Genomic DNA, 56,265 nt, shown 5'->3' with positions numbered 1-56,265 from the left:
GTTTGCGCAGGTCGAAGCGCGTTACGTAGTTCCCGATGTGGTCGTACGCAAGCTGCGCAGCGGCTGGACGGTCAGCCTCAATCCTGAGGCCATGCCGCGTTTGCGTATCCATCGGGTCTACGCCGATATCCTCCAGCAGAACAGGGGCGTAAGTAGTTCACTGTCGTCCCAGCTTCAGGAGGCAAAGTGGTTGATCAAGAATGTGCAGCAGCGCTTCGACACGATCCTGCGTGTTTCGCAGGCCATTGTGGACCGGCAGCGACAGTTTTTCGACCATGGCGAAGTTGCCATGCGCCCCCTTACCCTGCGGGAGATCGCGGAGGAGCTTGAGCTCCACGAATCCACCGTTTCCCGGGTCACCACCCAGAAGTACATGGCCAGTCCCCGGGGTGTCTTCGAACTGAAATACTTTTTCGGCAGCCATGTGTCCACCGATACCGGTGGGGCATGTTCGGCTACGGCGATACGGGCGCTGATTCGCCAGCTGGTCGCCGCGGAAGACGGGAAAAAACCCCTGTCGGACGCGCGGATTGCCGAATTGTTGGGCCAGCAGGGGATTGTCGTGGCACGTCGTACGATTGCAAAGTATCGCGAGTCTCTCAACATCCCGCCGGTCAGTCAGCGCAAGTCGATCTAACTGGAGAGGAGTGCTTTATGAATCTCAACATCACCGGCCATCATCTGGAAGTGACCCCTGCTCTTCGCGAGTATGTGATTTCCAAGCTCGATCGGGTGATTCGCCATTTTGACCATGTCACGGCGACCCATGTAATCCTCTCGGTACAGAAGCTCCGCCAGCGTGCGGAAGTCACGGTTCACGTCCGTGGTCGTGACATTCATGTCGAAAGCGAAGATGACGATCTGTATGCAGCCATTGATGCGATGGCCGACAAGCTGGACCGCCAGGTCGTCAAGCACAAGGAGAAGGCGGCAGATCACGGACATGATTCCATGAAGCGTCAGCAGGGCGCAGAGAGTACGACCTGAAACTTCCGACAGCGGGTCGGGGCCAGCATATAATGGCCGTGACCCGCGGATGAAGAAAACCTTTCATCCAGATTGCAACCTGATAGCGGCGAGTCATCCTTGAGAGACTCGCCGTTGTGCTGTTAGAGCCCGCATGGATCTGATTTCCTCCATTCTCAGCCTGCCCCGCGTCTGCATGGATGTGCCGACCGGCAACCGGGACGAACTGTTTTCCCTGGTCAGCGGTCTGTTCGAGCGCGACAGCGGGATTGCCGCCCGCAAGATCAGCGACGGGCTCAAGCAGCGGGAGGCGCTGGGTTCGACAGCACTGGGCATGGGAATCGCAATCCCCCATCAGCGCATCAAGGGGCTCAAGGCGCCGCTCGGCGCTTTTGTGCGGCCGGCTGCGCCGATGCCGTTTGATGCGCCTGATGGTGAGCCCGTCCGCCTGTTCTTTGTCATGCTGGTGCCCGAACAAGCCAATGAAACCCACCTGCGCTTGTTGGCGGAGCTGGCGCAGCGTTTCAGCGACAAATCTTTCCGTGACCTGCTGCTGCTTGCTCCGGACGCAGCGGCCGTGATGCAGGCGTTCGAGAACTGGAGTACCCATGCGGCGAGCGAGCGTAGCTCAGCTGTTTGAAACGAATCGCGCAGCCTTGCAGCTGCGCCATGTGGCAGGGCGTCTCGATTCCTTCCTGAGCGTGGTGGATGACCGGGTCTGGCCTGCCGACCTGGTGGGTCACCTCAACCTGATCCACCCGAGTCGCCTGCAGATCATGGGCGAGGCCGAGTTCGCCTGGGCACGCCGGCAGACTAAAACCCGCCTCGAAAATTACCTGCAGGACATGCTCTCATCCCGCCCGCCTGGCGTGATCGTGGCGGACGACTGCGAAGTGCCGGACATCGTCCGGCGAGCCTGCGAGCTTGCCGGGGTGCCGGTTATGGCCTCGCCGCTCGAGTCCGCGCGCGTGATCGAAGTGCTGCGGGCCTACCTTTCCCGCACACTGGCCGAGCGCATATCGCTGCATGGCGTGTTCATGGATGTGCTGGGTGTCGGCGTACTCATCACCGGTGACTCGGGCGCGGGTAAATCAGAGCTTGCGCTGGAGCTCATTTCGCGCGGTCACGGTCTGGTGGCGGACGATGTGGTCGAAATCTCGCGGGTCGCTGCAGGCGTGCTCGAAGGGCGCTGTCCGGAGTTGCTGAAGGATTTTCTCGAGGTGCGCGGGCTTGGCATTCTCAACATCCGCACGATCTTTGGCGAAACGGCCTGCCGGCGCAAGATGAAGCTCAAGCTCATCGCCCATTTGCAGCGGCGCGGCAGCGGGCAGGATGAGCCGCTGCGACTCTCGCTCGATGACGATGATTCACAGGACATCCTCGGCGTCCGCATTCGTCGCGTTGTACTGCCCGTTGCGGCCGGCCGTAACCTCTCGGTGCTGTTGGAGGCCGCTGTTCGCAACACCATTCTGCAGTTGCGGGGCATCGACTCCACTCAGGAGTTCATCCAGCGGCAACGTGAAATCCTGGACCGGGAAGCGCCCTACGACAACTGAATGCGGTCTCGGTGTAGAGACCGCGGACTCGTGTGCGCTGCAATCAACTCAAGAGCTGGCGGATGACCCGGCTGCGCTGCATGCCGGGTCTGTCGCGCCAGAAGCGCGCGTCAGCGCTGGCCGATGTCGAAGAAGATCACTTCGGCGCCGACTTCGGTCGGCGAATAGCCGAAACCGATGCGGCCCCGCGTCGGGAGTTCTGTCTCAGCCCGCCGGAGGGCGATTTCGTTGCCGGTTTCGTCTGTCATGAACGTGCCGTTGGTGCTCGTGTCGATCAGGACATAGCGACCCTGACGCCACTCGATACGGGCGTGGTGGCGCGACGCCCTGCGGTCGGCGATGACGAGATCATTGCCTTCCTCGCGGCCCGCGAGAATGACGGGGCGGCTGTCGGAGACGGACAGCATGTTCTTGTTATGCCGCAGCATCATGCTGCTGCGCGCGGCAGCAGGCTGGTTGGCGGGAGGCGGTAGCTCGGGCGATTGGCCAGCGTCGCTTCCGACACTTGCCGCGTCTTCTCCCTCGGACAACTGCTTGCCCGTTTGCGGCAGGGTGTTGCCACGGAATACGAAGGCTCCCGGGGCCGCCTCCAGGTCGCAGCCTTCCAGATGGGCGCGAATGCTGGCGGGCAGCGCGTCAGCGGCCTCCCGGCTGATCAGGATCTGCCCTGCGGCAGCGGCGCTGACCAGCTGACGTGCCTGGCTCATGGCGGTTTCGACGGGCTGCTGACTGCTGTCCAGGCGGCCGAAATGAATCGAGGCACGCACCGACAGCATGACGCCGGAAACGGGAGGCAGTTGCTTGACGCGGTCCCGCAGGTCGAAAGCCGCGTGGGCGGCGTTCTCGCTGCGTGCAAAAAGCGCTGCGAGCGCTCGCCCCTGGGCTTCCAGCATGAGGCCATCACAGGCGCCGATGGCGCGCTCCGCACGGTTGCGGCTGCGCTCCACCGCGCGCTGCGTTTCCATGGCGCCAAGCTTGCCGAGCAGCGGGGCGTCACCCGTGATCTCGGCAATCAGGATGCAGGCGTCAGACTTCAGTTGATCCGTCATGAATCGTGTGTCCCCAAGAGTTTTGATTGCGCGGGTCGCCGCCCGGCTTGTTCCACAACACAGGCACGCCATCCACGGCGTTACCTGCCGGTGTGCCCAGACTCGGTGAATCGAAGGCGATGTCTCCCTGAGCAAGCAGCGTGCCACGCGCGAGCCGCCTGAAATCGAAGAGCTCGTTATCGGCAAGGTGACTCGGGACGACGTTCTGCAGCGAGGTAGCGATCGATTCGACACGGCCCGGGAAGCGGGTTTCCCAGTCGGCCAGCATCTGCTTGATGATCTTGCGCTGGGCGTTCTCCTGGGAGCCGCAGAGGTTGCACGGAATGATCGGGAAATCCATGGCGCGTGCGTATTTTGCAACGTCCTTTTCGGCGCAGTAGGCCAGCGGACGGATCACCATGTGCTTGCCATCGTCGGAGAGAAGCTTGGGCGGCATGGCCTTGATCTTGCCGCCGAAGAACATGTTCAGGAACAGGGTCTCGATGAGGTCTTCCCGGTGGTGACCCAGCGCGATTTTCGTGGCGCCAAGATCTGCCGCCGTGCGGTAAATGATGCCGCGCCGCAGCCGCGAGCACAGCGAGCAGGTGGTTTTGCCCTCGGGAATCTTTTCCTTGACGATGGAGTAGGTGTCTTCGGTGACGATCCGGTACTCCACGCCGATCGACTCGAAATACCGTGGCAGTACGTCAGCGGGAAAGCCGGGCTGCCGCTGATCAAGGTTCATGGCGATCAGGCGGAAGTTGACCGGTGCCCGTTCGCGCATTGCCTGCAGGAGCGTGAGCAGCGCGTAGGAATCCTTGCCGCCGGAGCAGCAGACCATGACGACATCCCCGTCTTCGATCATGTTGAAGTCGGCGATGGCCTGACCGATGGAGCGCGTCAGGCGTTTCCTGAGGCGCAGGACAGTGTTGGAGAGGTCTTCGACGGCGATCGTGCTGAGGGTGTTCACGGCTGCTTGATGCTGACAGTATTGCGGTAGCCGATTATATCCAGCCCGGTACCCGGAATCGTTAAAAGACGTCTTCTGGTCCGTCGATCATGCGCCATGAGCCGCCGGGAGGCGACGCCGGCGGGCTGATTGCGCCGGCGTCTCGTCGGTTTGGCCGATCAGGCCTCGTTGCGGCGCCCGACCTGGATGCCGAGCTGTTTGAGCTTGCGGTACAGGTGCGTGCGCTCGAGTCCGGTCTTTTCGGCCAGGCGCGTGATGTTGCCGTCTTCGAGCTGCAGGTGGTGCTCGAAGTAGATCCGCTCGAAGGTTTCCCGGGCTTCGCGCAGCGGCAGATCGAGCGGTAGCGCGAGTGCGGCGTTCGAAGCGCGGGAGACGAAGCGGACGACCTCGTCAGCGTTGATCTCGTTGTCGAGCGAGCCCAGCGCCAGCGAGCGGACGGCCGACTTGAGCTCCGGGAAGCCGCCGCCCCAGGGCGTGTTGCGCAGCGCATTGAGCGCGCTGGTCGAGAGTGTGCGGGGCGGGACTTCGCCGGTTTCCGTCATGTGCTGGAGCAGTTGGGTGACCATTTCCGGCAGTTCATCCTTGAGCTCCAGCAGCGAAGGCGGCACCAGCGAGATTTCGAACAGGCGGCGAACCAGCAGCGGATCCCATCCTTCGCCGATCAGTGCTTCGGCGCTGACGGAGCAGGCGACCAGCAGATGGAGGTCGTATTTTTCCAGCCGGTCGACGACGAAGGACAGGTTCTTCTGCTGTGCGCGGGAAATCTGACTCAGGTCTTCAACGAACAGCTGACCGCCGCGAGCGGACTCCAGCATCTGGACTTCGATCGGCTGGGTGAGGTTGCCCAGATCAAGCCAGGGCGAGCCTGCCGCCTGCAGCGAGCGGCCACAGAGTTCGGCCAGCGAGCCCGCGCCGACACGCAGCAGGATCTGCCGGCTCTTCTGGTTGAGCTGGTCGAGGCGTCGGCGCAGGTCGCGCAAGGGGGCGGAGCGCTGGAAGGCGCCCAGCGTGAGGTGCGACTGCGTCTTGCTCGGCTGGCGTTGCAGCCCGCGCTTGACCGCAGCGAGCAGCTTCTGCAGCGCGATGGGTTTCTCGAGGAAGTCGAGCGCGCCGAAGCGTATGGCTTCAATCGCGGTATCGATGGTGCCGTGGCCCGACATCATGATGACCGGCATCGAAAGCAGGCCCGATGCGGCCCACTCCTTGAGCAGGGTCACCCCGTCAGTGTCGGGCATCCAGATGTCGAGCAGGACGAGGTCCGGCCGAGTCGCCTGGCGGACCTTGCGGGCCGAGGCGGCATTTTCTGCCAGCAGCACGTCGTAACCTTCGTCGCAGAGGATTTCCCGCAGGAGTTCGCGGATCCCGATTTCGTCGTCAACAACAAGAATCTTGGCCATATGCGGAAAGACTACCAGAGCACCATCAATTAATCAGCGGCTCAACCGCTCCTTGTGGAGCGGTTTCAGTGAGCCGCAACCGTACCCGAATTTCGGCACCGCCGTCCTGATGATTGGCAATAAAGATTTCGCCGCGGTGTTCCTCGATGATCTTGCGCACGATGGCAAGACCCAGTCCCGAGCCTCGCGGCTTGGTCGTCACATAAGGCTCCATCGCTCTGGCCAGAATCGCAGGCGGGAAGCCCGGTCCGCTGTCTCGCACGACAAGTTCCACGCGCTTGCCATCGGTGCGCGTACTCAGCTCAACACGGGGCTCTGAAACCTCGGAAACGGCGTCTTGCGCGTTCTGTAGCAGATTGTGAATCACCTGCCTGAGCTGACTGGCATCCCCCATCACGAGCGGGAGTCCGGCCTCCAGCCGGTGATGGATCGGCACCGGTGCTGCTTCATACAGGACAAGGATTTCGCGCAGCAGGGCATTGAGGTCGAGGGACGCCAGCTGCGGCGAGGGCAGACGCGCGTAATCCCGGAAGCCATTGACGAGCTTCTTCATCGCCTCGACCTGGTTGACGATCGTTTCGGTCGCGCGCGTCAGCATGGCGCGATCCGTGTCGCCCAGCTTGTCATTCAGCTTGTGCTGCAGGCGCTCGGCCGAGAGCTGGATCGGCGTGAGCGGATTCTTGATTTCATGGGCGAGGCGTCTGGCGACTTCGGCCCAGGCCGCGTTGCGCTGAGCGGAGATCAGTTCGGAGATGTCGTCGAACACCACCACGAAGCCACCGTCCGTGGCCTCTGGCAGGCGCGAGCCGTGCAGCAGCAGGGTCTGCATGTTGCCCTCGCCATGGTCGATCTCGAGTTGGGAGTGCCAGTCGGACTCATGCTCCGAAAAGCCGCCCAGGACCGCGTCGCGGAACTGCAGGTGTCCTTCCCACTGGTCCAGGGGCTGCGAAGCGAAGTCGACCAGATCGTCACGCAGGATGGTGGTGGCGCCGCGGTTGGCCGCACGCAGTTCGCCGGTATTTGAGAAGGCCAGCACGCCGGCGGACAGGTTGTTGAGCACGCTCTCCAGATAGGCCCGTGCGGCGTCTACGGCCGCCCGGCTGCGGTCGGCCTGGGCACGTGCGTCCTGGAGCTGGCGCGTCATGCGGTTGAAGGACTGTGTCAGCACGCCCAGCTCGTCACGGGCCGGCAGCGCCTGTCTGGGGGAGAGATCACCGGCAGCCACCGCCTGGGTCCCTTCCGCGAGGATCAGCAGCGGCGCGGAGAGCGAGCGGGCGAAGAAGAAGGCCACCGCCATGGCGGCAGACATGCCCAGCAGCAGGGCCAGTGTCAGCGTGACCAGATAAATGCTCTTGAGCCCCTGGCGGGAGAGCAGCAGCTCCTGGTAGGTGCGGTGCAGGTCCTGGATTTCTTCGGCGCTCTGCGCCAGCGTGGCGGGGACGGCCGCACGCACCTGCAGCAAGAGCGGATCGGCCTGGAAGTAGCGCGCCGGCACCGGAATCACGACCCGCATGACCAGCTTCTCGCCTTCGCCTTCCACCGCGCGGTATCCGCGCCCCTGCCGGGCCTGCCGCAGCTGGGCGGAGGGCAGGATATCGGGCGCGAGGCCGCTCGGGGCTTCGCCGGTGGAGGTCACGATGCGGCCGCTGGTGGAGAGCAGGGTGATTTCGTCTGCGCCGAGTCGCTCGCGGATGCGGATCAACGCCGGCAGGCTGGGCGGCGTGACGCTGTCACCGAGCTCCAGAGCGATGCCCCGGCTCCGCTCGCCGAGCTGGTCGACCAGCGCATCGAGGGCGCTGCGACCCAGCGTGAGGCCGGATTCCAGCGCCGAATCGACCCGGACGTTGTACCAGGACTCGATGGAGCGGACGGCGAACTGCACCGAAATCACATAGATCAGCGTGCCCGGCCCGATGGCCAGCAGCAGGAACATGCCAATCAGCTTGAGTTTGAGTCGGGAGCCGAACTGCCGCTGGCGGTATTCGCGCCAGAGCGTGCGCAACTGCAGCCCGACCAGGCCGGCCAGTGCAATGCCCAGCGTGATGTTCAGGCCCAGCAGCAGCGGGTAGTTGTGCGCGAATAGCGAGGAGTTCGCGCTGGCCGAGGCCAGCAGGAACAACAGGATCGTGCCCAGCGACAGGATGACGACCAGCAGGCGTTTCATCGAGCGTCAGTGGCGGAAGCGACAAAATTCCATTGTACCCAGCCTGTCGTGAGGTCGAGATCCCGGTTGCCGAAGATCACGACCTGGAAAGGCTTGGGGAGCTGGGACATGTCCAGCCTGAAGCGCAGGGCGGCGGTGTAGGTTTCGCCGTCAGCCAGCCGGCTGCGGTCCGCCACGGCCCAGTTGCGGATTGAAAGCATGGCCCGCAGCGCCTCGTCATAGGTACGGAAGCTGCGATGGATGCTGCCGATGGAGAGCCGGTACTGCCGGGTCAGCGCGTGATAGAACAGGCGGAAATCGATGTTCCGTTGTTCCACGGTTTCATCCAGCCACCACCAGCGCGAGCGGGTGAGGACGAACTCCGCCTTGAAGGGGATCGAGACGCCACTCTCGAGGATTTCCTCCAGTCGTGCATTCGGTGGCATGTCGACCGAGGCATTGACCACGTAGAGCAGATCGATCGGCACGATTTCGTGCGAGCGGAACTCGAGCCCCTTGCCGCTGGCCATGGCGGCCGGGGCAAGCAGCATCAGGACGAGTCCGGCGAAAAGGCTGTACAGCCAGGCCCGGAAAACAACACCGAGTCGGCGCGCGCGCAGACCCTCAGGGTGTTTTCTCCAGCAAGGCAAAGTAGAAGCCATCATGTAGCGCGCTTGGCAGCCATTGTTTTTCGAGGGAGCCGTCCGGGAAACGGGTGCGACGACAATCCTTGTGGCGGGCTGCAAAGCGCGCGAGCTGACGTCCGTTCTCTTCCGGGAAGACCGAACAAGTCAGATAAAGCATTTTTCCGCCAGGCGCCAGAACTTGCCACAGCGCCTCCAGAATTTCGGCCTGAACCGTTGCGAAAGCCGCAATGTCCTCTTCCCGGCGCAGCCATTTGATGTCCGGATGGCGACGGGCCACACCAGTGGCTGAACAGGGAACGTCGGCCAGAATCCGGTCGAAGGCTTTGCCGTCCCACCAGCTGCCGATCGCGCGGCAATCTGCCGTGCGGATTTCGGCCGCGAGGCCCAGTCTTTCGAGGGTGTCGCGGATTCGCTGTGTTCGCTGTGGCTCGAGTTCGAGTGCCAGCAACTCGAGATCTGCGGACTCCAGCAGGTGGGCGGTCTTGCCGCCGGGGGCGGCGCAGGCATCGAGCACGCGCTGGCCGTCATGAAGGTCCAGCAGGGCGGCCGCCTGCTGTGCGCCCCAGTCTTGTACGGACACCTCGCCGGCGGCGAAGCCGGGCAGGCTGGCAACCGGGCGGGGCTGGGTCAGCTGGAGCGCCAGCGGGCCGAGTTCGGTGAAGGCCATGCCTTCGTCATGGAGGGCGTGGCGGTACGCTTCGGCGTCGCTGCGTCGCGGATTGATGCGCAGGCTCATCGGCGGATGCATGTTGTTGCCTTCGAGCACCGACTCCCAGGTGTCCGGGTAGTGCCGGCGCAGCGCACTGATCCACCACTGCGGATGCCGCCAGCGGGCTACCGGCGCGTTTGCGGCATCGCGCATCAGTGCGTCCCACTGGCGCAGGGCGTTGCGCAGCACGCCGTTGACGAGCGCCTTGAGGCGTCCTTCGGCGAGGCGCGCAGCCGCCTCCACCGCCTGGTCGACAACCGTGTGCGCGGTTTCCGGGCGGGCTTCCAGGCGGTGCAGGGCGATCAGCAGCAGGGCTTCAATGCGGAGTTCTTCCAGCGGTTTGCTGAGCAGCCCTGCCAGGATGTGCTGGCCGCGGCCGTAGTCGCGCAGCGTGCCATAGAGCAGATCCTGAACGGCGCCTCGGGTGGCGGGAGTCAGATCCGGCCAGGTTTTCCAGAGCCCCAGCAGGCCATCATTGAGCGCATAGCCCTTGAGGACGGCTGCCAGACCGTCGCTGGCGACGAGCAGGGCTTCGCCGAGGCTTCCGGCAGGCAGGGGAGGCAGCGTGGGGCTGCGGTGAGGGACTCGCGGGCGCGAGGCGTCGCCCGCTCTGGGCGGGCGACGGTTCGGTGCTTGGGGTTTCATCCCCGCATTGTAAGGCCTGGCGGCGCCGCCGCCCCGGGCTGAACGGTGCTCAGCGCTTGAGGCTGGCGATCATGGCGGCGAACTTCAGCGGATCGGTGCTGGCGCGGCGGGCGTCTTCCAGACCGACAGCACCCGCGCGGATGAGGCGCATCAGGTCGTCGTTCATGCTGTGCGAGCCCGAGCTGCTGTCGAGCGTCATCACATCCAGCAGTGTGCGGATGCCCGAGAAATTGCTGGTTTCGATGAGGTGCGCGACTTCGGCATTGACCGTGAGGCATTCGGTTGCCAGCAGGTAGCTGTCGCCGTCCACGGCTGGCAGCAGGGCCTGGCAGAGCACGCCGCGCAGGCTGCTGGCGAGCGTTTGGGCCTGGGTGTCGGAGTTGCCGAGCAGGCGCAGCATCTTCTGCAGGCCCAGCTCGGTGGAGCGGGCGTGCAGGGTGGCGAACACCAGCGGGCCGGCTTCCGAGAGCGCCAGCGCTTCGCGGGCAGTCTCGGCGTCACGGATCTCGCCGATCAGGATCACGTCCGGCCGTTCGCGCAGCGCGTCGAGTGCGCCGAGGTAGTAGCTCGCCACGTCGCCATCGGTGCCGACCTCGCGCTGGGTGATGATGCTCTTGCGTTGCGGAATCAGGGTTTCGACCGGATCCTCGATGGTGATGATGTGGCCCGAGCGGCGTTTGTTGATGTCGTCCAGGATCGAGGAGATGGTGGTCGACTTGCCCTGGCAGGTGTCGCCGACCAGCAGGACGAGGCCGCTGGTGAGGCGGGCGAAGGCCTGGGCGTTGGGGCGCAGGCCCAGCGTGGCGAGCGACAGCGGCTCTGCCGGGAAACGGCGGATGACGCAGCCCAGGCGCTTGCGGCCATGGAAGGTGAAGCAGTTCACGCGCAGGCGGGCGCTGTAGAGATCCTTGGCGCGGTCAAAGGCGCGTTCCTGGATGCGGTCTTCCCAGGCAGGCTCGATCACTTCGAAGAATTCTTCCAGTTCCTGGCCGGTGACCGGCACGTCGGAGACGGCCACCAGGCGCTTGGGCTGGCGCAGCATCACCGGGCTGTTCTGGTGAATGATGATGTCGGAAAAAACGATGTCCGAATTGAGCAGGCTGAGAATCTGCTCGATGAGGGTGCCTGAGCTGGGGAAGCTGGGGTTGTCGCCAAGCGACAGGGTTTCGATCAGTGAGTGTTGGGCGTGGTCCATCAAGCGCTCCGGCCGGGTTTGTCCGGTCGGAATCCTTGCCCGGACGGCATCAAATAGCAAGCGAACGGAGACGGGCGTGAGGAGTCCGGAGACCGGGTGCGGCATTTCGCCGACAAGTTTTTACATATTACTTTGGCCATAGGCAGAAAGCGACGGAGCCCGCCTTTCCTTTCGGTCAGGGCGGGCTCCGCAGCCTTGCGCCGGCTGGCCTCAGCCGCTGTTGCGCAGGCCTGCTGCCACGCCGTTGATCGACAGCAGGATGCCACGGCGCACGCGGTCATCCTTGTCTCCATCGCGGTAGCGCTGCAGCAGCTCGACCTGAACATGGTTGAGCGGGTTCAGATAGGGCAGGCGGTTGCGGATCGAGCGGGCCAGCAGCGGATTGCCGTCGAGCAGCTCCTTCTGCCCGGTAATGGCCAGCAGCACTTCCAGCGTGGCCTCCCACTCGGCCTTGATGCGGGTGAAGATGGCGTCGCGCAGGCCGGCATCCTGAACCAGGTCGGCATAGCGCGAGGCAATCGCCAGATCGCTCTTGGAGAGCACCATGTCCATGTTGGCGAGCTGGGTGGCGAAGAAGCTCCATTCGCGATGCATGCACTGCAGGCGCTTCATGCCGTCCTCGCCGTGGCGGGCGAGATAGCTCTTCACCGCGCTGCCGAAGCCATACCAGCCCGGCAGCATCACGCGCGACTGCGCCCAGGAGAACACCCAGGGAATCGCACGCAGATCCTCGATGGCGGTGCTCTTCTTGCGCGAGGCCGGACGCGAACCGATGTTGAGGTTGGCGATTTCCGAGATCACGGTGGATTCCCAGAAATAGGTTTCGAAACCGGGTGTTTCATAGACCAGCCCGCGATAGGCCTTGAAGGCCGCATCCGAGAGCTCGTCCATGGTTTCAAGGTATTCCGCGCGCGGCGCGGCTTCCGGGTGCGAGAGCAGCGTGGCTTCGAGGGTGGCGGCGGCCAGCACTTCGAGATTGCGCCGGCCGACTTCCGGATTGGAATATTTGGAGGCGATGACTTCGCCCTGCTCGGTGAGCCGGATCTGGCCTTGCACGGCACCACCCGGCTGCGCCAGGATGGCCTGGTAGCTGGGGCCGCCGCCGCGCCCGACCGAGCCGCCGCGACCGTGGAACAGGCGCAGGCGCACGCCGTGCTTGCGGAAGACTTCGATGAGCTGGATCTCGGCCTTGTAGAGCTCCCAGCCCGAGGTCAGGAAGCCGCCGTCCTTGTTCGAGTCGGAATAACCCAGCATGCATTCCTGGGCTTCTTCGCGCGAGCTGACTAGCTGGCGGTAGAGCGGAATCGACAGGATGCGGTCCATGATGCCCGAGGCGTTCTGCAGGTCACCGATGGTTTCGAACAGCGGGATGATGTTCACATCCAGCTTCGCTTCATGCGGGCGCAGCAGGCCGACTTCCTTGAGCAGGACGGCCAGCTCCAGCATGTCGGAGACGCCGTCGGTCTTGGAGATGATCGCGTTCTGGACGCAGTCCTTGCCGTAGATGCGGTGGGCCTCGGCGATCTGGCGGAAGATCGCCAGCTCGCCGGTGGTTTCCTCGGAATACTGCACGCTCGGCGAAGAGAGCGGACGCGGCGTGGCCAGCTCCTTCAGCAGGATCGCGATGCGGCCTTCCTCGTCCTTCTCGAGATACTTCGTGCCCGGGTGGGCGGCCTCGAGCAGCTCGGCAACGGAGCGCTCGTGCACATCGGAATTCTGGCGAACGTCGATGCTGGCCAGGTGGAAGCCGAAGACCGAGGCGGCGCGCTGCAGCTCACGCAGCTTGCCGTGAGCGAGCTCGGGCGAGCAGTGCTTGAGCAGCGAGTCGTGGATGACGTCCAGATCGGCGCGGAAGGAAGCTGCGTCCGGGTAGGCGCTGGCCTCCGACACCGGCTGGCGGCCGGTGGGACGCAGGCCCAGCTTGACGGCCGTGGCCCACAGGCGCGCATTGACGCCCCGCATCGCGCGGCGATAGGGCTCGTCCTCGGTGTGCGGGGTGCGGTAGGGCGACTGCTCGGCCAGCGCGACCAGCTCGGGGCTCACGTTGACCAGCCCGCTCGAGAGCGAGAGGCGGGTCGCCAGACGGCTGGTTTCCTCGATGTAGAAATTGAAGGCGACCTGGGACTGCAGCTGCAGCGCGCGGCGCAGGATGTCGGCGGTCACGAAGGGGTTGCCGTCGCGGTCGCCGCCGATCCAGCTGCCCATGCGCAGGAAGGAGGGCAGGTCGACATGGCTGCCCGCGCCGGTACGGGAAGACAGGCGATCTTCCAGCCGAGCATAGAACCGCGGCAGTTCGCGCAGGAAGGTGTAATCGTAGAAAGACAGGCCGTTGGCGATCTCATCGACTACCGACAGCTTGGTCAGCCGCAGCATGCGCGTTTCCCACAGCAGCAGCACTTCGCGGCGCAGTGCGACCTCGTTTTCGTGCTGCTCCTCCGGCGTGAGCTGGACGCGGTCGCGCTCGTCGAGCAACTGGGCGATCCGCAGCTGGCAGTTGAGGATGCTCTTGCGCTGGACTTCGGTCGGGTGGGCGGTCAGCACCGGCCGGATCATGGCGGTGTTGAAGAAGGCACGCAGGCGCTGGTCATCAATGCCGGCCTTGTCCGCCAGCGCCAGCGCATGGGCCATGCTGCCCTCGCGTGGTGCAGAGCCCGCGCACAGGTGGGCACGCGAGCGGCGGATGTGGTGTTCGTCTTCGGCGATGTTCGACAGTTGCGAGAAATAGCTGAAGGCGCGCACCACATTGAGCGTGTTTTCGTGCGCCACTTCCTTGAGCATGGCTTCGAGCTCGCGACGCGCGGCCAGATCGTCGTCGCGGTGGAAGCGGACCGAAGTCTGGCGGATGCGTTCGATGAGCTCGAATACCGCATCGCCTTCCTGGGCGCGGACGGTCTGGCCCAGGATGCGACCCAGCATCCGGATGTCTTCGCGCAGAGGGGTGTCCTTGTCCTGTTCGGTCAGAGAGGCTTGATGATCGTTCATGCTGGCTTGTGGGGGCTTGGTCTCCGGGGAGTTGCGAATATAGCAGTCCGGCGGGCTGCCCGGGCGGGCGTGCTAACATCCTTCGCCCCGTTCTCAAGCAAGAGACATTCCGTTTCCTGTATGCCCATGTCCTCAGAAAAGCAGCGTCCGCCGAGCCGGATCGTCATTGCCACCCGGGAGAGCCGCCTTGCGCTCTGGCAGGCCGAACATGTGAAAGCGCGGCTCGAACACTGCTGGCCGGGGTGCGAGGTGCAGTTGCTCGGCATGACCACCCGCGGCGACCAGATTCTTGACCGCTCGCTGTCCAAGGTGGGCGGCAAGGGGCTTTTCGTGAAGGAACTGGAAACCGCGCTTGAAGACGGCAGGGCGGACATTGCGGTGCACTCCATGAAGGATGTGCCGGCCCAGATGCCTGAAGGCTTCGCGCTGATCGCCACACTGGAACGTGAAACCCCCTTCGACGCCTTCGTTTCGAACCGCTATGAAAGCCTGGCCGACATGCCACCCGGGGCGGTTGTCGGAACGTCCAGCCTGCGCCGCGAGGCACAGCTGCATGCGCAGCATCCGTATCTGGGCGTGCAGCCCTTGCGTGGCAATCTCGACACTCGCCTGAAGAAGCTCGACGAAGGTCAGTACGACGCGATCATCCTTGCCGCAGCAGGGCTGCGCCGGCTCGGTCTGGCGTCGCGCATTCGCAGCATCCTGCCGCCGGAGGACAGTCTGCCGGCGGCCGGGCAGGGGGCACTCGGCATCGAGGCACGGGCAGACCGGCCCGAGGTGGCGGCGTGGCTGGCGCCGCTGGTGGATCCGCTGACCACCGCCTGTGTGGCGGCCGAGCGGGCGCTGACCCTTGCCCTGCAAGGCGGGTGTGACGTACCGATCGGTGCGTTCTGCGAGCCGGCGGCTGACGGCCGTCTGGCGATGCGCGCCTTTGTTGCCACGCCTGACGGCAGCCGGGTCGTGCGCAGCGAAGGTTCTGCCTTCCGGGAGGACGCCGCGGCACTGGGCGCGCGACTGGCGCAGGATCTGCTCGCCCAGGGCGCCGACGCCATTCTCGCCAGCCTGAGGGCGCAGGCGTGAGTCAGCCTGCAGCAGCCGGTCCGCTGACCGGGTGCTGCATCGTCACGACCCGGCCGGCCGGGCAGGCTGCCGGTCTGATGGCCAGGCTCGAGGCGCAGGGGGCCGAAGTCATCAATTTCCCCGTCATCGCGATCGATGCCGCGGATCCTGCGCCCTTGGTGGCTGCGGATCTTGCCGCGTTCGACATGGCCTTCTTCGTCTCGGCCAATGCCGTCGAGCAAGCCTTCCGCATCCGGCCGCGCGCTGACTGGCCGGATCAGCTGCGCGTGGCAGCAGTCGGTCCGGCAAGTGCCCGGGCGCTGACGGCGCAGGGCTGGCCGCGGATCATCGTGCCGCAGTCGGGGTTTGACAGCGAGGCGGTACTGGCCCTGCCCGAATTCTCGGCCGAGCAGCTCGCAGGCCGGCGCGTCCTGATTCTCAAGGGCGAGGGCGGGCGGGATCTGCTGGCCCGCACGATCGGTGAGCGCGGCGCGGCGCTGGAGCAGATCTGCGTCTATCAACGGAGCAAGGCTGCGCTGGATCCGGCTGGTTTGCTTGCCCGGGCAGCGCGGGGCGAACTCGATGCGCTGGTGTTTTCGGCCAGCGAAGGCCTGCGCTTCTTTCTTGAAATCACCGGCGAGGCCGGGCGGGCGCTGCTCGCGGCGAGGCCCTGTTTTGCGCCCCATCCGCGCATCGTGAGCGCACTGGTCGAGGCCGGTGCAGGGCAGGCGGTACAGAGCGAACCGGGGGATGAAGGCATCGTCGCGGCGCTGCTCGGGCATTTCGCGCCAGGGCAGCCGGCCCCGGGCGGTGCGCCCAGAACAAGGGACTGATCGGGTAACATTGCACACCATGGAAAACGACAAGCAAGCTCTGACTCCCTTGCCGGAAGTCCAGTACCGGACGGGGCCGCGCTGGAACCGCATCTTCACGACTGCCGCGCTCGCCTTGCTGGCCGTCGTCGCCTGGCAGGCCTATGACTCCCGTCAGGACATCGCCGCGCTGCGCAGCGAGTTCGACCATCGCGTGGCCGACAGCGACAAGGCCGCGCTGGAGGCCGGCGCCCTGGCGGCCCAGCGCCAGGCCAGCATCGAGGCGCTGCAGGCACGCATGGCGACGCTCGAAACCCAGTTGCATGAAGCCCAGACCCAGTTCGCGTCGATTGACAACCTGCACGCCGAGTTTGCGCGCGCCCGGGACGAGCGCATGGTCAACGAGATCGGTCAGTCGATCGAGATCGCCAGCCAGCAACTGCTGCTGGCCGGGAATGTTTCCGCCGCGCTGACGGCCCTGCAATCCGCCGACTCCCGCCTCGCGCTGCTGGATGCCACCCGCTACCTGCCGGTGCGCAAGCTCCTGGCGCGCGACATCGAGCGCATCAAGACCCTGCCGCTGGCCGACGTGCCGCGCATGGCGCTGCAGCTTGAATCCCTGATCGGTCGCGTCGACACCTTGCCGCTCGGCTTCGAGCGCACGCTGCCGGCGCCGGCCCGCGCGGCCGCCTCTTCTTCCGTTGCCTCGAAGAAAAAGGCCGTGTCCGCCGCGGCCGCGAGCCAGTCGGCGGCGAGTGCTCCGGCTGATGCGCCGCTGCCCTCGCCTGGCGTGCTGGCCCGTCTGGTCGATGACCTGTGGCACGAGTTCCGCAGCCTGGTCCGCATCGAGCGGCTCGATCAGCCGGACCCGGCCCTGCTGGCACCGGAGCAGGCCTCCTATCTGCGCAGCAATCTGCGGCTGCGCCTGCTTTCCGCGCGTATCGCCCTGCTGCAGCGTGAAAACCGCATGTTTGCCGATGACGTGCTGCAGGCGCGCACCTGGGTGCAGCGCTACTTCGACCCGGCGGCGCCGATGGTGCGAAGCACGCTTGACGAGCTCGATGCGATGTCGCGCATCCGTCTGGACGCCGACCTGCCGAACTTCGACGAAGCCCAGGCCGCCCTGCGCAACGTGAAGCCGGTCGTCAAGCGCTGAGGTCGATGATGCGAGGACTTCTCTGGTTGCTTGGCCTCTTCACCCTGGCAGTGGCGGTCACGCTCGCTGCGCATTACAACGACGCCTACGCCTTGCTGGTCTGGCATCCGTGGCGGATCCAGATCTCCCTGAACCTGCTGGTGCTCCTGCTGCTGGTGCTGTTCCTGGTGGGCTACCGCGTCGCTCGGGTCTTCGTGCGCGCCGGCGAGCTGCCGCGTGAAGTCTCGCTCTGGCGCCGTCAGCGTCGTCGCGAGCAGGCCCAGGGCGCCTTGCATGATGCCGAGCGTTTCTACCGCGAAGGGCGTTTCGGTCAGGCTTTCCGTGCTGCGGTGCAGGCCTACGGCGGGCTCGAGAAGCCCGGCATCGCCGCCTTGCTGGCGGCGCGTGCCGCCCATGCCATGCATGACGCCGAGCGCCGCGATACCTGGCTGGGCCATGCTGCTGCGCATGACCGCGACATCCGCATGGCGCGCCTGATGACGGAGGCGGAAATGGCCTGCGCCGAGCGCCGTTTCGATGTGGCTGCGGCCTGTCTGGAAGGGCTCAAGGCGGGCGGGCACCGGCACCTGGCGGTGACCCGTCTGGCCATGCAGGTTGAACAGGGCCGCGGGCGCTGGGTAGAGGTGGCCCGCCTGGCACGCACCCTGCGCAAGCATTCGGCGCTCAGTGCCGAGCAGGCCGCGCCCTTGCTGCGCCGTGCCCAGCTCGAGCAGCTGCGCGATGCCGAAGGCGATCTCGCCGCGCTGACGCGGGTCTGGGAAAGCATTCCCGAAGCCGAGCGGCATGAAGCGGGCTTCCTGATTCGGGCCGTGCCCCACCTCATCGGAGCGGGGGACGACAAGCTGGCGGTGGAGGCGATTGCCCAGGCGCTGGACAAGGACTGGGAGTCCGAGCTGGCAAGCCTTTACGGCCGCTGCCAGAGCCGTGACCTGCGCAATCAGCTGGCAGTGGCGGAAGCCTGGCTGAAGTCGCACCCGGATGACGCCCAGCTGCTGCTGACGCTCGGCCGCCTGTGCCTGCGTGCCCAGCTCTGGGGCAAGGCGCAGAGCTATTTCGAAGCTTCGCTGTCACAGCAGGCCACCCGCGCCGCGCATCTTGAGCTCGCCCGCCTGGCCGAGCAGCTTGACCGGCCCGAACAGGCCCGGGCGCACTATCGCGAAGCCGCGACCCTGGGGGCCTGATGAGTACGCCGCCACGCCGTCTTGACCTGACCGTCCAGTTTGCCCTCGAGGCGGAAGATCTGCCCGAGCGCGCGCTCATCCGGCGCTGGATCCGCGCAGCCGAGCCCGGCGCTGCAGCGCTTGCGGTGCGCTTCGTCGATCGCGACGAGGGGCGTGCGCTCAACGCCAGCTATCGCGGCAAGGACTACGCCACCAACGTGCTGTCCTTCCCCTACGAAATCGACCCCGTCCTGCAGGGCGACCTTGTGCTGTGCTGGCCGGTGGTGCAGGAAGAAGCCCTTGCACAGGGCAAGCCCGTCGAGGCGCACTGTGCCCATCTCGTCGTGCATGGCGTGCTCCACCTTCAGGGCTGGGAGCACGAGGAAGACGACGAAGCCGAAGAGATGGAGCAGGAAGAGCGCACGATTCTTGCTGAGCTTGGCTATCCCGACCCCTACGCCGACGAAAAGGAATGACCGGCGCGTCGGGGCCCGTGCAGTGCCGGCCGCCATGCCGGCCTGCGCCTGACCCGCGGCCCGCCCTGAACCGAAATGGACCCTGCCAGTAGACCGACCATTCTTGAACGCCTCTCCGCACTGCTCACTCACGAGCCGGATGAGCGCGAACAGTTCCTGGACCTTCTCCACGCCGCCCACCAGCGCGAGCTCTTCGATGCCGACGCGCTGAGCATCATCGAGGGGGCGCTCCAGGTTGCCGAAATTCCGGTGCGCGAAGTCATGGTGCCGCGCGCCCAGATGGATGTGATCCGGCTTGAGCAGCCGATTGAGGCCATCATCGATTTTGCCGTTCAGACCAGCCACTCGCGCTTTCCGGTCGTCGGCGAGAATCGCGACGACGTGCTGGGCATCCTGCTGGCCAAGGATCTGCTGCCCCTGCTGCGCAAACCCGACCAGGCGCTCACGGCCCTGCTGCGACCGGCGATCTTCGTGCCGGAAACCAAGCGGCTCAACGAATTGCTGCGCGAGTTCCGCATCAGCCGCAATCACATGGCGATCGTTGTCGACGAGTACGGCGGCGTGTCCGGCCTGGTGACCATCGAGGACGTGCTCGAGCAGATCGTGGGCGACATCGAGGACGAACACGACTTTGACGAGGATGCCGACAACATCCTCGTCGTGCCCGGAGGGCGCTGGCGGGTGAAGGCGCTGACCGAGGTCGATGACTTCAACGAAGCCTTCGGTTGCGAGCTTGAGCATCAGGGCTTCGATACCGTCGGCGGGCTCGTCCAGCACCATTTCGGCCGCATGCCCGCGCGCGGCGAAATGATCGAGATCGAGGGCTTCCGCTTCAAGGTGATGCGGGCGGATCGTCGCCGCGTCTACACCCTGCTCGTCGAGCGCCTCCCTGCGCCAGACGGCGTGGGCGGCTGAGCGGCGCTCCGCGCCCGGCCGGTTTTCCGGCCGTAACAGGCTCCGCGTAGAATCGCGGGGCCTTTCGTTCCGGATATTCCGATGCGCTTCCTGATCCTCCTGCTGGCCGGTGCGGCCAGCGTGCTTGCCTACGCGCCCTTCGGCCAGCTCTGGCTCATGCCGCTGAGCTGGGGCGTGCTCTATCTCGCTCTGCGCGACGAGGCTGTCGGCCCCCGGCGTGCCTTCATGCTCGGCTGGGCCTGGGGCAGCGGCGCGCTGTTTGCGGGTCTGTGCTGGCTGGTAGTGGCGCTCAACCGTTTTGGCGGCCTCTCGGCGCCGCTCTCGGTTTTCCTGATCCTCCTTTTCTGCGTGGCGCTGGCCCTCCATCCGGCCTTGCTGTCGGCGCTCTTCGCCCGTTTGCGCCCGGCCGGCTGGCTGGGGCGAGCCGGCGTGGCCGCGGCCTGCTGGACCCTGTCGGAGCTCCTCCGCGGCCAGATTTTTCCTGCCTTCCCCTGGCTTGCCATCGGTTACACGCAGACGCCGCCGAGTCCGCTTGCGGGCTGGGCGGCCGTCCTGGGCGTCTATGGCGTCGGGGCGCTGCTCGCCCTGAGCACGGCGCTGGCGGTGGAAGTCTGGAAAACGCCTTCGGCCAGACGGCATGCTGCCGTGCTCGCGCTCTTGCCCTGGCTCACCGGGGCCGGGCTGCGGCAGGTCAGCTGGTCGCATCCGGAGGGCGCGCCGGTCAGCGTGGCGCTGATCCAGACCAATGTGGCGCAGGACCAGAAATGGCGCGCAGACACCTTGCTCGCGCAGCTGGAGCTCAACGCCGAGCTGCTGCGGCGCAATCCCGCCCGGATCATGGTGATGCCCGAGAGCAGTCTGCCGATGTTCGAGCAGAGCCTGCCGGAAGGCTATCTCGACATGCTGACCGATCAGGCGCGGGCCCACGGCGGGGATGCCATCCTGGGCGTCTTCACCACCGATGCGGCGGGCGGCGTGTACAACAGCGTGATCAGCCGCGGCGTCTCGGCGCCCCAGCAATACAGCAAGAATCATCTGGTGCCTTTCGGGGAGTTCCAGCCCTGGGGTTTCGGCTGGTTTTTCCGTCTGGCGAGCATTCCGATGGCCAACCAGACGCCGGGCGGGGATCACCAGCCGCTGCTGGATCTGGGCGGGCAGAAAGTGGCGATGAACATCTGCTACGAGGACGTTTTCGGTGAGGAGCTGCGCCGTGCGCTGCCGGCGGCCACGCTGATGATCAATGTGTCGAACCTGGCGTGGTACGGCGACTCGCATGCCCAGCCGCAGCATCTGCAGATGTCGCGCATGCGCGCGCTGGAGTCGGGCCGGCCCCAGCTGCGCTCGACCAACACCGGCATGACGGCGGTGGTGCAGCCCGACGGCTCGGTCAGCGATGTGCTGCCGGCCTTCACGCAGGGCGCGATCCGGACCAGCGTGCAGGGGTATCAGGGGGTGACGCCTTTTGTGGCGCTGGGCGACTGGCCGACCTGGCTGTTCGCGCTGGGGGTGCCGGCGGGTGCGCTGCTGTATCGGCGCAGACGCCGCAAGGCCTAGCGCGCCGGGCCGAGTTCGGCGCTGAAGTCGTCCCACCAGCGCGTGTCGGAGTGGGGCGGGGCGAGGTTCGAGAGTTCCGGATTTTCAAGCCGGAACACCTTGCGTCCGGCAAGCGGCAGGTCGCGCAGCACCTCGCGCTTGTAAGCCCGGTAACGGCGTTCGAATTCTCCGCTGGCGGCCAGGCGGAGCAGTCCGTCACGGATCCGTTCGGCCATTCGCGCGCCGGTCGGGGTGCGCGGTACGAAGTAATAGCGTGCCAGCGGGTAGAGCAGGGCGAGGCGGTTTTCGATCGCCAGCCCCGGCGTCGATTCGCGGTGGCTGAGCCACTCGGCGCGGATTTCGTTGGCGCCGCGTGAAAACAGCTCGAAGCGGTTGGCCTGCAAACCCTTGAAGAGCCCGTCAAAGCTGTCCGTCGCGACCACGCTGAGGCCGTTGTGACGCAGGATGGTGGTGTCCGTCCAGCTCGGGCGTTGGCCGATGCGGAAGGCCTTGAGATCCTCGAGGTTGCTGACCTGGTCCAGTGCCGTCTGCTGGGGCTCCATGATCAGGAATAGGCGCAGGCCCAGCAGGCCCTTGTCCAGCGGCAGCGGAATCGCCAGCAGTTTCTGCTCCAGCTGCCGGTTGGTGCCGGGCGCGAAGATGTTCAGGCGCTCGCCGCCTGCCTCCAGCTCGGCCTGTGCACGCTGGTAGTTCATCGGTGTGGGAAAGGCTTCCAGCGTGTAGTCGCCATACTGCTCGCGGTTGCTCTCCAGCACGGCTTCGAGCAGTTTCCAGTAATAGACCTGGCGCTGATCGTCAGCGTTTTCCGGTGGCGGATAGACGAAGCGCATCGGCGCCGCAGCGGCCGGGGTGGCGATCAGCAGCGGCTGCAGGAGCCACAGCAGCCAGGGCAGCAGGATGCGGCGGGCCGGCTTCATGTGCCGCGGCCCGGGCGATTCGCCGGAGCCAGCTCGGCGGCCAGGTTGTCCCACCAGAAGGGGTCGTCCGGGGGCGGTGCCTTGTCGGAGAGCTGGGTATTGGGCAGGCGGAACACCGTGCGGCCGGCCAGGCGGACGTTGGCGAGCACGTTCTTCTTGTAGCGCCCGTAGAGCCGGTTGAACTCGCCCGACTTCGCGATCAGCCGCAGGCCTGCCTCGATCCGTTCCGCCATTTTCCGGCCCTCATCGGTGTTCGATACGAAGAAATAGCGTGGCATCGGATACGCGAGCAGGAGGTGTTTTTCGATCATCAGTCCGGGGATCTGGTCCTTGTGGGCACGCCACTCGGGTTCGATCTCGATCACGCCCCGCGAAAAGAGGTCAAAGCGCTGCGCCGCCACCATCTGGAACAGGCTTTCGTAGTTTTCGGTCAGCACCAGGCGGAAATCGTTTTCGGCCAGGATGCGGGCATCGGTCCAGGCCGACCCCTGGCCGATGGAGAACTGCTTGAGGTCGCGCAGGCTTCTGACCCGGGCATCCAGCCGCGCCTGGGTGTCGCCGGTGATGAGGAACATGCGGTAGCCGAGCAGGCCCTTGTCCAGCGGCAGGGGAATGGCGCGCAGCTTGTTCTCGAGCTCCAGGTTGGTCGCCCGCGCAATGATGTTGATGCGGCCCCGCTCACCGGCTTCCAGCTCGGCCACGGCGCGCTGGAAACTCATGGGCAGCGGGTGGGATTCGATGACATAGTCGCCGTACTGGCGGCGCGTGGCCTTGAGTGCGGCCTCCAGCAACTCCCAGTAATAGGTGTGGCGATTGTCGCCCGCCGCCTCGGGGGGCGGATGAACGAAGCGCATCGGCGGGCCGGCCGCAAAGGCGAGCGGCCCCAGCAGTGTGCAGACAAGGCCTGCCAGGCGCAGCACGCGCGCCGCCGTGTGGCCGGGGTGCAGAAGTTTCACCGAGAAGCGCTCCCTGAATGTGCCCGGCCGGATTTCCTGTCCGCTCCGGATCGGTTGTCTTTGCCGCAGGCTTGACGGGCCTGTAAAATCGTTTCTCTTTCGCTTAGAGCGGCCTCAACGGCTTTCTCACATGACCGCCAAACCCAGTTTTCAGGACATCATCCTCAAGCTCCAGTCGTATTGGGGCAGCCAGGGCTGCGCACTGCTGCAGCCCTACGACATGGAAGTCGGCGCCGGCACCAGCCATACCGCCACCTTCCTGCGCGCGATCGGGCCCGAGCCCTGGCGTGCCGCCTATGTGCAGCCCAGCCGCCGCCCGAAGGATGGCCGTTACGGTGAAAACCCGAACCGGATGCAGCACTACTACCAGTTCCAGGTCGTCCTGAAACCTGCGCCTGCCAACATTCTCGACCTCTACCTCGGCTCTCTTGAGGCACTGGGCTTCGACCTGAAGAAAAACGATGTGCGCTTCGTCGAGGATGACTGGGAAAACCCCACGCTGGGCGCCTGGGGCCTCGGCTGGGAAGTGTGGATGAACGGCATGGAAGTGACCCAGTTCACCTACTTCCAGCAGGTCGGCGGCATCGACTGCAAGCCGATCACCGGTGAGATCACCTACGGCATCGAGCGTCTGGCGATGTACCTGCAAGGTGTCGAGAATGTCTTCGATCTGGTGTGGACCACCTGGGAAGAAAACGGCGAAACGCGAGTTCTCAAGTACGGCGACGTCTTCCACCAGAACGAGGTCGAGCAATCGACCTACAACTTTGAGCACAGCGATGCCGACTTCCTGTTCACCGCTTTCGGTGCGCACGAGAAGCAGGCCCAGCACCTGATGGATGTGAAGCTCGCCCTGCCGGCCTACGAACAGGTGCTCAAGGCTGCACACACCTTCAACCTGCTCGATGCCCGTGGCGCCATCTCGGTCACCGAGCGCGCTGCCTACATCGGCCGCATCCGCAATCTCGCCCGCAGCGTGGCTGCTTCGTATCTGGAAAGCCGCGAGCGTCTGGGCTTCCCGATGGCCCCCCGTGAATGGGTCGCAGACCTCCCCAAGAAGGAGGCGGAATGATCATGAACCAGAATCTGCTCGTAGAACTTTTCGTTGAAGAACTGCCGCCCAAGGCACTGAAGCGTCTCGGCGAATCCTTTGCCGGCGTGCTGGCCGACAGCCTCAAGGCCCAGGGCCTCGCTGCTGCGGATGCCGTCGTTGCTTCCTATGCCTCGCCGCGCCGGCTGGCCGTGCAGGTCGCGAACGTAGCCGCCAAGGCTGCCGACAAGCCCGTGTCGCAGAAGCTGATGCCGGTCGCTGTCGGTCTGGATGCTGAAGGCCGCGCCACCCCGGCGCTCATCAAGAAGCTGGCCTCGCTGGGCGCGGATGAGTCCGCCGTGGCAGGTCTCAAGCGCGTGGGTGAAGGCAAGGCCGAAACCCTGATGTTCGACTCGGTGCAGCCGGGCGCCACGCTGGCCGCAGGCCTGCAGCAGGCGCTCGAAACTGCGCTGGCCAAGCTGCCGATCCCGAAGGTGATGGGCTATCAGCTCGCCGACGGCTGGAGCACCGTGAGCTTCGTGCGCCCGGCGCACAAGCTGGTCGCGCTGCATGGCGCCGATGTCATCGACATCTCCGTGCTGGGCCTCAAGTCCGGCCGCGAAACCCTGGGGCACCGCTTTGAAGCGGCCAAGCAGGTGGTGAGCATTACCAACGCTGATACCTACGCCGAGCAGCTGAAGAGCGAAGGCGCGGTGATCGCTTCGTTCGCCGAGCGCCGCGCGGAAATCGTGCGCCAGCTCGCCGTTGCGGCCGCCAAGGTCGGCGGTGGCGTGCGCGCGATTGAAGACGAAGCCCTGCTGGACGAAGTGACCGCGCTGGTCGAACGCCCCAACGTGCTGGTCGGCCAGTTCGAGGAGGATTTCCTTGCCGTGCCGCAGGAATGCCTGATCCTCACGATGAAGGCCAATCAGAAGTACTTCCCGCTGCTGGATGCCGCGGGCAAGCTCACCAACAAGTTCCTGATCGTCTCCAACATCGCGCCGGAAGATGTGTCGGCGGTGGTCGGTGGCAACGAGCGTGTGGTGCGTCCGCGTCTGGCGGACGCGAAGTTCTTCTTCGATCAGGACCGCAAGAAGTCGCTCGAATCCCGCCTGCCGGGGCTGGCGAAGGTCGTGTATCACAACAAGCTGGGCACCCAGGGCGAGCGCGTCGAGCGTGTGCGGGCGATTGCGAAGGCGATTGCCGCCAAGCTCGGCGTCGATGCAGCGGCCGTGGATGCCGCCGCGAAGCTCGCCAAGGCAGATCTCCTGACCGACATGGTCGGCGAATTCCCCGAGCTGCAGGGCATCATGGGCGGCTACTACGCCAAGCATGATGGCCTGGGTGACACCGTGGCCGACGCCATCGAAGACCACTACAAGCCGCGCTTTGCCGGCGATGAACTGCCGCGCAACGCCGTGGGCGTGGTCGTAGCCCTGGCCGATAAACTTGAAACGCTCGTGGGCATGTTCGGCATCGGCCAGCTGCCGACCGGCGATAAGGACCCGTTCGCATTGCGCCGCCACGCGCTGGGCGTGATCCGCATGCTGATCGAGCGCGATCTGGCCCTGTCGCTGGACGAGCTGCTGCGCGATGCGGCCGCCGCCTTCGGTGCGCTGATTGCCGACGCTTCCGGAGCTCTGGCCGGCTTCATCTACGAACGCCTCGCCGGCAGCCTGCGCGAGCAGGGCTATTCCGCGCAGGAAGTGGATGCGGTGCTGGCGCTGCGCCCGCAGCGTCTGGGCGACGTGGCCAAGCGTCTGGCTGCCGTGCGTGCGTTTGCCGCGCTGCCGGAAGCTGCTGCGCTGGCCGCCGCCAACAAGCGCGTGGGCAACATCCTGAAGAAGATCGAAGGCGAGCTGCCCACCGAGGTGAAGCCGGCTCTGCTGGTCGAGGCCGCCGAGCAGGCGCTGTTTGCCGCGCTGGGCGAGGTGGCGCCGAAGTCGGAGCAGGCGTTCGCCCAGGGCGACTACACTGCTTCGCTACAGGCGCTTGCCGCGCTGCGTGGCCCGGTTGATGCTTTCTTCGACGGCGTCATGGTGAATGCGGACGATCTTCAGCTGCGGGCGAATCGCCAGGCGCTGCTGGGCCAGCTGCATGGCTTGATGAACCGGATCGCGGATCTCTCCCGCCTGTCTGCCTGACGTCGTTTCGAGCGCATCACTGCGGCGGCGTGGAGGCCGCCGCAGATTCCCCCACAGGAGCTGGCCATGAAACTCATCATTCTCGATCGCGATGGCGTGATCAACGTCGACTCGGCGCAGTTCATCAAGTCGCCCGAGGAATGGAAGCCGATTCCCGGCAGTCTGGAGGCCATCGGCCGCCTGGCCGAAGCGGGCTATCGGGTCGTGGTGGCGACCAACCAGAGCGGCGTGGGCCGTGGCCTTTTCGACATGGACACGCTCAACGCCATCAACGAAAAGATGATCAAGGCGGTGGCTGCCGTGGGCGGGCGTATCGACGCGATCTTCTTCTGCCCGCATGCGGCAGACTCCACCTGCGAATGCCGCAAGCCCAAGCCCGGCATGTTCCGCGAGATCGGCGAGCGCTTCCACATCGATCTTGCCGGCGTGCCGACCGTGGGGGACAGCACCCGCGACCTCATTGCCGGCGTGGCCGTGGGCTGTACGCCCTATCTGGTCCGCACCGGCAAGGGCGAGAAGACGGCGGTGGATCCCGAGTTGCCCGCGGGCACCAAGGTCTTTCCCGACCTGGCGGCCGTGGCCTCGCACCTGCTGAGCCTCAAGCCCTGAACGCCGGCGCCCGTCCGCACTCCTGAACTGAAAGACCCTGTCCGACACATGCAGAAGTTTCTGAGATCCGCGCTGTTCGCGCTCTACATGGTCTTCGTGTTCCTGCCGTTTTGCGGCTTCGTGGCCCTCACCTCATGGATGAGTCTGCGCGAGCGTTATGACTTCGTCACCCGCTGGAACAACCGTCACACGCTGCGCGTCTTCGAACGCCTGCTGGGCATCCGTTACCGCGTGATCGGGCGCGAGAATATTCCCGCGCAGCCGGCGGTCTATCTGGCCAAGCACCAGTCCGCCTGGGAGACCCTGGCCTTTGCCGAGTTCCTGCCGCCCGCGGCGTATGTTGCCAAGCGCGAGCTGCTGCGGATTCCCTTCTTCGGCTGGGGCATGGCGCGGATGCCGATCGTGACCATCGACCGCGCCGCAGGCAAGGATGCGCTGGCGCAGGTCGTGGATCAGGGGCGTGCCCTGATGGCCGAAGGCTATTCGGTGGTGATCTTTCCCGAGGGTACGCGCACCGCAGTCGGCACGAGCCGGCGTTACAAGGCCGGCGGCGCCAAGCTCGCCGTGGCTGCGGGGGCGCTGGCCGTGCCGGTGGCCCACAATGCGGGCGAGTTCTGGCGCCGCAATGCCTTCGTGAAGGAGCCCGGCGAGATCATCGTCAGCATCGGGCCCGGCATTCCGACCGCAGGCCGCAGCGCCGAGCAGGTGAATGCCGAAGTCGAGGCCTGGATCGAAGGCGAAATGCTGCGCCTCTTCCCGCACCATTACCGGCCTGCCGCGAGCCGTGCCGAACCGCTCAGGGCGGAATCCTGAACATGGGGTCGCCGTGGCCGGATTCGCGTGGCGCGGCGGTCGAGCAGCGCAGCATCGTGCTGCGTGGCGAGGAAGTCGTCTTCACGCTGCGCCGCAGTGCGCGCCGCACGCTGGGCATGCAGATTGACCGGCGCGGGCTCACGGTCAGTATTCCGCAGCGCGCGAGCCTGCGCGAAGCCGAAGGCTTCATGGCCGAGCGGGCCGACTGGATCCTCGAGAAACTTGCCGAGTGGTCGAAGCGCTCCGTGCCGGAGAAGCGGCTCGTCGAAGATGGCATGAGCATTCCGGTGCTGGGCGAGCCCTGCGTGGTGCGCTGGACGGCCGGCGCCAACCGCACGCACTGGGTCGAAGGCTATGAGCGGCGTGAGCTGCATCTGCACCTGCGCCGCCATGCCGATGCACCGCGCGTGCTGCTGCGGGGCCTGCAGGACTATGCCCTTGAATACTTCGCCGGCCGCCTTGATGAATACGTCTGGCTCCTGCAGCGGCATGTGCCGGAGGTGAAGCGCCCGCCGCTCTACCTCTCGAACGCGCGCACGCGCTGGGGCAGCTGCTCGAAGCTCTCCGGCATCCGCCTCAACTGGCGCCTGATCCATCTGCCGCGCCACCAGATCGATTACGTCGTGGCGCATGAAGTCGCGCATCTGGTCGAGATGAATCATTCCCAGCGTTTCTGGCGCCTGGTCGCCACCCTGAAGCCCGATTACGAGCGTGACGAAGCGGCGCTGAAACAGGCCAACCGCATCATTCCCCAGTTCTGAGCCTGCGCCCGCCGGGCGAGGCGTCTTCCCTTCACTCTTTCAGGAGACATTCCATGCGCATCCTTCACACCATGATCCGGGTCGGCAATCTCGAACGTTCCATCCGCTTCTATTCCGACGTGCTCGGCATGCATGTGATCCGCACCTCCGACCATCCGGAAGGCCAGTTCACCAATGTGTTCATCGGCTATGGCGACGAGAGCGAAGGCGCGGTGATCGAGCTGACCTACAACTACGGCGTCGAAAGCTACGAGATGGGGACGGCCTTCGGCCATATCGCGCTGAGCGTGGATGACGCCTTCAAGGCCTGCGCAGAGATCAAGGCGCGCGGCGGTGTGGTCACCCGTGAGGCGGGCCCGATGAAGCACGGCACCACGGTGATCGCCTTCGTGCAGGATCCGGATGGCTACAAGATCGAGCTGATCCAGAAGTAAGAAGACCGGCTGCCGCTTCCGGTGCCGCGCTCAGGCCGGACGCCGGATCTGCTTGTATTCGGAGCTGCCGGCCACGGCGTAGCGTTGCAGGATGAAGTCGGCGACGACCACGTTGCCGCCGGTGCCGGCCTCGCGCTTGGTATCGACCAGGCGTTCGGCGAGGAAGAGTCGGCCCAGCATCGTTGCGCGCCAGAGTTCGCCACCGGCCATGTGGTAGAAGCGCGTGCGCTCCAGGCGGGCGCGCTTGAGCAGGCGCCGTGCTTCACGCGGTGGCTGGCTCATGATGGTGGCAAGGGTCATCTGGTTGAGCACGCGCACGTCCAGCGCGTCGTAAAAGGCGCGCGTTTCCTCCGCACTGAAGGCTTCGTAGTGCCGGTGCCAGTCGTCGGGATGAACCGGAATCAGGTCGGTCTGCGGTTTGCTCAGCCAGTAGAGATTCCAGGCGATGCCGTCCTCGTACTTGTGCATCAGCCTGAAAATGCAGTGTCCGGTGCCCGGAATCGCGTAGTAGTCGGGAGACCGGGGGGCGTACATGATCGAGCCGTTCCAGTATTTCATGAGCTTCTCCTGCGCCGCCGGACAGATGAGGCGGTAAGCCCGTTCTTACGGCATGGCGGGCTTCAAATTGAGCCGTGGATCAGTTGTTTGCAATTCCGGCGTGCGCTCCGGATCTGCGTTGCCCAGTCTGCCCGGGGCCTGGCAGTACGCCAACGCAGCCTTGCCGGACGGCTGGCGCCGGGCGGCCGGCGCATGCATGCCCGGTGCCCCGCGACCGGGTGGTGCGCAAGCGTGCCGGATGACATGAATCGACACCAAACCTGCTGGCCCTCCTGCTGCCTGAAGACCTATCATGGCTCCCCCGAGACCGGCACGGCTCGTGCCGTCATGAGAGCGCTTTCCCTGAGTCCGCCAGTGAGCGATTGGCGGATTCCTTGGCCCGCCGTATTGCCCCGTGGCAGTGCGAGCGGGTTTTTTCACGATGCCGGAAGTGACGTGCGGAGGTGCCATGAACAGGTTCCTGATCATTATGGCAACGGCCTGCCTGCTGGGGCTGGCGGGCTGCGGCGAGCTGGCCTCCCGGCCGGCTCCGGCCTGGCAGCGGGTAAGCCTGGAGCGCTTCTTCAACGGATTGACTGTTCCCGTGTCGCTGAGCATCCGGCTGCCGGGGGATTTCGTGCTGGCGGGCGGGATCGATGCGCCGGTCAGCCATGCCTACTGGATGAGGCCGGCAGACGTCGCGAAGATGCGTGAAACGCGCCAGTTGCCGGCGGATGCTGCCTACCTGTTCGGCAACATGGCGCCGCCGGTGCGCTTTGATCGGGCGAGCGGCAAGTTCTCGGGCGAGGATCAGCTGCGCAGCCAGCTCGCGGCGGCAGGTGTTCGCCTGCTGGATCAGCGCAAATGGCAGGCGAACGGTTTGCCGGTGCTGGCCATCAAGGCCGTCGGCAGTGACGGGCGGCCGATCCAGGTGGTCTATATCGCCACCCTGGCTGATTCCTACTGCCTCTACATCACGCTGCGCCCGGCCGCCGGAGATGCCGAAGGGGACGAGCGACTCTGGCAGCAGGGCGCGCTGTCGATCGAATAGCGGCAAGGCGGCGGCCTGCCGCGGGTTCAGCTCTTGCGGACCAGATTGACCGGATGCACCAGGGGTTTGGCGGCCGGCTTTTCACAGCCGCAGCAGTCTCCGCAGGCGCCCGAGCGTGCAGGCGGCGGGCCGAAGATCGGGTTCGCGATCGCGTGCGGCACGCCGGCCTTGCGGGCGGCTTCACCCAGCCAGCGCGAGAGCTTCGGCGTGGCCTTGCGCATGCCCATCCACAGGCCGAAGGCCAGCAGCAGGGCGAGGATCACCGGTTCGAGCAGGGCGTAGAGGTTCATGTCAGGGCCGCCGTGATGTGATAGGTCAGGAAGGCCGCACCATAGGCCAGCCCGGTCAGCAGACCGGCCCAGATCGCGGTGGCGCGCCAGGAAGAGGTCTCGCGGCGCACGACCGACAGCGTCGCGATGCATTGCGGGGCGAACACGTACCAGGCCAGCAGCGCGAAGGCGGTGGCGAGCGTCCATTGGTTGCTCAGCGCGGTCGAGAGCAGCTGTTCGGTATTCGCTTCGTCCGCCCCGGCGATCGCATACACCGAAGCCAGGCCGGCGACCGCGACTTCTCGCGCAGCCAGGCCGGGGATCAGCGCCACGCAGATCTGCCAGTTGAAGCCGATCGGCTCGAAGAAGAAGGCCAGCGCATGACCGATGCGGCCGGCGAAGCTGTAGTCGATGGCCGGGCCGGTCGCGCCTTCCGGCGGGCTCGGGAAGGTCGAGAGGAACCACAGCAGGATGGACAGCGCGAGGATCAGCGTGCCGGCGCGGCGCACGAAGATCATGCCGCGTTCCTTGAGCCCCAGCAGCACGTCGTTCGGATTCGGCAGACGCCAGGCGGGGATTTCCATCATCAGCGCCTGTTCTTCGGTGTTCTTGCCGCGCATCAGCCGGGCCACCCAGGCCACGATCAGCGCGCCGGCGATGCCCGCCATGTAGAGCGCGAACAGCGTGAGGCCCTGGAGGTTGAAGATGCCGGCCACCGAACGCTCCGGAATGAAGGCGCCGATCAGCAGCGCATACACCGGCAGGCGGGCCGAGCAGGTCATCATCGGCGCGACCAGGATGGTCAGGAAACGGTCGCGCGGATTCGGGATGCTGCGGGTTGCCATGATGCCGGGAATCGCGCAAGCGAAGGAGGACAGCATCGGGATGAAGGCCCGGCCGGAGAGCCCGGCGCCGACCATGAAGCGGTCGAGCAGGAAGGCCGCGCGCGGCAGGTAACCGGACTCTTCCAGCACCAGGATGAAGAAGAAGAGGATCAGGATCTGCGGCAGGAAAACCAGCACGCCACCCACCCCGGCAATCACCCCGTCCACGATCAGGCTGTGCAGCAGGCCTTCCGGCATGTGTGCGCCGACCTGCTCACCCAGCCAGCCCATGCCGGCCTCGATGCCGTCGGAGAAGGGGCCTGCCCAGGCATAGACGGACTGGAAGACGACCAGCATCACGATGGCCAGGATGGCGAGGCCGACGACCGGGTGCAGCACCCAGCGGTCGATCGCGGCATCGACCGGGTTGGTCAGGTTCGGCATGCTGACCGTTGCATCGATGAGGCGACGCGTTTCGGCGTGCAGATCTGCATTCTCCGGTAGCGGGGCCGGTGCTGCGGGCAGATGGCCGTCGAGCGCTTCGATCAGCGCCGAGGCGCCACGCTTGCGCACGGCAACCGTTTCGATGACCGGAAGACCCAGCTCGCGCTCGAGCGCCAGCTTGTCGATGCGGATGCCGCGTCGTTCGGCGGCGTCTGCCATGTTCAGGGCCAGCACCATCGGGCGGCCGAGGCGCTTCAACTCCAGCACGAAGCGCAGGTGCAGGCGCAGGTTGGTGGCATCGGCCACGCACAGCAGCAGGTCCGGCTGCTGCTCGGCCGGATGCTGGCCGAGGCAGACGTCGCGGGTCACCGCTTCATCCGGGCTGGTGGCGTTCAGGCTGTAGGCGCCGGGCAGGTCCAGTACGCGGGCGTGCCGCCCCGAAGGCAGTACGAAGAAACCTTCCTTGCGCTCGACAGTGGCCCCGGCGTAGTTGGCAACCTTCTGCCGGCTGCCAGTGAGGCGGTTGAAAAGCGCGGTCTTGCCGCAGTTCGGGTTGCCGACCAGGGCAAGCGAAAGCGGGGTGGTGGCGAGCGAAGAGTCGGTCATGTCAGGCCTCGGCGAGCTGGACTTCGATACGCGCTGCTTCACTGCGGCGCAATGCGAAACGGGTGAAACCGACCTGAACCAGCAAGGGGTCGGCCCCGAAAGGCCCGAGGGCGACCAGGCTGACCGGCTCGCCGGCAACGAATCCGAGGTCACGCAGGCGGTTGGCGATCGGATCCGGAGAAGACTGATCCTTGACGAGAACGACGGTGGCCCGGCTGCCGGGCTGGATGTCTGAGAGTTTCATCGGGGGAGGGTGTCTGGCAATTGCAATTGATAGTAATTCTCAATGACGGCTTTGAAAAGAGGGTTTTCGCAACAAATTGTCATCCTGATTCACATGTTTAATAATGACTCGTTGGTCAGTTGACTTCCCGCGCCGCCAGGCAGCCCTTCCCACCAAGGAGGCTTCATGAACACTGATGCGCCATCCCTGCCTGCGCGCCGCCGCCGCAAGGCCGAGCGCCCTGCCGAGCTGCTGGCTGCCGCGCTCGAGGTCTTTGCGGAGCGTGGCTATTCCGCCGCCCGGCTCGACGATATTGCGCGGCGCGCCGGCGTGTCGAAGGGCACCGTCTTCCTTTATTACGCAAACAAGCAGGCACTCTTCCGCGCCGTCATCGAAACGGCCGTGCTGCCGCATCTGGCGGCCGGCGAGGCGCTGCTCGCGCAGGATGAGGGCGATCCGGAGGCGCTGATGCGCGCGCTGTTTGCCGGCTATTGGCGGGTACTCGGCGATCCGCAGCTCTCGGGCATTCCGAAGCTCGTCATGGCCGAGGCCGGCAATTTTCCCGAAGTCGCGGCCTACTACCATGAGCAGGTCGTGATGCGGGGGCGCGCGCTGTTTGCCGAGATTCACCGGCGCGGGGTGGCCCGGGGCGTGTTCCGGGAGGGAGACCCCGCACTGCTGTGCCAGCTGGCGCTCTCCCCGCTGCTGTTTGTCTGTGTGTGGCGCTCGTCGCTGGGCGGGTGCGACGCCGGCGCGATCGAACCCGACCGCTTCGTCGAGGCTCATGTCGACATGTTCATGCGCGGCCTCATGCCGGCCGCGTCTGCAAGGAGTTCATCATGAAGAGCTTTCCGTCCTGCCGTCTGATGCTCTGTCTGCTGGCGGGCATGCTGGCCGCCTGCGACCAGCCGGTCGAGCGGCCGGCCGCGCCGCGACCGGTCGTGGTGGCCAGCGCGAGCGGCGGCGTGGGGGCCACGCCCTTTCTGTATCCGGGCGAGGTGCGCTCGCGCTATGAGGTGGATCTGGCGTTCCGGGTGGGCGGCAAGCTCGTCGAGCGGCGGGTGAATCCGGGCGATACGGTGCGTCAGGGCCAGGTGCTGGCCCGGCTGGATCCGGCGGACATCGCGCTGGCCGAGAAGTCCGCGGTGGCGCAGCTGGCCGCGGCGGAGGCCGATCAGGCATTGGCCCGGACCGAGCTGGAGCGGGCGCAGGCCCTGCTGGCGCAGAAATTCGTCAGCGCCAGCGTGGTGGATGCCCGCCGGACCCAGCTCGAAGCGGCCACCGCCCGTGTGGCGCAGGCCAGGGCGGCTCGCAGCCAGGCGGAAAACCAGCTGGGCTATGCCACGCTGACGGCCAGCCGCGACGGCGTGGTCACCGCCGTGCCGGTTGAAGCGGGCCAGGTGCTCGCTGCCGGCCAGCTCGCCGTGCGGATTGCCGACCCGGCCAGCCGCGAGGTGCTGATCTGGATTCCGGAAGGCCGCACGGCCGGGCTCCGGATCGGCCAGCCAGCGCTTGTTCGCGCCTGGAACGCGCCGGGCCGGGACTATCGCGGCAGCTTGCGCGAGCTGGCTGCCAGCGCGGACGCAACCACCCGCACCTATGCCGCGCGGGTCCGCATCGAGGACGCGGATGCGGCACTCGGGCTGGGGGCGAGCGCCGGTGCGGGCTTTCTGCAGGCGGCCACGGGCGGCGGGGTGGAGGTGCCGCTGTCGGCGGTTCAGCGCGGTGAGGGCAATGCCGGCCAGGTCTGGGTGCTGGACGCCGACAACCGCGTCCAGGCCCGGGCGGTCAGCGTGGTGGCCTGGCGTGACGAGCGCGCGGTGATCGGCTCCGGACTGGCGCCGGGCGAGCGGGTCGTCAGTGTCGGTGCGCACGCCCTGACGGCCGGCGAGGTGGTGCGGCCGGTGGATGAACAGGCGCCGGTCGTGCTGGATGCCACGCGATGAAAGCCTTCAACCTTTCCGAGTGGGGCCTGCGCCATCCGCAGCTGATTCTGTTCGCGATGATCGTCGCAAGCCTGATCGGCATCTTCTCCTACCGCCAGCTCGGCCAGAGCGAGGATCCGCCCTTCACCTTCAAGGTCATGGTGGTCACCACGAAGTGGCCGGGAGCGAGCGCGCCCGAGGTGGAGCAGCAGGTCACCGACAAGATCGAGAAGAAGCTGCGCGCGATGAACGAGATCGAGACGCTGCGCAGCTTCTCGCGGCCGGGCGAGTCGCAGGTGATCGTGATTGCGCGCGACTCGCTGGCCTCGAGCCGCATGCCGGAGATCTGGTATCAGGTCAGGAAGCGGATCGGCGACATCCGTTACACGCTGCCTGCGGGCGTGAACGGCCCCTTCTTCAATGACGAATTCGGCGACACCTTCGGCAACATCTTCGCGCTGACCGGAGAAGGTCTGAGCTACAGCGGCCTCAAGCGGCATGCCGAGGCGATCCGGCAGGAGTTGTTGCGCGTGCCGGACGTGGCCAAGGTCGAGTTCTTCGGCGAGCAGGATCAGCGCGTCTACGTCGAATTCTCGCCGCTCAAGCTCGCCCCGCTCGGGATCGATCCGAAGGCATTGATGGGCGCGATTGCCGAGCAGAACGCGAAGCTGGCGGGCGGTTACTTCGAGCTCGGCAGTGAGCGCATCTACCTGCGCGCCGACGGTGAGTTCGCCAGCCTTGACGACATCCGCGCGCTGCCGATTCGCGCCGGCGGCCGCACGCTGCGCCTGGGCGACGTGGCCGAAGTGCGGCGCGGCTATGTGGAGCCGCCCGCGCTCCAGATGCGCTACATGGGGCGCGAGGCGCTGGGCATCGGCGTGTCGATGCGCGAGGGGGGCGACATCATCGCGCTGGGGCGCCATCTGGACGAAGCCACGCGTCATATCGATGCGCAGTTGCCGGTCGGCGTGAAGATGGAGCGGGTTACCGATCAGCCGCGCGCGGTAGCAGCGTCCGTGCATGACTTCGTCCGTTCGCTGACCGAGGCAGTGGTCATCGTGCTCGCGGTGAGCCTGATCTCGCTCGGGCTGCGCACCGGCATCGTGGTGGCGATCAGCATTCCGGTGGTGCTGGCGATCACCTTCCTCTTCATGCACGTCTTCGACATCGGCCTGCACAAGATCTCGCTCGGTGCGCTGATCCTGGCGCTGGGTCTGCTGGTTGATGACGCCATCATTGCCGTCGAGATGATGGCGACCAAGATCGAGCAGGGCTGGGCGCGCACGCGTGCGGCGGCCTTCGCCTACACCTCCACCGCCTGGCCGATGCTCTCCGGCACGCTCGTGACCGCCGCCGGCTTCCTGCCCATCGCCACTGCCGCGTCTTCGGTCGGGGAATACACCCGATCCATTTTCCAGGTCACGGTCATCGCGCTGCTGATCTCCTGGGTGGCGGCCGTGCTCTTCGTGCCCTTCATCGGTTACTGGCTGCTGCCGGATCACGCCAGCCGCACGGCGGCGCCGGGTCGTCTGCGAGGCTGGCTCATGGCGCGGCTGCCGCGCCTGGCAATGCGCCTCGCACCCGCAGTGTCCGTGCATGACGGCGACATCTATGACAGCGCGTTTTACGTGCGCTTTCGCCGCACCGTGGCCTGGTGCGTGGCGCGTCGCTGGCGAGTGATCCTGGCCACTCTGCTGGCCTTCGCGGTGTCGCTCTGGGGCTTCCGCCATGTGCCGCAGCAGTTTTTCCCGGATTCGGTGCGGCCCGAATTGCTGCTGGACCTGCGCCTGCCGCAGGGCGCGTCGCAGAAGGCCGTGCTGCAGTCGGTGACAAGGGTGGAGGCCTGGCTTGCCAGGCAGGACGGCCTCGAAAACTATGTGGCCTATGTCGGTGGCGGCAGCCCGCGCTTCTATCTGCCGCTCGATCAGCAGCTGCCGCAGGCCAACTTCGCCCAGTTCGTGCTGCTGGCCAAGGACCTGACGGCCCGCGAGGCGCTGCGGACGAAGCTGATCGACTTGTTCGAGCGCGATTTTCCGGAGCTGCGTGCCTCGCTCAACCGGCTGGAAAACGGGCCGCCGGTGGGCTTTCCGGTGCAGTACCGGGTGAGCGGGCCGGAGCATGCGCGCATCCAGCAGATAGCTGACGGGGTGGCGCAGGTGATGCGGGGCGACACCCGGCTGGCCAATGTGCAGAAGGACTGGGACGAGGCCTCGAAAGTGGTGCGTCTGCATGTCGACACCGAAAAGGCCCGCATGGCCGGGCTCTCGCGCGAGGCGGTGCAGCAGTACCTCGCGACCGCGCTGAACGCGGCCAGCGTGAGCGAATTCCGCGAAGGCGTGGAGACCATCGAAGTGCAGATCCGTGCCGCGCCGCGCGAACTGGGGCTGGGCTGGTTTTCCGAGCTGGTGATCCCGACCGGCACCGGCCGGGGCGTGTCGCTGGCGCAGATCGCTACCCTGGAATACGGCTTCGAACCGGGGCTCATCTGGCGTCGCAACCGCACGCCGACGGTGACGGTGCGTGCAAATCTCTATGGCAGCGCGCAGCCCGCCGAGATCGTGGCGCAGCTGGCACCGCAGATCGAGCGGATCCGCGCGGCCTTGCCGTTGGGCTATCACATCGAGGTGGGTGGGGCGGTGGAGGAGAGCGCCAAGGGCGGCGGTTCGGTCGGCGCCGGCGTGCCGTTGTTCCTGCTGGTGGTGCTGAGCGTGCTGATGCTGCAGCTGCAGAGCTTCTCGCGCGTCGTCATGGTGATCCTGACCGCGCCGCTGGGCATGATCGGCGTGACCCTGGCCCTGCTGCTCTTCGGTCAGCCCTTCGGTTTCGTGGCCATGCTGGGCACCATTGCGCTCTCTGGCATGATCATGCGCAACTCGGTGATCCTGATCGACCAGATCGATCAGGACGAGCGGGCCGGCGCAAGCCGGGCAGACGCCATCGTCGAGGCCACGGTGCGCCGCTTCCGGCCCATCATGCTCACCGCCGCCGCGGCCATCCTCGCCATGATCCCCCTGTCGCGCTCCGCTTTCTTCGGGCCGATGGCCGTGGCCATCATGGGCGGCCTGCTGGTGGCCACCCTGCTGACGCTGCTCTTCCTGCCCGCGCTGTATGCGGCCTGGTATCGCGTCGGCAAGGAAGCCGGCAGCAAGGTAAAGAGCACGTAAAGAGCGGCGGGCGTCACGCGGCATGACGCAGCCATCACGCTAGAATGGCCCGTCCGGCATCCATGCCGGACCCGGCAATGGAAGGAGCAGGACATGGACATCGAACGTGCACGTTTCAACATGATCGAGCAGACGATTCATCCGGCGGTCCCGATCGACCCCCAGACAGCCGAGACCCTCAGGCTGGTCAAGCGCGAGCGCTTCGTGCCGGAAGCCCTGCGCAGTCTCGCCTTCGCCGATGTTGCCCTGCCGCTGGGCGGGGGCGAGCACATGCTCAAGCCGGAAGTGATCGGCCGGCTCCTGCTCGCGGTCTCTCCGCAGCGGGGCGAGTCCGTGCTGCTCATCGGCGCCGGCTCGGGCTATCTGGCGGCCCTGCTTGCGGTGCATGCCGACTCGGTGCACTGCATGGAGATTGATCCCGGCCTCGCGGCCACGGCCGAGGCCCGCCTGTTGCGCGCGGGGGTCAGCAACGTGACCGTGGAAGAGGGCAATGGCCTGGCCGGCTGCGCGGAATGCGCGCCCTACGATCTGATCGTTGCCAGTGGCGCCGTGCAATCCATCCCCGCTGCCTGGCTGGACCAGCTCAAACCCGGCGGCCGGCTCTTCGCTTTTGTCGGTCAGGCTCCGGTGATGCGCGCGCGCCTGATGCAGCGCCTGCCGGCCGGCGGTTTTCGCAGCAAGACCGTGTTCGAAACCCTGGTCGATCCGCTGCGTGCCCAGCATGCCGGCGCCTTCGTTTTCTGAGGAAAGCATTGATGGTTATCAGCCTGAATCCCGAAGATCTTGCCGCCTGGCTGGCCGACCCGGCCCGGCCGGCGCCCCTGTTGCTCGACGTACGCGAACCCTGGGAAGTGGAGCACTGCGCGCTCGAAGGCATCGTGGCCGTACCGATGGCCGAGATCCCGGCGCGTGCCCACCAGCTCGACAGTGAGCGGGAGGTCGTCTGCATCTGTCATCACGGCGTGCGCAGCCAGCGCGTGGCGATGTTTCTTGCGCAGCAGGGCTTCGGCAAGGTCTATAACCTCAGCGGCGGCGTTGATGCCTGGGCCATGCGCGTGGCTCCAGCCATGCCGCGTTACTGAATTCCGGTGGAGTCGAAATGAAGCGTCTGGCCTTGTCCGTCTGGGTCGCCTGTTCTGCCACGCTGGCACAGGCGACGGATCTTCTCGGCATCTACAACGATGCCCGTGTGAATGACACGAAATTCGCCAGTGCGCGCCTGCAGCGCGAAGCCACGCTCGAGAAGCTGCCACAGGGGCGTGCGGGCCTCCTGCCTGCCCTGACGCTGAACGCGTCCTCCACCTACAACAATCTCGACGCTGCGCTGCCCACCGAGCGGCAATACCGCTACAACGCCAACAGCTACTCGCTGCAGCTGACCCAGCCGCTCTTCCGCCCGCAGAACTGGATCGCCTGGGAGCAGGGCCAGCTCTCCGCCCAGCTGGGCGAAGTGCAGTACACAGCGGCTGCGATGGATCTGATCGTGCGGGTGACCCAGGCCTATTTCGATCTGCTCAACGCGCAGGATGTACTCAATACCGTGACTCAGCTGCGCACGGCGGCCAATGAGCAGCTGGAGCTGTCGAAGAAAAGCTTTGAAGTCGGCACGGTGACCGTGACCGATGTGAACGACGCCCAGTCACGCTTCGATATTGCAGCAGCCCAGGAAATCGCCGCGCAGAACGATGTGAACGTCAAGCGTGAGGCCCTGCGCGTACTGACCGGCAAGGAGCCGCCGGTGCTGTCGGGCCTCAGGACGGGCGTGAATCTGCCCCTGCCGCAGCCCGCCGACGTGGGCGAGTGGGCCCGGGCGGCCGAGGACGGCAATACCGACGTCATGGCGCAGCAGCTCAATGCGGAGATCGCGTCTCGCGAGGTGCAGCGTGCGCGCGCCGCGCACCTGCCGACGGTGGATCTGGTCGGCACGGTGGGCCGCAGCCATGTGTTCGGCTCCACTTCCTCACAGTCGGAGTCCGAATACCGGAACTGGCAGGTCGGCGTGCAGGCCAGCCTGCCGATCTTCCAGGGCGGTTCGACGCAGTCGAAGGTGCGCGAAGCCAGCGCGCTGGCCGAGAAGGCTCGCAGCGATCTCGAGACTTCGAAGCGCACCGCCGCCCAGACCGCACGCCAGACCTTTCTCGGCGTGACCAGCGGTGTCGCGCAGGTGCGCGGGTATGAGGCCGCGGTGAAGTCCAGCACCAGTGCGCTGGAATCGAACAAGCTCGGCTATCAGGTGGGTGTGAAGATCAACAAGGACGTGCTGGACGCCCAGACCCAGCTCGCCACCACCCGGCAGCAGCTTGCCAAGGCCCGCTATGACACGATCATGGCGCAGGTGAAGCTTCGGCAGGCCGTGGGGACGCTCTCCCTGAAGGATCTGGAAGAGATCAACGCCCTGCTCGAAAAATAGGCGGAAGTCTGGCGCGCCGGCACGGCAGGATTCGCGGTGCTCAGGCGGCGTAGGGCCGGCGCAATTTGCCGGAAGGCTGTGGCGCGCTCCGCTGCGCAGATCGCTTCTTCGGCGCGCTTCGCTTCGCTCAGGGCGCCCTACGGATCGGGCCTGAGGGATCCATTCGGCACACGCGGCACCGTAGGGCGCCGTGAGCAACGCGAACCGCGCCGCATGCGAAAGCCTTGCCCGAAGGATGCGTTCATGCCGGAGCATGCCGTGTGGCGAGCGCGCGCGGTTGGTCCGCATCGTGCCGGAAGGCCGAGGCGCGCTTCGCTTCGCTCAGGGCGCCCTGCGGATCGGGCCTGCGGGATCCATTTGGCACACGCAGCACCGTAGGGCGCCGTGAGCAACGCGAACCGCGCCGCATGCGAAAGCCTTGCCCGAAGTAGGCCTTCATGCCGGAGCATGCCGTGTGGCGAGTGCGCGGTTGGTCAGCATCGTGCCGGAAGGCCGAGGCGCGCTTCGCTTCGCTCAGGGCGCCCTGCGGATCGGGCCTGCGGGATCCATTCGGCACACGCAGCACCGTAGGGCGCCGTGAGCAACGCGAACCGCGCCGCATGCGAAAGCCCTGCCCGAGGGAGGCCTTCATGCCGGAGCATGCCGTCTGGCGAGTGCGCGGTTGGTCAGCATCGTGCCGGAAGGCCGAGGCGCGCTTCGCTTCGCTCAGGGCGCCCTGCGGAGCGGGCTTTGGAACATCCTCCCGCACACTCGGCACTCGGCACTCGGCACTCGGCACTCGGCACTCAGCACTCAGCACTCAGCACTCAGCACTCAGCCCCCAAGCACCGCCCCGATCACCGCCATTGTCTTCGCCGTCGCACCGCGATTGGCGGCGGCGAAATGCTGGCCGGCTTCACCCATCCGGCGGCGGCGTGCGTCATCTCCCAGCAGGGTGACCGCCACGCGCAGGCCTTCGTCGATGTCCGTGCAGCGGGAGGCTGCCCCTGCCGCGATGGCTTTCTCTGCCGCCTCGGTGAAGTTGAAGGTGTGCGGCCCGACAAGCACCGGCGTGCCGACCGCGCAGGCCTCGATCAGGTTTTGCCCGCCCAGAGGGGCCCAGCTGCCACCGATGAGGGCGAGGTCGGCCATGCGGTACCAGGCCACCATTTCGCCCATCGAGTCACCCAGCCAGACGCGGGTCTGCGGGGCGATGCGGATGCCGTCGCTGCGGCGTTCGCTGCCGAGGCCGCGTTGCGCGATCAGGGTGGCCACTTCATCGAAGCGTTGCGGATGACGGGGCACGACGACCAGCAGGGCGTCTGCCGGCGCGTGGCGCATGAAGGCGTCCAGCAGCGGGCCTTCCTCGCCTTCGCGCGTGCTCGCGGCGAGGATCACCGGGCGTCCGGCGGCGGCCGCGCGGAAGCGTTCGCCCAGCGCGAGGCGATCCGGCGCCAGCTCCACATCGAATTTCAGGTTGCCGCAGACGCTGACCGGATCGGCGCCGGTGTCGCGCAGGCGGGCCGCGTCGTCACCGGTTTGTGCCAGCACTTCGCGAAAGGCGCCGTAGGTCTGTCTGGCCAGCGTGCCGAGCCGGGCATAGCCGCGCGCCGAGCGCGCCGAGAGGCGGGCATTGACGAGCAGCATGGGCAGCCCGGCCTGGCGGGCGGCCTGCATCAAATTCGGCCACACCTCGGTTTCCATGACGATGCCCAGCGCGGGTTTCGCACGCGCGAGGAAGCGGGCCTGTGCCCAGGGGAAGTCGTAGGGCAGGTAGCAGCGGGTGACGCGGGCTTCCTTGCCGAAGAGCTCTTCGCTCGTGGCGCGACCGGTGGGGGTCATGTGGGTGAGCAGGATGTCGTGCTCCGGCCAGGCCGCGAGCAGGGCCTTGATGAGCGGCTGGGCGGCACGTGTTTCGCCGACCGAGACGGCATGCAGCCAGATGCGGGGGCGTTCGCCCGGGAGCGGGGCTGCACCGAAGCGCTCGCCCAGATGCTGCAGGTATTCCGGCTGGCGGCGCGCTCTCCAGAGCAGGCGCAGGCCGATCAGGGGAAGGCCCAGGTGCCAGAGCAGGCTGTAGGCAAAGCGGTTCATGCCGGCAGCGCTCCGAGGGTTTCGAGCCGGTGCAGGACTTCCTCCGGCGTCGGCAACTGCCCCCTGCCACCCAGGTTGACGGCCCGCGGGCCGGCGTAGACGCCGGTGAGGCCGGGGTCGGTCGCGACGTAGAGTGCCACCACCGGACGATCGAGTGCCGCGGCGAGGTGGGTCAGGCCGGTATCTACGCCGACGATGGCGCGAGCCGAGCCCAGCGTGTCGGCCAGCGCGCGCAGCGAGGAGGGCGGCACAACTTCCGCGCCCGGGATGCCGGCGGCGATGCGTTGTGCGCGTTCGCGTTCGCGTTCGCTTCCGGCCGGCAGCAGGCAGGCCAGGCCGCGCTCGGCGAGTTGCCGGCCCAGTGCTTGCCAGCTGGCTTCGGGCCACAGCTTGTCATCGCGGCTGGTGGCCGTCAGCAGCACGCAGTGTCCGGCCGGCTCAAGCCCGATGTGGAGACCGTAGCGCAGCGGAAGGTCTGGCGCGTAGCCCGCGGCTGCTGCGCACAGCCAGCGGTTGCGCTCGACTGCGTGGGCATTGGTCGGGATCAGGTAGCGACTGTCGTAGAACCAGGCCGACATGGGCTCGCGGGCGCTTTGCCGGGCGTATCCGCAGCGCAGCCCGTCGGCCATCCAGGTGATCAGCGCGCTTTTCACGAGCCCCTGGGTGTCGATGACAAGGTCGTAACAGTTGGCTTGCAGCGACCGCCTGAAAGCCGCAATCTCGCGCCAGGTCGATGCTTGCCCCGGCGCCTTGCGCCAGCGCCGGATGGCGACTGGAAAGATCTCGCTCACGCCTGGGTGCAGGCGCGGGATCTCGGCGAAGTTCTCTTCCACCACCCAGTCGATGCGAAGCTCGGGCCAGTGTCGAAGCAGATCGCTGACGACCGGCAGATTGTGGATCACGTCGCCGAGCGAAGATGTTTTGACGAGCAGGACTGAGCGCATGCAGTGGTGTTCGGACGGGTCTGACATAGAATGTGGCCGGATTCTAACCCCGACTCATGCAATGACCGCTCGCCTTCCCCTGTCTGCCGTTCTCATCACCTTCAATTGCGCCGGCCCCTTGCGTGCGACGCTGGAGTCGCTGGCTTTCTGTGACGAGATCCTGGCGGTTGACTCGGGCAGCACCGACGACACCCTGAAGCTGCTTGCCGAATTCGGTGTGCGCGTGCTGAGCGAGCCCTGGCGGGGCTTCGGCCCGCAGAAGCAGTTCGCCATCGAACAGGCCGCGCACGACTGGGTGCTCTGTGTGGATTCGGACGAGATCGTTTCCCCGGAACTGCGGGCGAGCATCGAGCGCGAGCTGCAGGCGCCGGCAAACCAGTTCTACGAATTCCCGCGCCGCAACCGCTTCCTGGGGCGCTACCTGAAGCATGGCGAGGGTTATCCGGATCTCTCGCTGCGGCTCTTCGATCGTCGCCAGGCGCGCTGGTCAGACGATCTGGTGCATGAGCGGGTCATCACGCTGGGCATCGTCGGCCGTCTGTCCGGCGATCTGCTCCATCACTCGGAAGACACAATCGAAAGCTATCTTGCCAAACAGAACCGCTACACCACGCTGGCCGCCAGCGCGCTGGTTGCGGAAGGCGCACCCATGCCGGCCGGCAAGCTCCTGCTGAGTCCTTTGTTCCGTTTCATCAAGTTTTACTTCCTGCGGGCTGGTTTTCTGGATGGTGTTCCGGGTTTGATACACATCCTGATCGGCTGTTTCAACAGCTTTGCCAAGTATGCGAAAATGGTGGAACAGATGCGGCGATAAGGCCGCATTTTTGTTTTCCGGGCAGGGTTGGCTGCTCGCGGTAGAACGGAAGTCCTGAACATGAAAATCCTCGTTACGGGTGCAGCAGGTTTCATCGGCATGCATGTCTGCCAGCGCCTGCTCGAGCGCGGCGACGAAGTTGTCGGCCTCGACAACCTCAACGACTACTATGACCCGCAGCTCAAGCACGATCGGCTCGCGCAGCTTGCGCCGCATGCCGCCTTCCGTTTCGTGAAGATGGATCTGGCCGATCGCGACGGCATCGCGAAGCTTTTTGCCGACGAGAAGTTCGACCGCGTGGTGCATCTCGCTGCCCAGGCCGGCGTGCGGTACTCGCTGCAGAATCCGCATGCCTACGTTGATTCAAACCTCGTCGGCTTCGTGAACATCCTCGAAGGCTGCCGTCACAATGCCGTGCAACACCTCGTGTACGCGTCGAGTTCCAGCGTGTACGGCGGCAACGAGAAAACGCCTTTCTCCGAGCAGGACGCCGTGGATCACCCGGTGAGCCTCTATGCAGCCACCAAGAAGGCCAATGAGCTGATGGCTCACACCTACAGCCACCTGTACGGCATCCCCACCACCGGTCTGCGCTTCTTCACCGTGTACGGCCCCTGGGGCCGGCCGGACATGGCTCCCTGGCTGTTTACCAGCGCCATCCTCGAAAATCGGCCGATCAAGGTCTTCAACCACGGCAAGATGCTGCGCGACTTCACCTACATCGACGACATCGTCGAAGGCGTGATCCGCAGCCTCGACCGCCCCGCCGAGCCCGACCCCACCTACGACGGCGCCCAGCCCAATCCCGCCACCAGTCGCGCGCCTTACCGCGTCTTCAACATCGGCAACCAGGATCCCGTACCGCTGATGGACTTCATCGCCGCCATCGAAGCCGCTACCGGCCGCGAAGCCGAGAAGGAATTCCTGCCGATGCAGCCGGGCGACGTGCCCGTGACCTCCTCCGATGTAAGCGTCCTGACAGCCTGGACCGGCTTCACGCCGGGCACGCCGCTGCCGGAGGGGGTGAAGCGGTTTGTGGGGTGGTATCACGGTTACTCCGTTCGCTAAAGCCAAGAAAGTGCGGATGTCGTCCTTGAAGCTAAGCGTTGCCAGCAACGTGTTTGGGCAGCTCTACATTGTGGCGGTCGGCATCCTCATGGTGCCTGCCTATGTGCATTTTCTGGGCGAGGAGGCGTACGGGCTGATCGGATTCTTTGTCGCGATGCAGGCCTGGTTCGCGATGCTGGACATGGGGATCTCCCCGACCCTGATCCGGGAGCTGTCGCGATTCCGAGCAGGCGCCGTTTCACAACAGGATCTGTGGCATTTCATCCGCAGCGCGGAATGGCTTTTCCTGAGTGTAGGCGTGTGTTGTTTTGCGCTTGCGGTCGCCGGGAGTGACTGGGTTGCGCGGCACTGGCTGAAGCTCCATGACATCACGTTGGCTGAAGCCTCGCTCTGTATCATCATTATGGGGGCTATGGTTGGCTTGCGTTGGCTCACGGGGCTGTATCGCAGCGGGCTGATCGGCATGGACCGCATGCCTCTTGTAAACGTTTCAGCCGTTACCTTGGCAACCTTGCGTTCCGTAATCGTCATCGCAGTGCTGGCTTGGTATTCCGATACGATCGGAACTTTTTTTCTCTATCAGATAGTTGTCGCCATTGCGGAACTCTTGATATTGCGGTCGTTGTTTCTTCGGAGTCTTCCTGGGAACACCCTCTCTTCGTTCTGGCCGCGGTTCAGTTCGCTGCGAATCGGCTTTCGTTTTGCAGGAGCCATGTCCGTTCTGACTGCTGTATGGAGCGTGATTTCCCAAGTTGACCGACTGTTTCTCTCGCATTATCTGAGTCTTGCGGAATATGGTCGGTTTGCAATCGTCGTGGTTGCCGCCGGAGGCGTCAGCTTGCTTGTTACCCCTGTGTTGCAAGCTGTGCAGCCCCGCATGGTTTATCTGGTGACAACCGGAGACTTGGAGGGGTTGCAAGCGCTTTACCGGGTTTGCACTCAGCTCATGATGTGGCTGTTGGCTGTTGTTGCGGGAGGCGCTATTTTTTTCGCGGAGCCTGCTCTTCTGGCGTGGACCGGAAGCTCCTCGCTCGCGCATGACATGGCTCCTGTTCTGGCGCTTTACGCGGCGGGCTATGCGTTGCTCGCCTTGTCGAGCCTTGTATTTCAGCTGCAATACGCCCATGGGGAGTTGCGCAGACATGTTGTGGGCTCCTTTGCTGCGGCAGTGATCTGGATCCCTTGCATTGTCGTGATGGCTGCATATTTCGGGGCGAGGGGAACCGCGTGGGCTTGGTTCGTTGGCAATCTGCTTTTCTTCTCGATATGGATGCTGGGGTCTCTCAAGGGACTGTTGTCGGGTCGCATCCTTGCCTGGCTCTGGGAGGACGTGCTGCGCGGGGCGATCGCCGTGGTGCCCGTCTATATGGTTTTCAGAATCACCCTTGATAATGTCGGGGAACGATTGATCCTGGTTCTCGTGATGGGAGCTGGGGCCGCACTGGCTGCCTTGGCCTGTTTTTTCGCCAGCCCGCGTCTTCGCAATTTATGGACTGCAGCTCGGCAGGGTCAAAACATTTTTTTCGGAAGATGAAATTGAATTCAGGTGAGCTGCGTTATCAGGCGAGCATCAATCTTGCTGAGCGGAACAATTCGCACACCCTCGCGTTCGAGTTTCTGCAGCGACATGCCGGGGGGCGCCACCTGCGCGTGCTGGAGGTCGGGTGTGCGTCGGGGTATTGGGGGGCTGTTGTGCGTCAACATGGCCACCATGTTGTGGGTGTGGAGCCTGAGCCGGCTGCTGCGGAAAATGCTAGCAAACTGCTTGACTCAGTTTATTGTGGCGATCTGGACAGCTATTTCGCCGCCCATCCGGAGACCTGTTTCGACGCTGTCAGTTTCGTTGATGTTCTTGAGCACACACCGGATCCCGCTGCAGTCATCAGGGCTTCATTAAAAAGACTTTCGCCTGGTGGAGTGATCATTGCTTCTGTTCCCAACGTTACCCATCTGGCGGTTCGTGCGATGCTGCTTGAAGGCCGTTGGGAATACGGCCGCACAGGCATTCTGGATGATTCCCATCTGCGCTTTCTGTGCAAGAAATCCATCGTGTCGCTGTTTAGTTCGCAGGGGCTTCGCATCGACCAGCTTGAAGCAACCAAGATGGGCTGCGTCATGTTGAGCGCCCACTACGGACTGAAAACTTCCGTCGTTTCCCGATGTGTCGCATGGTTGTTGGCCACGGACTGTCATTGGAGCGATTTCCAGTATGTATTGTCTGCGAGTCCGGCGTCCGCTGCCGAACAGACTGACTCGCTCAACCAATGTCACTTGGGAAAGTCCGGGATCTGGGCCGCCTGGTGTTTCAAGTTCGAAAGGCTATTCAAGAGCCTTGCGCATGGAGTCAAGGTTTATGGCAGAAGGATCTTGAACGATGGCTGTTGAAATTCTGCTTTCTACCTATAACGGAGAAAAATTTCTGCGGGAGCAGCTTGACTCGCTTTTGGCTCAGACATATCAGGATTGGCGGCTCGTCGTACGAGACGACGGCTCTACTGATGCGACGTTGGCCATCTTGTCCGAATACGCACAGTCGTTCCCGGCAAGGTTTGATCTGCTGAGTGATGGTCAACGGTTGGGCGCCAAGCATTCGTTTTCGGCACTCATGGCGCGTTCGACAGCGCCCTATCTGGCCTTTTGTGATCAGGATGATCTCTGGATGCCGGAAAAACTCGAAGTCATGATGAATGCGCTACGGGAGCAAGAGCAGCTGGCGGGAGAAGAGATGCCTGTCTTGGTGCATTGTGATTTGGCGCTGGTCGATGTCGGGTTGCAGCCGATCGCGCCCAGCTTCTGGGCGTTCCAAGGAATAAGAGCCGAACGCAACGCGCCTGAACAACTTCTCGTCGAAAACACGGTGACCGGCTGCGCGACGCTCTTCAATCGTGCCTTGCTGGCGAAGGCACAGCCTGTGCCCGACTCGGCATACATGCACGATTACTGGCTAGCCTTGGTCGCAAGCTGTTGCGGACGGATTGTTACGCTGCCGCAAGCCTTGATTCTGTACCGTCAGCACGGGCATAACACCTTGGGAGCAAAGCAAATGCCAGGCCTTTTCTCCCTGCCTCGTGGTTTTCTGAATCCACGTCTTTGGAGTGTGAGCTACACACATGCTTGCAACCAGGCAAGGGCGTTGCTTGAACGGATGGATAGCATGCTGCCTGCTGCTACGACAAAGCGGATCCGGCGCTTTGCCGATTTGTATGATCACGGTTGGTTGGGGCGTCGCTGGACGCTTATCTCGACTGGCGCCTTGCCGGGCCGTCTGCGCCGGCGGCTTTCCTTGCTGTCGAGGATCTGAGCGATGCGCGAAGCACATCCTGCGGCATGGGCCGTTGTCGTAACTTACCACCCCGAGCTCACAGGCTTTCTGCTGCAACTTTCCAGTCTGCTCAAGCAGTGTGCAGGTGTGGTCGTGGTTGATAACGGGTCCGGTCCTGAACTGGCCGCTGCGATTTCCTCACATTTCGGCGGAAAGCTTGAGTTGATTGAGCTCGGTGAAAATCAAGGTATCGCTGCTGCGCAGAATGCGGGAATCGATCTTGCGCGCCGGAATGGAGCGAGTCATGTAGTGCTTTTCGACCACGACAGTCAGCCGGCTCCGGACATGGTCCAGCGACTGCTGGCTTGCTGGGCGCGGTTGACTGCTGAGGGGCTTCGAGTCGGCTCCGTGGGGCCGTGCTATCAGGATGAACGTCAGTCCAATCCGCCTCCGTTTATTCGCGTACGGGGTCTGCGGTTGAAGCGCTGCCTGGTTCCCGAAAGCGAGGATTCGGTCGAGGTTGATTACCTGATTGCATCCGGCTGCTTGATTCCGGTTTCCGTACTGGATGACGCAGGGGGGATGAATGAAGCCTTGTTCATTGATTACGTGGATATCGAATGGGGCCTTCGGGCTCGCAGCATGGGCTATACAAACCATGGCTGTTTCTCTGCACGGATGGCGCATTCGCTCGGTGACGAACCGATCAGTTTTTTGGGAACCGCCTATCCGGCGCGCAGTCCATTGCGGCATTACTACATGTTCCGAAACGCGGTGCTGCTCTATCGGATGCGCCACATTCCCCGCCACTGGAAGATCGCTGACGGTTTGAGAGGCATTTTGCGTTTCGGGTTCTATGCGCTGTTTGCCAGACCAAGACTGTCGCACTTGAAAATGATGCTGCTTGGGCTGAAGCACGGCTTTTGCGGCGCAGCTGGACGGTTGCATCGCTACCCTTGATCCTGGCATGACACTTCTCACCATCAGCCTCGTCACCTACCACCCGGACATCCCCATGCTCCGCGACACGCTCGCGAGCCTGCGGGTGGCGGTGGATCATGCCGTGGCAAGAGGGGAGATCGAAGGGGCTCGTCTTACACTGGTCGATAATGGCAACGATGCGGGGCTTGCGGAACTGGCAGCGGAAAACGGCTGGGCAGAGCTGCGGTTGATTACCGGGCAGGGCAATGTCGGTTTTGGCCGCGGGCACAACCTGGCGATCGAAGAAGGCGTGGCAGATTTTCATCTGATCCTCAATCCGGATGTCTATATCCTGCCCGAGGCCCTGTCGAGAGCTTTCCGGTTTTTGGGTCAGCAGCCAGCGTGTGGTTTGCTTTCGCCCTCGATTGTCGGCGGTGAGGATGGCTGGCATTTCCTCTGCAAGCGCTACCCCAGTCTGCTCGGACTGGCCTTGCGGGGTTTTGCGCCGCACTGGTTGCGTCGTCTTTTTCGGGGTTTCATGAGTCGCTACGAAATGAAGCAGGAGGGAGATCAGGCCGTGCTCTGGGATCCGCCCATCGTGAGCGGCTGCTTCATGCTCTGGCGGCGCGATGTGTTGATTGCCTTGAAGGGTTTTGATCCTCGTTTCTTCCTGTATTTCGAGGACTTCGATATCTCGCTGCGCGCGGGCAAGGTGACGCGGGTAGCGGCTGTCGCGGTTGTCCGCATTGCGCACTTCGGTGGGGGCGCCGCCCGCAAGGGCTGGAAGCATGTGCGCATGTTTGCGCGTTCCGCACGCCTCTTTTTCGGGTTGCACGGCTGGAAATGGATCTGAATGGGCATCGTCGCGCGATGAGAGTGCTGGTAACGGGAGCCAACGGTTTTGTTGGCAGCGAACTCTGCCGCCAGCTGGCTGCCGCCGGATGCGACTGCGTTCGTGCGGTGCGCAAGCTCGGGGCGGGAGATGTTCCGGTCGGCGATATCGGTCCGGAGACCGATTGGCGCGAAGCGCTTGCGGGGGTCGAGGTGGTCGTCCATCTGGCCTCGCGCGTGCATGTCATGAACGAGCGTCATGACGCGGCCGACGTGGCGTTCCATCACATCAACGTGCTCGGCTCCGCGGCCCTCGCGCGGCAGGCCCAAGAGGCCGGCGTGAAACGGATGGTCTATGTCAGCAGCATCAAGGCCAGTGGCGAGATCACGCATGGCAGGCCGATGTTGCCGGATGATCCTCCGCAGCCGGAAGACGCTTATGGCCGCTCCAAGCTGGCTGCCGAAAACGTCTTGCGCGAACTGTGTGGTGCGTCTGGCATGGAGCTGGTGATCGTGCGTCCGCCCATGGTGGTCGGGCCGGGCGTGCGAGGCAATCTGCCGGTACTCATGAAGGCCATCCAGCGTGGCTTGCCACTGCCACTTGCCTGCGTACGGAACCGGCGGAGTCTGGTCTCGGTGCGTAATCTGTCGGCCCTGCTTGTCGCGTGCGCGCGCGAGCCGGAAGCGGCGGGACAGACTTACCTGGCTGCAGAGCCCGAGCCGGTCAGCACGCCGGAGCTTGTTCGTCACCTTGCGGCCGGACTGGGCAGGCCGGCGAGGCTGTTGCCCGTGCCCGTCATGCTGCTGAAAATGGCCGGTCGGCTTACTGGCCGGCAGGACCAGATTGCGCGGCTGTGTTCCGACCTTGAGCTGGACGCCAGCCGGGCGAGTGCGCTGCCGGGGTGGATGCCGGTTGAAAGCCTGGCGGAGGCACTGCAGGATAGCGCCCGTGCATTTTTGGCAAAGGAGCAGCGGGCGTGATCTGGAGTGTTCTCGGGTGTGTCCTGTGCAGTGCATTGGCTGGCACGCTGGCCTTGCGGCGCTATGCGCTCGCCAGGCAGATCATTGACGTGCCGAATGCGCGCAGCTCGCATTCGGTTCCGACTCCCCGCGGCGGCGGTGTGGCGATCGTATTGGCCTATCTTGGTGCGCTGGTGTTCTGGCGGATCTATGCCGGCGTGGCAGACGGACTGTTCTGGAGCCTGCTGCTGGGCGGCGGAATGATTGCCGCCGTCGGATTCCGGGATGATCAGGTCGGCCTGCCGGCACGGGTCCGTTTCGGATTTCACCTGTTTGCCGCAGCCCTCGCAGTGTGGAATCTTGGCGGCTGGCCGGTGCTGGATCTCGGCTTCTCCGCCTTGCACTGGGGTGTGGCGGGTGCTGTGATGGCGGTACTGGGGCTCGCCTGGTCGATCAACCTGTACAACTTCATGGACGGCATTGATGGTCTGGCTGGCATGCAGGCGGTCTTCGTGGCAGGCGCCGGGGGGGCGTTGATCTGGCTCGGCGGTTACGACGCCATGCCGCTCTGGTTGCTTGCCGCGGCAAGTGCCGGATTCCTTCTGCTCAACTGGCCGCCCGCGAAGATCTTCATGGGGGATGCGGGCAGCGGCTTCCTGGGTTATGCAGTGGGTGTACATGCCCTGCACGCCACGACCTCGGGCAGCACACCGATCTGGCCCTGGCTCATCCTGCTGGCCGTGTTTGTCGTGGATGCCACGCTGACGCTGCTGCGCCGGGCGTTGCGAGGCATTCGTGTGACCGATGCCCACAGGACCCATGCCTATCAATGGGCGTCGCGCAGGCTGGGCGCCCACAGGCCAGTCACGCTGGCAGTGCTGTCCATCAATCTCGCGCTGCTGTTGCCCCTCGCGCTGACGGCGCAAGCCGTGCCGCATCTTGCCGTATTTCTGGTTGTCCTGAGCTTTTCGGTGCTGGCCGGACTGGCCTGGTATCTTGATGCCGGCGTGCCTGAGCATTCGGCGCCTGCTACTTCGCGGAACATTACGAATGCATAAGTTCGGTTACAAGTCGCTGCTGGTGCTCGCATTCGATCTGCTGGCGCTGGCGTTGGCATGGTGCGGGGCGTTCTGGCTGCGCTTCAATTTTGTCTGGCCCTCCGACTACAACGAAACCATCCTGATGGGGCTGGCGATTCTCCTGCCGGTGCACATTCTGGCCTTCTGGCTCGCCGGGCTTTATCGGGGCATCTGGATTTTTGCGAGCCTGCCGGACCTCAAGCGCGTCTTCAAAGCCACATTCGGCTCGCTTCTGGCCATGGTGCTCTACGCGCTCATTTTCACACCGACCCCGAGTGTGCCGCGTTCGTTGATCGTGCTCTTCCCGCTGCTGCTGGTCGCGATGATGGCTGGCGGACGGGTGGCTTACCGCATGTGGAAAGAGCACCGGATGTTCGGCGCTCTGGCAGGTCAGGGCAAGCCGGTCATTGTCGTCGGGGCGGGACGGGCCTCAGCCCAGTTGATGCGCGACATGAGCTGTTCGCCGGACTGGCGGGTGGTCTGCATCGTGGATGATGACCCGAGCAAGCGGGAGCGCGAGGTGTCCGGCCATCGCGTGGCGGGGGCGATTGATGACATCGGCGGTCTGGCACGCGAGCTCAAGGCTCGTCATGTGATCCTGGCTATTCCGTCGGCATCTTCGGAGCTGCGTCGCCGGGTCGCAGATCAGTGTTCGCGGGCGGGGCTGCAGTTGCTGACGATTCCGGCGCTGGAAGACATCATGTCCGGCAAGGTCGCCGTCAACAGCATTCGCCGCGTCGAAATCGAGGATCTGCTCGGGCGTGAAATGGTGCTGATTGACAGCAATGAGGTCGGTGCGTTGCTGGCGGGCAAAACGGTGCTGGTGACCGGGGCCGGCGGATCGATCGGCTCCGAGCTGTGTCGCCAGATCGCGCATTTTGCGCCGGCTCGCCTGGTGCTGGTCGAGCAGGGCGAATATGCGCTCTACAGCATCGAGCAATGGTTTTCGCAGTATCTGCCCAGGCAGAAAATCGTGCCGCTGACGGCAGACGTAAAGGATGCCGTCCGGATCGACGAGATTCTCGCCGAGTTCCAGCCCGACGTCGTTTTTCACGCCGCGGCCTACAAGCATGTGCCGCTCATGGAAGTCGGCAATGCATGGCAGGCGGTACGCAACAACGTACAGGGCACGCTGACGATGGCGCGTGCAGCCCGGCAGCACGGCGTCCGGCACTTCGTGATGGTGTCCACCGACAAGGCGGTGAATCCCACCAACGTGATGGGCGCTACCAAGCGCCTGGCCGAAATGCTCTGCCAGGCCCTGTGTTGTACGCCGGGCACGACACGCTTCGAAATCGTGCGCTTCGGCAACGTACTCGGCAGCAACGGCAGCGTGATCCCCAAGTTCCAGGAGCAGATTGCGCGCGGCGGCCCGGTGACCGTGACACACCCCGATATCACCCGCTATTTCATGTCCATTCCCGAAGCGGCCAGGCTGGTCCTGCAGGCCGGGAGCATGGGCGAGGGCGGTGAAATTTTCGTGCTCGATATGGGCGAACCGGTGAGAATCGTTGATCTGGCGCGCAACATGATCCGTTTGTCAGGATTCAGGGAATCCGAAATCCGGATCGAGTTCAGCGGGCTGCGTCCGGGCGAGAAGCTGTACGAAGAGTTGCTGGCGGATGCCGAGCAGACGAGACCCACCCATCACCCCAAGCTGCGGATTGCGCGGAATCGTCCGGTTCCTGAATCGCTGTTGGCCGAAGTGGAGGCCTGGCTGGCTTCGCCTGGCAGTCTGTCTGACGAAGCCGTGCGCGAGGGTTTGCAAGGCTGGGTGCCGGAATACTGCCCAAGCTGCATTCCATGCCGCGAGGCCAAGCAGGAGCAATGCGCATGATCAGTCCTCCGCGATATCGCTATGTGCTTGGCGATATCCAAGGCTGCCATGCGGAGTTTGCGGCGCTGCTCGAGAAAATTGCATTTGATCCGGCTCAGGATCAGCTCTGGATTGCGGGCGATCTGATCAATCGCGGGCCGACCAGCCTTGAAGTTCTGCGCCACTTGCGCGAACTCGATGAGTCGTCCATCAGTGTGCTGGGCAATCACGACTTCTTCTTTCTTGCCGTCGTGGCGGGCGCCGTGCAACCCGGCCCGGAAGATACGCTCGACGCCCTGTTGGCGGCACCGGATCTCGAAGAACTCGTCGACTGGCTGCGCAAACGCCCGCTGATTCACGTCGACGGCGGATTTGCCATGGTTCATGCCGGCTTGCTGCCGCAATGGAGCATTGCCAAGGCGCAGCGCCTTGCTGCTGAAGTTGAGCAGGCGCTCAGAGCAGACGACTGGAAGGTTTTCCTGAAAGGGCTCTGGGGGGGCAAACCCGTCTGCTGGAGCGACGACCTTACTGGAGCCGATCGCCTGCGCATCATCGTCAACACCTTCTGCCGTACCCGTTTTCTCAACCCGGACGGCTCACTCGCCCTCAAGCCCAAAGGCCGCCCGGAGGACTCCCCCGGCCTGATTCCCTGGTACGCCTGGCCAGACGCCGCATGGCGCACCCACACGATCCTCCACGGCCACTGGTCCGCTCTGGGCTTTCGCGACATGGGTCCGGTCGTGGCGCTGGACAGTGGTTGCGTATGGGGCGGCCCTCTCACCGCCATGCGCCTCGAAGACCGGCGCCCCCTGCAGGTCAAACTCTGATTGCCTGCCCGTTCGGGCATATTCAGCGAGTATTGAATTGACAACGAAGTTCCACACTGCAACAGAAATTTGTTGTGGAGACGGAATTTTACAATCAGGGTTTCTGTAGAATCCTACCCCTTAATCTCGACAAGCACCGTTCCTCCGTGCTTGCGTGGTTTTCTGGAATCAGGCGAGCAGTTGTGGACTGTGTCCCGGCTGGGAACGTGGCAAATCGATGGAATATGAACTCGGCCAAGCAGTCTTATGGGCGAGATTCAGGTTCCGTGTGTGCGTGACTTTAATCGGAGTTTATGTATGTCAGAGTCAGTTTCTGGTCGTCGAGTATGGGTAACCGGGCATCGGGGGATGCTTGGTGCCGCAATGGTCCGCCGCCTTGAGGGGACAGGTGCGGAGTTATTGCTTGCCGGGCGCAGCGAACTTGACTTGACGAGACAGTCTGACGTTTACAAATGGGCGAAAGAAAACAAGCCCGAGCTTGTATTCCATATCGGGGCAAAGGTTGGAGGCATTCATGCGAATGCCACCTTGCCAGGAGATTTTCTTCGTGAAAATCTCCTGATCCAGACAAACGTCATGGACGCAGCCTTCCAGGCTGGCGTGAAAAAGCTGGTGTTCGTCGCCTCGAATTGTACCTATCCCACTCGGGCTGAGCTTCCTATCAAGGAGAGCAGTCAGCTCACCGGCGCACTGGATGAGAGTATCCGTTCCTATGCCATCAGCAAGATTGCAGGTATAGAAATGTGCAGGGCATACAAGCTGCAATATGGCGCTGATTTTGTCGCTGTGATACCTCCAAATCTGTATGGGCCTGGTGACAATTACCACCCCGAGCACAGCCATGTTGTGGCTGGAATTCTTCGCAGAGTCCACGAGGCCAAGATTTCCGGCGCGGAATCTTTTGTCGTTTGGGGGGATGGAACGCCCCGGCGAGAGCTCTTGCATGTGGATGACTTGGCCGATGCGATGCTTCACTTGATGAACCGTCAGACTGACTGGTTGTACAACATTGGGTATGGCACTGATCTGGCTATCTCAGAAATTGCGGCTCTGGTTGCTGAGGTAGTCGGCTACAAAGGGGCGATTGTTTATGACAAATCAAAGCCTAATGGGACCATGAAGAAATTGCTGGATAGCTCCAGGATTAACCAGCTAGGCTGGTTCGCGAAAAAGGATCCAAAGC

The 56,265-nt window shown here is 64.7% G+C and carries 52 protein-coding genes (2 of these 52 cut by a window edge); 36 read left to right on the top strand and 16 right to left on the bottom strand.

Features of this window, described 5'->3' with window-relative positions; translation table 11 throughout:
• The 4 genes from ABDB87_RS04570 to hprK all read left to right on the top strand — a co-directional run.
• Positions 1–637, top strand: partial view of an RNA polymerase factor sigma-54 gene (locus ABDB87_RS04570; RefSeq protein ID WP_345924472.1) — the end only. It extends 872 nt beyond the left edge of the window; only the last 637 of its 1,509 coding nucleotides appear in the window; its start codon lies off the left edge, out of view; the stop codon is at positions 635–637.
• Between the two features lie 17 nt (positions 638–654).
• A complete protein-coding gene (gene hpf / locus ABDB87_RS04565) occupies positions 655–987 on the top strand; it encodes a ribosome hibernation-promoting factor, HPF/YfiA family (RefSeq protein ID WP_345924470.1) in 333 nt (110 codons plus the stop codon).
• A gap of 133 nt (positions 988–1,120) precedes the next feature.
• Positions 1,121–1,606 (top strand): PTS sugar transporter subunit IIA, encoded by a 486-nt coding sequence (locus ABDB87_RS04560; RefSeq protein WP_345924468.1) that lies wholly within the window; start codon positions 1,121–1,123, stop codon positions 1,604–1,606.
• Entirely contained in the window at positions 1,575–2,522 is a 948-nt protein-coding gene (gene hprK, locus ABDB87_RS04555; protein WP_345924466.1) for an HPr(Ser) kinase/phosphatase, read from the top strand. Before ABDB87_RS04560 ends, hprK begins: the two co-directional genes overlap by 32 nt.
• 110 nt (positions 2,523–2,632) lie before the next feature.
• Here the strand turns inward: hprK and ABDB87_RS04550 are convergent, their stop codons facing one another.
• From ABDB87_RS04550 to ppc, 8 genes are all read right to left on the bottom strand, one after another.
• Entirely contained in the window at positions 2,633–3,571 is a 939-nt protein-coding gene (locus ABDB87_RS04550; protein ID WP_345924464.1) for an FHA domain-containing protein, read from the bottom strand.
• Positions 3,549–4,520, bottom strand: a complete 972-nt coding sequence (gene ttcA, locus ABDB87_RS04545; protein ID WP_345924462.1) for a tRNA 2-thiocytidine(32) synthetase TtcA — start codon at positions 4,518–4,520, stop codon at positions 3,549–3,551. Before ttcA ends, ABDB87_RS04550 begins: the two co-directional genes overlap by 23 nt.
• Before the next feature lie 158 nt (positions 4,521–4,678).
• The gene (locus ABDB87_RS04540) at positions 4,679–5,917 is read right to left on the bottom strand and encodes a sigma-54-dependent transcriptional regulator (RefSeq protein WP_345924460.1); all 1,239 of its coding nucleotides are present in this window, start codon (positions 5,915–5,917) and stop codon (positions 4,679–4,681) included.
• A gap of 25 nt (positions 5,918–5,942) precedes the next feature.
• Entirely contained in the window at positions 5,943–8,081 is a 2,139-nt protein-coding gene (locus tag ABDB87_RS04535) for a sensor histidine kinase (RefSeq protein WP_345924458.1), read from the bottom strand.
• Complete coding sequence (locus ABDB87_RS04530; RefSeq protein WP_345924456.1) at positions 8,078–8,611, bottom strand: DUF4390 domain-containing protein; 534 nt, start codon at positions 8,609–8,611, stop codon at positions 8,078–8,080. Before ABDB87_RS04530 ends, ABDB87_RS04535 begins: the two co-directional genes overlap by 4 nt.
• Positions 8,612–8,684: 73 nt before the next feature.
• Positions 8,685–10,061 carry a 16S rRNA (cytosine(967)-C(5))-methyltransferase RsmB gene (gene rsmB, locus ABDB87_RS04525; protein WP_345924454.1) on the bottom strand — a complete coding sequence of 459 codons (1,377 nt, stop codon included), beginning with the start codon at positions 10,059–10,061 and terminating at the stop codon, positions 8,685–8,687.
• A gap of 49 nt (positions 10,062–10,110) precedes the next feature.
• Positions 10,111–11,256 carry a type IV pilus twitching motility protein PilT gene (locus ABDB87_RS04520; RefSeq protein WP_345924452.1) on the bottom strand — a complete coding sequence of 382 codons (1,146 nt, stop codon included), beginning with the start codon at positions 11,254–11,256 and terminating at the stop codon, positions 10,111–10,113.
• A gap of 210 nt (positions 11,257–11,466) precedes the next feature.
• Positions 11,467–14,238: a phosphoenolpyruvate carboxylase gene (gene ppc / locus ABDB87_RS04515; RefSeq protein WP_345924450.1), complete on the bottom strand. Its 2,772-nt coding sequence runs from the start codon at positions 14,236–14,238 to the stop codon at positions 11,467–11,469.
• Positions 14,239–14,358: 120 nt separating this feature from the next.
• Here ppc and hemC point away from each other — a divergent pair, with 120 nt between their 5' ends.
• The 7 genes from hemC to lnt all read left to right on the top strand — a co-directional run bounded on the left by hemC (position 14,359) and on the right by lnt (position 21,370).
• A complete protein-coding gene (hemC, locus tag ABDB87_RS04510; protein WP_385918129.1) occupies positions 14,359–15,318 on the top strand; it encodes a hydroxymethylbilane synthase in 960 nt (319 codons plus the stop codon).
• Positions 15,315–16,130 (top strand): uroporphyrinogen-III synthase, encoded by an 816-nt coding sequence (locus ABDB87_RS04505; protein WP_345924446.1) that lies wholly within the window; start codon positions 15,315–15,317, stop codon positions 16,128–16,130. Before hemC ends, ABDB87_RS04505 begins: the two co-directional genes overlap by 4 nt.
• A 19-nt stretch (positions 16,131–16,149) precedes the next feature.
• Positions 16,150–17,265, top strand: a complete 1,116-nt coding sequence (locus ABDB87_RS04500; protein ID WP_345924444.1) for a uroporphyrinogen-III C-methyltransferase — start codon at positions 16,150–16,152, stop codon at positions 17,263–17,265.
• Positions 17,266–17,270: 5 nt separating this feature from the next.
• On the top strand, positions 17,271–18,446 hold the full coding sequence (locus ABDB87_RS04495; RefSeq protein WP_345924442.1) for a heme biosynthesis HemY N-terminal domain-containing protein: 1,176 nt from the start codon (positions 17,271–17,273) through the stop codon (positions 18,444–18,446).
• Positions 18,446–18,901 carry an rRNA maturation RNase YbeY gene (ybeY, locus tag ABDB87_RS04490; RefSeq protein ID WP_345924439.1) on the top strand — a complete coding sequence of 152 codons (456 nt, stop codon included), beginning with the start codon at positions 18,446–18,448 and terminating at the stop codon, positions 18,899–18,901. Before ABDB87_RS04495 ends, ybeY begins: the two co-directional genes overlap by 1 nt.
• A 75-nt stretch (positions 18,902–18,976) precedes the next feature.
• A complete protein-coding gene (locus ABDB87_RS04485; RefSeq protein WP_345924438.1) occupies positions 18,977–19,816 on the top strand; it encodes a CorC family transporter in 840 nt (279 codons plus the stop codon).
• Between the two features lie 81 nt (positions 19,817–19,897).
• Positions 19,898–21,370 (top strand): apolipoprotein N-acyltransferase, encoded by a 1,473-nt coding sequence (lnt, locus tag ABDB87_RS04480; protein WP_345924436.1) that lies wholly within the window; start codon positions 19,898–19,900, stop codon positions 21,368–21,370.
• Here the strand turns inward: lnt and ABDB87_RS04475 are convergent.
• Both ABDB87_RS04475 and ABDB87_RS04470 read right to left on the bottom strand, forming a co-directional pair.
• Positions 21,367–22,287, bottom strand: a complete 921-nt coding sequence (locus ABDB87_RS04475; protein WP_345924434.1) for a hypothetical protein — start codon at positions 22,285–22,287, stop codon at positions 21,367–21,369. The two genes, lnt and ABDB87_RS04475, sit on opposite strands and share 4 nt — an antisense overlap.
• Positions 22,284–23,243 (bottom strand): hypothetical protein, encoded by a 960-nt coding sequence (locus ABDB87_RS04470; protein WP_345924432.1) that lies wholly within the window; start codon positions 23,241–23,243, stop codon positions 22,284–22,286. Before ABDB87_RS04470 ends, ABDB87_RS04475 begins: the two co-directional genes overlap by 4 nt.
• Before the next feature lie 130 nt (positions 23,244–23,373).
• Between ABDB87_RS04470 and glyQ the strand changes: the two genes are divergently transcribed.
• The 6 genes from glyQ (at position 23,374) to gloA (ending at position 29,034) form a co-directional block, all read left to right on the top strand.
• The gene (gene glyQ, locus ABDB87_RS04465) at positions 23,374–24,315 is read left to right on the top strand and encodes a glycine--tRNA ligase subunit alpha (RefSeq protein WP_345924430.1); all 942 of its coding nucleotides are present in this window, start codon (positions 23,374–23,376) and stop codon (positions 24,313–24,315) included.
• 2 nt (positions 24,316–24,317) lie between these two features.
• Positions 24,318–26,417 carry a glycine--tRNA ligase subunit beta gene (gene glyS, locus ABDB87_RS04460; protein ID WP_345924428.1) on the top strand — a complete coding sequence of 700 codons (2,100 nt, stop codon included), beginning with the start codon at positions 24,318–24,320 and terminating at the stop codon, positions 26,415–26,417.
• A 66-nt stretch (positions 26,418–26,483) separates the two neighbouring features.
• Complete coding sequence (gene gmhB / locus ABDB87_RS04455; RefSeq protein ID WP_345924426.1) at positions 26,484–27,026, top strand: D-glycero-beta-D-manno-heptose 1,7-bisphosphate 7-phosphatase; 543 nt, start codon at positions 26,484–26,486, stop codon at positions 27,024–27,026.
• Positions 27,027–27,074: 48 nt separating this feature from the next.
• Positions 27,075–27,839, top strand: coding sequence for a lysophospholipid acyltransferase family protein (locus ABDB87_RS04450; RefSeq protein ID WP_345924424.1), 765 nt, complete (start codon positions 27,075–27,077; stop codon positions 27,837–27,839).
• A 2-nt stretch (positions 27,840–27,841) separates the two neighbouring features.
• Positions 27,842–28,600: a M48 family metallopeptidase gene (locus ABDB87_RS04445; RefSeq protein ID WP_345924422.1), complete on the top strand. Its 759-nt coding sequence runs from the start codon at positions 27,842–27,844 to the stop codon at positions 28,598–28,600.
• Between the two features lie 53 nt (positions 28,601–28,653).
• Entirely contained in the window at positions 28,654–29,034 is a 381-nt protein-coding gene (gene gloA / locus ABDB87_RS04440; protein ID WP_345924420.1) for a lactoylglutathione lyase, read from the top strand.
• Between the two features lie 30 nt (positions 29,035–29,064).
• Here the strand turns inward: gloA and ABDB87_RS04435 are convergent, their stop codons facing one another.
• Complete coding sequence (locus ABDB87_RS04435; RefSeq protein ID WP_345924418.1) at positions 29,065–29,592, bottom strand: hypothetical protein; 528 nt, start codon at positions 29,590–29,592, stop codon at positions 29,065–29,067.
• Positions 29,593–30,040: 448 nt separating this feature from the next.
• Between ABDB87_RS04435 and ABDB87_RS04430 the strand changes: the two genes are divergently transcribed.
• A complete protein-coding gene (locus tag ABDB87_RS04430) occupies positions 30,041–30,622 on the top strand; it encodes a hypothetical protein (protein ID WP_345924417.1) in 582 nt (193 codons plus the stop codon).
• Positions 30,623–30,648: 26 nt separating this feature from the next.
• Here ABDB87_RS04430 and ABDB87_RS04425 read toward each other — a convergent pair whose 3' ends face one another.
• The 3 genes from ABDB87_RS04425 to ABDB87_RS04415 are packed head-to-tail and all read right to left on the bottom strand — an operon-like array spanning position 30,649 to position 33,009.
• Positions 30,649–30,912 (bottom strand): hypothetical protein, encoded by a 264-nt coding sequence (locus ABDB87_RS04425; RefSeq protein WP_345924415.1) that lies wholly within the window; start codon positions 30,910–30,912, stop codon positions 30,649–30,651.
• Positions 30,909–32,765: a ferrous iron transporter B gene (gene feoB / locus ABDB87_RS04420; protein WP_345924413.1), complete on the bottom strand. Its 1,857-nt coding sequence runs from the start codon at positions 32,763–32,765 to the stop codon at positions 30,909–30,911. The genes ABDB87_RS04425 and feoB overlap by 4 nt, the downstream gene beginning before the upstream one ends.
• Before the next feature lies 1 nt (position 32,766).
• Positions 32,767–33,009, bottom strand: coding sequence for a FeoA family protein (locus tag ABDB87_RS04415; protein ID WP_345924412.1), 243 nt, complete (start codon positions 33,007–33,009; stop codon positions 32,767–32,769).
• 165 nt (positions 33,010–33,174) lie between these two features.
• Here ABDB87_RS04415 and ABDB87_RS04410 point away from each other — a divergent pair, with 165 nt between their 5' ends.
• From ABDB87_RS04410 to ABDB87_RS04385, 6 genes are all read left to right on the top strand, one after another.
• Complete coding sequence (locus tag ABDB87_RS04410; protein WP_345924410.1) at positions 33,175–33,831, top strand: TetR/AcrR family transcriptional regulator; 657 nt, start codon at positions 33,175–33,177, stop codon at positions 33,829–33,831.
• Entirely contained in the window at positions 33,828–34,934 is a 1,107-nt protein-coding gene (locus tag ABDB87_RS04405) for an efflux RND transporter periplasmic adaptor subunit (protein ID WP_345924408.1), read from the top strand. Before ABDB87_RS04410 ends, ABDB87_RS04405 begins: the two co-directional genes overlap by 4 nt.
• Positions 34,931–38,077 carry an efflux RND transporter permease subunit gene (locus ABDB87_RS04400; protein ID WP_345924406.1) on the top strand — a complete coding sequence of 1,049 codons (3,147 nt, stop codon included), beginning with the start codon at positions 34,931–34,933 and terminating at the stop codon, positions 38,075–38,077. The genes ABDB87_RS04405 and ABDB87_RS04400 overlap by 4 nt, the downstream gene beginning before the upstream one ends.
• Positions 38,078–38,170: 93 nt before the next feature.
• Positions 38,171–38,821 carry a protein-L-isoaspartate O-methyltransferase family protein gene (locus ABDB87_RS04395; protein ID WP_345924404.1) on the top strand — a complete coding sequence of 217 codons (651 nt, stop codon included), beginning with the start codon at positions 38,171–38,173 and terminating at the stop codon, positions 38,819–38,821.
• An 11-nt stretch (positions 38,822–38,832) separates the two neighbouring features.
• On the top strand, positions 38,833–39,159 hold the full coding sequence (locus ABDB87_RS04390) for a rhodanese-like domain-containing protein (protein ID WP_345924402.1): 327 nt from the start codon (positions 38,833–38,835) through the stop codon (positions 39,157–39,159).
• A gap of 17 nt (positions 39,160–39,176) precedes the next feature.
• The gene (locus ABDB87_RS04385; RefSeq protein ID WP_345924400.1) at positions 39,177–40,487 is read left to right on the top strand and encodes a TolC family outer membrane protein; all 1,311 of its coding nucleotides are present in this window, start codon (positions 39,177–39,179) and stop codon (positions 40,485–40,487) included.
• Between the two features lie 813 nt (positions 40,488–41,300).
• Here ABDB87_RS04385 and waaA read toward each other — a convergent pair.
• Together waaA and waaC are read right to left on the bottom strand one after the other, a co-directional pair.
• Positions 41,301–42,560 (bottom strand): lipid IV(A) 3-deoxy-D-manno-octulosonic acid transferase, encoded by a 1,260-nt coding sequence (gene waaA / locus ABDB87_RS04380; RefSeq protein WP_345924398.1) that lies wholly within the window; start codon positions 42,558–42,560, stop codon positions 41,301–41,303.
• Positions 42,557–43,504: a lipopolysaccharide heptosyltransferase I gene (gene waaC / locus ABDB87_RS04375; RefSeq protein ID WP_345924397.1), complete on the bottom strand. Its 948-nt coding sequence runs from the start codon at positions 43,502–43,504 to the stop codon at positions 42,557–42,559. Before waaC ends, waaA begins: the two co-directional genes overlap by 4 nt.
• 61 nt (positions 43,505–43,565) lie before the next feature.
• Between waaC and ABDB87_RS04370 the strand changes: the two genes are divergently transcribed.
• From ABDB87_RS04370 to ABDB87_RS04315, 12 genes are all read left to right on the top strand, one after another.
• Positions 43,566–44,318, top strand: a complete 753-nt coding sequence (locus tag ABDB87_RS04370) for a glycosyltransferase family 2 protein (protein WP_345924395.1) — start codon at positions 43,566–43,568, stop codon at positions 44,316–44,318.
• A gap of 60 nt (positions 44,319–44,378) precedes the next feature.
• Positions 44,379–45,386, top strand: a complete 1,008-nt coding sequence (locus tag ABDB87_RS04365) for an NAD-dependent epimerase (protein ID WP_345924393.1) — start codon at positions 44,379–44,381, stop codon at positions 45,384–45,386.
• Between the two features lie 16 nt (positions 45,387–45,402).
• Positions 45,403–46,920, top strand: coding sequence for a lipopolysaccharide biosynthesis protein (locus tag ABDB87_RS04360; RefSeq protein WP_345924391.1), 1,518 nt, complete (start codon positions 45,403–45,405; stop codon positions 46,918–46,920).
• Positions 46,917–47,771 carry a class I SAM-dependent methyltransferase gene (locus ABDB87_RS04355; protein WP_345924389.1) on the top strand — a complete coding sequence of 285 codons (855 nt, stop codon included), beginning with the start codon at positions 46,917–46,919 and terminating at the stop codon, positions 47,769–47,771. The genes ABDB87_RS04360 and ABDB87_RS04355 overlap by 4 nt, the downstream gene beginning before the upstream one ends.
• On the top strand, positions 47,761–48,687 hold the full coding sequence (locus ABDB87_RS04350) for a glycosyltransferase family 2 protein (RefSeq protein ID WP_345924386.1): 927 nt from the start codon (positions 47,761–47,763) through the stop codon (positions 48,685–48,687). Before ABDB87_RS04355 ends, ABDB87_RS04350 begins: the two co-directional genes overlap by 11 nt.
• Positions 48,688–48,690: 3 nt before the next feature.
• A complete protein-coding gene (locus ABDB87_RS04345; RefSeq protein WP_345924384.1) occupies positions 48,691–49,608 on the top strand; it encodes a glycosyltransferase family 2 protein in 918 nt (305 codons plus the stop codon).
• A 7-nt stretch (positions 49,609–49,615) separates the two neighbouring features.
• The gene (locus ABDB87_RS04340) at positions 49,616–50,422 is read left to right on the top strand and encodes a glycosyltransferase (protein ID WP_345924382.1); all 807 of its coding nucleotides are present in this window, start codon (positions 49,616–49,618) and stop codon (positions 50,420–50,422) included.
• Entirely contained in the window at positions 50,413–51,381 is a 969-nt protein-coding gene (locus ABDB87_RS04335; protein ID WP_345924380.1) for a UDP-glucose 4-epimerase family protein, read from the top strand. The genes ABDB87_RS04340 and ABDB87_RS04335 overlap by 10 nt, the downstream gene beginning before the upstream one ends.
• Positions 51,378–52,418 (top strand): MraY family glycosyltransferase, encoded by a 1,041-nt coding sequence (locus tag ABDB87_RS04330; protein WP_345924378.1) that lies wholly within the window; start codon positions 51,378–51,380, stop codon positions 52,416–52,418. The genes ABDB87_RS04335 and ABDB87_RS04330 overlap by 4 nt, the downstream gene beginning before the upstream one ends.
• Complete coding sequence (locus ABDB87_RS04325) at positions 52,411–54,276, top strand: polysaccharide biosynthesis protein (RefSeq protein ID WP_345924377.1); 1,866 nt, start codon at positions 52,411–52,413, stop codon at positions 54,274–54,276. The genes ABDB87_RS04330 and ABDB87_RS04325 overlap by 8 nt, the downstream gene beginning before the upstream one ends.
• Positions 54,273–55,082, top strand: a complete 810-nt coding sequence (locus ABDB87_RS04320) for a symmetrical bis(5'-nucleosyl)-tetraphosphatase (protein WP_345924376.1) — start codon at positions 54,273–54,275, stop codon at positions 55,080–55,082. Before ABDB87_RS04325 ends, ABDB87_RS04320 begins: the two co-directional genes overlap by 4 nt.
• Positions 55,083–55,328: 246 nt before the next feature.
• Positions 55,329–56,265, top strand: partial view of a GDP-L-fucose synthase family protein gene (locus ABDB87_RS04315; protein WP_428715115.1) — the 5' portion only. Its footprint extends 71 nt past the window's final position; 937 of the gene's 1,008 nt are visible here — the first part of the coding sequence; its start codon is at positions 55,329–55,331; its stop codon lies off the right edge, out of view.

Origin of the sequence: Uliginosibacterium paludis, assembly GCF_039631355.1 — a bacterium.
Classification (GTDB): domain Bacteria; phylum Pseudomonadota; class Gammaproteobacteria; order Burkholderiales; family Rhodocyclaceae; genus Uliginosibacterium; species Uliginosibacterium paludis.
Note: the sequence above shows the minus strand (reverse complement) of the source record. Positions and strands in the feature narration are given on the sequence as shown.

Bases quoted from the DNA above. Each gene is read 5' to 3' on its own strand.
- hpf (WP_345924470.1), top strand. From the start codon at position 655: ATGAATCTCAACATCACCGGCCATCATCTGGAAGTGACCCCTGCTCTT.
- ABDB87_RS04560 (WP_345924468.1), top strand. From the start codon at position 1,121: ATGGATCTGATTTCCTCCATTCTCAGCCTGCCCCGCGTCTGCATGGAT.
- hprK (WP_345924466.1), top strand. From the start codon at position 1,575: ATGCGGCGAGCGAGCGTAGCTCAGCTGTTTGAAACGAATCGCGCAGCC.
- ABDB87_RS04550 (WP_345924464.1), bottom strand. From the start codon at position 3,571: ATGACGGATCAACTGAAGTCTGACGCCTGCATCCTGATTGCCGAGATC.
- ABDB87_RS04540 (WP_345924460.1), bottom strand. From the start codon at position 5,917: ATGGCCAAGATTCTTGTTGTTGACGACGAAATCGGGATCCGCGAACTC.
- ABDB87_RS04535 (WP_345924458.1), bottom strand. From the start codon at position 8,081: ATGAAACGCCTGCTGGTCGTCATCCTGTCGCTGGGCACGATCCTGTTG.
- ABDB87_RS04530 (WP_345924456.1), bottom strand. From the start codon at position 8,611: ATGCTGCTTGCCCCGGCCGCCATGGCCAGCGGCAAGGGGCTCGAGTTC.
- rsmB (WP_345924454.1), bottom strand. From the start codon at position 10,061: ATGAAACCCCAAGCACCGAACCGTCGCCCGCCCAGAGCGGGCGACGCC.
- ABDB87_RS04520 (WP_345924452.1), bottom strand. From the start codon at position 11,256: ATGGACCACGCCCAACACTCACTGATCGAAACCCTGTCGCTTGGCGAC.
- ppc (WP_345924450.1), bottom strand. From the start codon at position 14,238: ATGAACGATCATCAAGCCTCTCTGACCGAACAGGACAAGGACACCCCT.
- hemC (WP_385918129.1), top strand. From the start codon at position 14,359: ATGCCCATGTCCTCAGAAAAGCAGCGTCCGCCGAGCCGGATCGTCATT.
- ABDB87_RS04500 (WP_345924444.1), top strand. From the start codon at position 16,150: ATGGAAAACGACAAGCAAGCTCTGACTCCCTTGCCGGAAGTCCAGTAC.
- ABDB87_RS04495 (WP_345924442.1), top strand. From the start codon at position 17,271: ATGATGCGAGGACTTCTCTGGTTGCTTGGCCTCTTCACCCTGGCAGTG.
- ybeY (WP_345924439.1), top strand. From the start codon at position 18,446: ATGAGTACGCCGCCACGCCGTCTTGACCTGACCGTCCAGTTTGCCCTC.
- ABDB87_RS04485 (WP_345924438.1), top strand. From the start codon at position 18,977: ATGGACCCTGCCAGTAGACCGACCATTCTTGAACGCCTCTCCGCACTG.
- lnt (WP_345924436.1), top strand. From the start codon at position 19,898: ATGCGCTTCCTGATCCTCCTGCTGGCCGGTGCGGCCAGCGTGCTTGCC.
- ABDB87_RS04475 (WP_345924434.1), bottom strand. From the start codon at position 22,287: ATGAAGCCGGCCCGCCGCATCCTGCTGCCCTGGCTGCTGTGGCTCCTG.
- glyQ (WP_345924430.1), top strand. From the start codon at position 23,374: ATGACCGCCAAACCCAGTTTTCAGGACATCATCCTCAAGCTCCAGTCG.
- glyS (WP_345924428.1), top strand. From the start codon at position 24,318: ATGAACCAGAATCTGCTCGTAGAACTTTTCGTTGAAGAACTGCCGCCC.
- gmhB (WP_345924426.1), top strand. From the start codon at position 26,484: ATGAAACTCATCATTCTCGATCGCGATGGCGTGATCAACGTCGACTCG.
- ABDB87_RS04450 (WP_345924424.1), top strand. From the start codon at position 27,075: ATGCAGAAGTTTCTGAGATCCGCGCTGTTCGCGCTCTACATGGTCTTC.
- ABDB87_RS04445 (WP_345924422.1), top strand. From the start codon at position 27,842: ATGGGGTCGCCGTGGCCGGATTCGCGTGGCGCGGCGGTCGAGCAGCGC.
- gloA (WP_345924420.1), top strand. From the start codon at position 28,654: ATGCGCATCCTTCACACCATGATCCGGGTCGGCAATCTCGAACGTTCC.
- ABDB87_RS04435 (WP_345924418.1), bottom strand. From the start codon at position 29,592: ATGAAATACTGGAACGGCTCGATCATGTACGCCCCCCGGTCTCCCGAC.
- ABDB87_RS04430 (WP_345924417.1), top strand. From the start codon at position 30,041: ATGAACAGGTTCCTGATCATTATGGCAACGGCCTGCCTGCTGGGGCTG.
- ABDB87_RS04425 (WP_345924415.1), bottom strand. From the start codon at position 30,912: ATGAACCTCTACGCCCTGCTCGAACCGGTGATCCTCGCCCTGCTGCTG.
- feoB (WP_345924413.1), bottom strand. From the start codon at position 32,765: ATGACCGACTCTTCGCTCGCCACCACCCCGCTTTCGCTTGCCCTGGTC.
- ABDB87_RS04415 (WP_345924412.1), bottom strand. From the start codon at position 33,009: ATGAAACTCTCAGACATCCAGCCCGGCAGCCGGGCCACCGTCGTTCTC.
- ABDB87_RS04410 (WP_345924410.1), top strand. From the start codon at position 33,175: ATGAACACTGATGCGCCATCCCTGCCTGCGCGCCGCCGCCGCAAGGCC.
- ABDB87_RS04405 (WP_345924408.1), top strand. From the start codon at position 33,828: ATGAAGAGCTTTCCGTCCTGCCGTCTGATGCTCTGTCTGCTGGCGGGC.
- ABDB87_RS04400 (WP_345924406.1), top strand. From the start codon at position 34,931: ATGAAAGCCTTCAACCTTTCCGAGTGGGGCCTGCGCCATCCGCAGCTG.
- ABDB87_RS04395 (WP_345924404.1), top strand. From the start codon at position 38,171: ATGGACATCGAACGTGCACGTTTCAACATGATCGAGCAGACGATTCAT.
- ABDB87_RS04390 (WP_345924402.1), top strand. From the start codon at position 38,833: ATGGTTATCAGCCTGAATCCCGAAGATCTTGCCGCCTGGCTGGCCGAC.
- ABDB87_RS04385 (WP_345924400.1), top strand. From the start codon at position 39,177: ATGAAGCGTCTGGCCTTGTCCGTCTGGGTCGCCTGTTCTGCCACGCTG.
- waaA (WP_345924398.1), bottom strand. From the start codon at position 42,560: ATGAACCGCTTTGCCTACAGCCTGCTCTGGCACCTGGGCCTTCCCCTG.
- waaC (WP_345924397.1), bottom strand. From the start codon at position 43,504: ATGCGCTCAGTCCTGCTCGTCAAAACATCTTCGCTCGGCGACGTGATC.
- ABDB87_RS04370 (WP_345924395.1), top strand. From the start codon at position 43,566: ATGACCGCTCGCCTTCCCCTGTCTGCCGTTCTCATCACCTTCAATTGC.
- ABDB87_RS04365 (WP_345924393.1), top strand. From the start codon at position 44,379: ATGAAAATCCTCGTTACGGGTGCAGCAGGTTTCATCGGCATGCATGTC.
- ABDB87_RS04360 (WP_345924391.1), top strand. From the start codon at position 45,403: ATGTCGTCCTTGAAGCTAAGCGTTGCCAGCAACGTGTTTGGGCAGCTC.
- ABDB87_RS04355 (WP_345924389.1), top strand. From the start codon at position 46,917: ATGAAATTGAATTCAGGTGAGCTGCGTTATCAGGCGAGCATCAATCTT.
- ABDB87_RS04350 (WP_345924386.1), top strand. From the start codon at position 47,761: ATGGCTGTTGAAATTCTGCTTTCTACCTATAACGGAGAAAAATTTCTG.
- ABDB87_RS04345 (WP_345924384.1), top strand. From the start codon at position 48,691: ATGCGCGAAGCACATCCTGCGGCATGGGCCGTTGTCGTAACTTACCAC.
- ABDB87_RS04340 (WP_345924382.1), top strand. From the start codon at position 49,616: ATGACACTTCTCACCATCAGCCTCGTCACCTACCACCCGGACATCCCC.
- ABDB87_RS04335 (WP_345924380.1), top strand. From the start codon at position 50,413: ATGGATCTGAATGGGCATCGTCGCGCGATGAGAGTGCTGGTAACGGGA.
- ABDB87_RS04325 (WP_345924377.1), top strand. From the start codon at position 52,411: ATGCATAAGTTCGGTTACAAGTCGCTGCTGGTGCTCGCATTCGATCTG.
- ABDB87_RS04320 (WP_345924376.1), top strand. From the start codon at position 54,273: ATGATCAGTCCTCCGCGATATCGCTATGTGCTTGGCGATATCCAAGGC.